Origin of the sequence: Phyllobacterium sp. 1468 (assembly GCF_031455525.1) — a bacterium.
Lineage (GTDB): Bacteria > Pseudomonadota > Alphaproteobacteria > Rhizobiales > Rhizobiaceae > Phyllobacterium.
This window is the reverse complement of the sequence record NZ_JAVDSX010000007.1, coordinates 1-57671: the sequence shown is the minus strand read 5'-3', so window position 1 is coordinate 57671 and position 57671 is coordinate 1. Positions and strand designations below refer to the sequence as shown.

Annotated in this window: 50 protein-coding genes and 1 tRNA gene (1 of these 51 running past the window's edge); 29 read left to right on the top strand and 22 right to left on the bottom strand. The window is 56.6% G+C overall.

Annotated elements, in window-relative coordinates; all coding sequences use genetic code 11:
* The 3 genes from J2X72_RS18565 to J2X72_RS18555 form a co-directional block, all read left to right on the top strand.
* Positions 1-907 carry the 3' portion of an FkbM family methyltransferase gene (locus J2X72_RS18565; protein ID WP_310074358.1) on the top strand. 71 nt of this gene lie to the left of the window's left edge, so only the last 907 of its 978 coding nucleotides appear in the window; its start codon lies off the left edge, out of view; its stop codon occupies positions 905-907.
* Positions 908-922: 15 nt separating this feature from the next.
* Entirely contained in the window at positions 923-3472 is a 2550-nt protein-coding gene (locus J2X72_RS18560) for a hypothetical protein (RefSeq protein WP_310074356.1), read from the top strand.
* 83 nt (positions 3473-3555) lie between these two features.
* Positions 3556-4800, top strand: coding sequence for a class I SAM-dependent methyltransferase (locus tag J2X72_RS18555; RefSeq protein WP_310074353.1), 1245 nt, complete (start codon positions 3556-3558; stop codon positions 4798-4800).
* Between the two features lie 59 nt (positions 4801-4859).
* Here J2X72_RS18555 and J2X72_RS18550 read toward each other — a convergent pair whose 3' ends face one another.
* The 8 genes from J2X72_RS18550 to J2X72_RS18515 all read right to left on the bottom strand — a co-directional run bounded on the left by J2X72_RS18550 (position 4860) and on the right by J2X72_RS18515 (position 12472).
* Positions 4860-5927, bottom strand: coding sequence for a class I SAM-dependent methyltransferase (locus tag J2X72_RS18550; RefSeq protein WP_310074350.1), 1068 nt, complete (start codon positions 5925-5927; stop codon positions 4860-4862).
* A gap of 167 nt (positions 5928-6094) precedes the next feature.
* Entirely contained in the window at positions 6095-6319 is a 225-nt protein-coding gene (locus J2X72_RS18545) for a hypothetical protein (RefSeq protein WP_310074347.1), read from the bottom strand.
* Between the two features lie 70 nt (positions 6320-6389).
* The gene (locus tag J2X72_RS18540; RefSeq protein ID WP_310074344.1) at positions 6390-7196 is read right to left on the bottom strand and encodes a sulfotransferase family 2 domain-containing protein; all 807 of its coding nucleotides are present in this window, start codon (positions 7194-7196) and stop codon (positions 6390-6392) included.
* A 152-nt stretch (positions 7197-7348) separates the two neighbouring features.
* Positions 7349-8092, bottom strand: coding sequence for an ABC transporter ATP-binding protein (locus J2X72_RS18535; protein WP_210004356.1), 744 nt, complete (start codon positions 8090-8092; stop codon positions 7349-7351).
* 35 nt (positions 8093-8127) lie between these two features.
* Complete coding sequence (locus J2X72_RS18530; RefSeq protein ID WP_210004035.1) at positions 8128-8943, bottom strand: ABC transporter permease; 816 nt, start codon at positions 8941-8943, stop codon at positions 8128-8130.
* A gap of 286 nt (positions 8944-9229) precedes the next feature.
* Positions 9230-10201, bottom strand: coding sequence for a class I SAM-dependent methyltransferase (locus tag J2X72_RS18525; protein WP_310074341.1), 972 nt, complete (start codon positions 10199-10201; stop codon positions 9230-9232).
* Positions 10202-10418: 217 nt separating this feature from the next.
* Positions 10419-11534: an LCP family protein gene (locus J2X72_RS18520; RefSeq protein ID WP_310074338.1), complete on the bottom strand. Its 1116-nt coding sequence runs from the start codon at positions 11532-11534 to the stop codon at positions 10419-10421.
* A 734-nt stretch (positions 11535-12268) separates the two neighbouring features.
* Positions 12269-12472, bottom strand: a complete 204-nt coding sequence (locus J2X72_RS18515) for a hypothetical protein (RefSeq protein WP_210004030.1) — start codon at positions 12470-12472, stop codon at positions 12269-12271.
* 718 nt (positions 12473-13190) lie between these two features.
* Between J2X72_RS18515 and J2X72_RS18510 the strand changes: the two genes are divergently transcribed.
* Entirely contained in the window at positions 13191-13502 is a 312-nt protein-coding gene (locus tag J2X72_RS18510; protein WP_310074335.1) for a hypothetical protein, read from the top strand.
* Between the two features lie 98 nt (positions 13503-13600).
* Here J2X72_RS18510 and J2X72_RS18505 read toward each other — a convergent pair whose 3' ends face one another.
* From J2X72_RS18505 to J2X72_RS18480, 6 genes are all read right to left on the bottom strand, one after another.
* Positions 13601-14773: an alpha/beta hydrolase gene (locus J2X72_RS18505; protein WP_310074333.1), complete on the bottom strand. Its 1173-nt coding sequence runs from the start codon at positions 14771-14773 to the stop codon at positions 13601-13603.
* Between the two features lie 35 nt (positions 14774-14808).
* A complete protein-coding gene (locus J2X72_RS18500; protein ID WP_310074330.1) occupies positions 14809-15960 on the bottom strand; it encodes a helix-turn-helix domain-containing protein in 1152 nt (383 codons plus the stop codon).
* Between the two features lie 310 nt (positions 15961-16270).
* Positions 16271-17467, bottom strand: coding sequence for a sodium/glutamate symporter (gltS, locus tag J2X72_RS18495; RefSeq protein ID WP_310074328.1), 1197 nt, complete (start codon positions 17465-17467; stop codon positions 16271-16273).
* A 13-nt stretch (positions 17468-17480) separates the two neighbouring features.
* A complete protein-coding gene (locus J2X72_RS18490; protein WP_310074325.1) occupies positions 17481-20573 on the bottom strand; it encodes an efflux RND transporter permease subunit in 3093 nt (1030 codons plus the stop codon).
* Entirely contained in the window at positions 20570-21682 is a 1113-nt protein-coding gene (locus tag J2X72_RS18485) for an efflux RND transporter periplasmic adaptor subunit (RefSeq protein WP_310074323.1), read from the bottom strand. The genes J2X72_RS18490 and J2X72_RS18485 overlap by 4 nt, the downstream gene beginning before the upstream one ends.
* Before the next feature lie 240 nt (positions 21683-21922).
* On the bottom strand, positions 21923-23737 hold the full coding sequence (locus J2X72_RS18480; protein ID WP_310074320.1) for a hypothetical protein: 1815 nt from the start codon (positions 23735-23737) through the stop codon (positions 21923-21925).
* Between the two features lie 191 nt (positions 23738-23928).
* On the opposite strand from J2X72_RS18480, the gene J2X72_RS18475 reads away from it, so the two are divergent.
* The 12 genes from J2X72_RS18475 (at position 23929) to J2X72_RS18420 (ending at position 35503) form a co-directional block, all read left to right on the top strand.
* Positions 23929-24462: a Na+/H+ antiporter subunit E gene (locus J2X72_RS18475; RefSeq protein WP_310074317.1), complete on the top strand. Its 534-nt coding sequence runs from the start codon at positions 23929-23931 to the stop codon at positions 24460-24462.
* Positions 24455-24715: a monovalent cation/H+ antiporter complex subunit F gene (locus J2X72_RS18470; protein ID WP_310074314.1), complete on the top strand. Its 261-nt coding sequence runs from the start codon at positions 24455-24457 to the stop codon at positions 24713-24715. Before J2X72_RS18475 ends, J2X72_RS18470 begins: the two co-directional genes overlap by 8 nt.
* Before the next feature lie 4 nt (positions 24716-24719).
* On the top strand, positions 24720-24965 hold the full coding sequence (locus tag J2X72_RS18465; protein WP_210004015.1) for a hydrogenase subunit MbhD domain-containing protein: 246 nt from the start codon (positions 24720-24722) through the stop codon (positions 24963-24965).
* Positions 24965-25309: a monovalent cation/H(+) antiporter subunit G gene (gene mnhG / locus J2X72_RS18460; protein WP_310074642.1), complete on the top strand. Its 345-nt coding sequence runs from the start codon at positions 24965-24967 to the stop codon at positions 25307-25309. Before J2X72_RS18465 ends, mnhG begins: the two co-directional genes overlap by 1 nt.
* Positions 25306-26004: a Na(+)/H(+) antiporter subunit B gene (locus J2X72_RS18455; protein ID WP_310074311.1), complete on the top strand. Its 699-nt coding sequence runs from the start codon at positions 25306-25308 to the stop codon at positions 26002-26004. Before mnhG ends, J2X72_RS18455 begins: the two co-directional genes overlap by 4 nt.
* Before the next feature lie 21 nt (positions 26005-26025).
* On the top strand, positions 26026-26394 hold the full coding sequence (locus J2X72_RS18450) for a sodium:proton antiporter (RefSeq protein ID WP_210004009.1): 369 nt from the start codon (positions 26026-26028) through the stop codon (positions 26392-26394).
* Entirely contained in the window at positions 26388-29474 is a 3087-nt protein-coding gene (locus J2X72_RS18445) for a proton-conducting transporter membrane subunit (RefSeq protein WP_310074309.1), read from the top strand. Before J2X72_RS18450 ends, J2X72_RS18445 begins: the two co-directional genes overlap by 7 nt.
* Positions 29475-29703: 229 nt before the next feature.
* Positions 29704-31461, top strand: a complete 1758-nt coding sequence (locus tag J2X72_RS18440; protein WP_310074304.1) for an MOSC and FAD-binding oxidoreductase domain-containing protein — start codon at positions 29704-29706, stop codon at positions 31459-31461.
* Positions 31462-31676: 215 nt separating this feature from the next.
* Positions 31677-33323 carry an acetolactate synthase large subunit gene (locus J2X72_RS18435; protein WP_310074302.1) on the top strand — a complete coding sequence of 549 codons (1647 nt, stop codon included), beginning with the start codon at positions 31677-31679 and terminating at the stop codon, positions 33321-33323.
* A gap of 226 nt (positions 33324-33549) precedes the next feature.
* Positions 33550-33741: a DUF6494 family protein gene (locus J2X72_RS18430; RefSeq protein ID WP_310074300.1), complete on the top strand. Its 192-nt coding sequence runs from the start codon at positions 33550-33552 to the stop codon at positions 33739-33741.
* Between the two features lie 117 nt (positions 33742-33858).
* Entirely contained in the window at positions 33859-34287 is a 429-nt protein-coding gene (locus tag J2X72_RS18425) for a dihydrofolate reductase (RefSeq protein WP_310074298.1), read from the top strand.
* A gap of 175 nt (positions 34288-34462) precedes the next feature.
* Entirely contained in the window at positions 34463-35503 is a 1041-nt protein-coding gene (locus tag J2X72_RS18420) for an aldo/keto reductase (RefSeq protein ID WP_310074296.1), read from the top strand.
* 802 nt (positions 35504-36305) lie between these two features.
* On the opposite strand, the gene J2X72_RS18415 is transcribed toward J2X72_RS18420, so the two are convergent.
* From J2X72_RS18415 to J2X72_RS18390, 6 genes are all read right to left on the bottom strand, one after another.
* The gene (locus J2X72_RS18415) at positions 36306-37751 is read right to left on the bottom strand and encodes a GntP family permease (RefSeq protein ID WP_310074293.1); all 1446 of its coding nucleotides are present in this window, start codon (positions 37749-37751) and stop codon (positions 36306-36308) included.
* A gap of 103 nt (positions 37752-37854) precedes the next feature.
* Positions 37855-38874 (bottom strand): urea transporter, encoded by a 1020-nt coding sequence (locus J2X72_RS18410; protein ID WP_310074640.1) that lies wholly within the window; start codon positions 38872-38874, stop codon positions 37855-37857.
* Positions 38875-39006: 132 nt separating this feature from the next.
* Positions 39007-40710: an urease subunit alpha gene (gene ureC, locus J2X72_RS18405; RefSeq protein ID WP_310074290.1), complete on the bottom strand. Its 1704-nt coding sequence runs from the start codon at positions 40708-40710 to the stop codon at positions 39007-39009.
* A gap of 1 nt (position 40711) precedes the next feature.
* On the bottom strand, positions 40712-41023 hold the full coding sequence (locus tag J2X72_RS18400; protein WP_210003771.1) for an urease subunit beta: 312 nt from the start codon (positions 41021-41023) through the stop codon (positions 40712-40714).
* Positions 41024-41032: 9 nt separating this feature from the next.
* On the bottom strand, positions 41033-41335 hold the full coding sequence (ureA, locus tag J2X72_RS18395; RefSeq protein ID WP_210003770.1) for an urease subunit gamma: 303 nt from the start codon (positions 41333-41335) through the stop codon (positions 41033-41035).
* A 24-nt stretch (positions 41336-41359) separates the two neighbouring features.
* A complete protein-coding gene (locus J2X72_RS18390; RefSeq protein ID WP_310074284.1) occupies positions 41360-42226 on the bottom strand; it encodes an urease accessory protein UreD in 867 nt (288 codons plus the stop codon).
* Positions 42227-42562: 336 nt separating this feature from the next.
* Here J2X72_RS18390 and J2X72_RS18385 point away from each other — a divergent pair, with 336 nt between their 5' ends.
* From J2X72_RS18385 to J2X72_RS18375, 3 genes are read left to right on the top strand one after another with little or no spacing between them, the layout of a single operon-like run.
* Positions 42563-43135: an urease accessory protein UreE gene (locus tag J2X72_RS18385; protein ID WP_310074281.1), complete on the top strand. Its 573-nt coding sequence runs from the start codon at positions 42563-42565 to the stop codon at positions 43133-43135.
* Between the two features lie 53 nt (positions 43136-43188).
* Positions 43189-43839: an urease accessory protein UreG gene (gene ureG / locus J2X72_RS18380; RefSeq protein ID WP_310074278.1), complete on the top strand. Its 651-nt coding sequence runs from the start codon at positions 43189-43191 to the stop codon at positions 43837-43839.
* 3 nt (positions 43840-43842) lie between these two features.
* Entirely contained in the window at positions 43843-44532 is a 690-nt protein-coding gene (locus tag J2X72_RS18375) for an urease accessory UreF family protein (protein ID WP_310074275.1), read from the top strand.
* Between the two features lie 175 nt (positions 44533-44707).
* Here J2X72_RS18375 and J2X72_RS18370 read toward each other — a convergent pair whose 3' ends face one another.
* Complete coding sequence (locus J2X72_RS18370; protein ID WP_310074272.1) at positions 44708-45439, bottom strand: hypothetical protein; 732 nt, start codon at positions 45437-45439, stop codon at positions 44708-44710.
* Between the two features lie 544 nt (positions 45440-45983).
* On the opposite strand from J2X72_RS18370, the gene J2X72_RS18365 reads away from it, so the two are divergent.
* Positions 45984-46208: a hypothetical protein gene (locus J2X72_RS18365; protein ID WP_210003764.1), complete on the top strand. Its 225-nt coding sequence runs from the start codon at positions 45984-45986 to the stop codon at positions 46206-46208.
* 97 nt (positions 46209-46305) lie between these two features.
* On the opposite strand, the gene J2X72_RS18360 is transcribed toward J2X72_RS18365, so the two are convergent.
* A tRNA-Ser gene (locus tag J2X72_RS18360) sits at positions 46306-46395 on the bottom strand.
* 244 nt (positions 46396-46639) lie between these two features.
* Here J2X72_RS18360 and J2X72_RS18355 point away from each other — a divergent pair.
* From J2X72_RS18355 to J2X72_RS18315, 9 genes are all read left to right on the top strand, one after another.
* Positions 46640-49081 (top strand): mechanosensitive ion channel family protein, encoded by a 2442-nt coding sequence (locus tag J2X72_RS18355; protein ID WP_310074268.1) that lies wholly within the window; start codon positions 46640-46642, stop codon positions 49079-49081.
* Between the two features lie 301 nt (positions 49082-49382).
* Positions 49383-50636, top strand: a complete 1254-nt coding sequence (locus J2X72_RS18350) for a septal ring lytic transglycosylase RlpA family protein (protein ID WP_405044743.1) — start codon at positions 49383-49385, stop codon at positions 50634-50636.
* Positions 50637-50697: 61 nt separating this feature from the next.
* Positions 50698-51834: a D-alanyl-D-alanine carboxypeptidase family protein gene (locus J2X72_RS18345; RefSeq protein WP_310074638.1), complete on the top strand. Its 1137-nt coding sequence runs from the start codon at positions 50698-50700 to the stop codon at positions 51832-51834.
* 244 nt (positions 51835-52078) lie between these two features.
* Positions 52079-52750, top strand: a complete 672-nt coding sequence (tmk, locus tag J2X72_RS18340; RefSeq protein WP_310074262.1) for a dTMP kinase — start codon at positions 52079-52081, stop codon at positions 52748-52750.
* Positions 52747-53805, top strand: coding sequence for a DNA polymerase III subunit delta' (locus J2X72_RS18335; protein ID WP_310074259.1), 1059 nt, complete (start codon positions 52747-52749; stop codon positions 53803-53805). Before tmk ends, J2X72_RS18335 begins: the two co-directional genes overlap by 4 nt.
* Before the next feature lie 93 nt (positions 53806-53898).
* Positions 53899-55446: a methionine--tRNA ligase gene (metG, locus tag J2X72_RS18330; RefSeq protein ID WP_310074256.1), complete on the top strand. Its 1548-nt coding sequence runs from the start codon at positions 53899-53901 to the stop codon at positions 55444-55446.
* Between the two features lie 4 nt (positions 55447-55450).
* On the top strand, positions 55451-56242 hold the full coding sequence (locus J2X72_RS18325; RefSeq protein WP_310074253.1) for a TatD family hydrolase: 792 nt from the start codon (positions 55451-55453) through the stop codon (positions 56240-56242).
* Positions 56235-57044, top strand: coding sequence for an MBL fold metallo-hydrolase (locus tag J2X72_RS18320; RefSeq protein ID WP_310074250.1), 810 nt, complete (start codon positions 56235-56237; stop codon positions 57042-57044). The genes J2X72_RS18325 and J2X72_RS18320 overlap by 8 nt, the downstream gene beginning before the upstream one ends.
* On the top strand, positions 57041-57511 hold the full coding sequence (locus J2X72_RS18315) for a YbaK/EbsC family protein (protein WP_310074248.1): 471 nt from the start codon (positions 57041-57043) through the stop codon (positions 57509-57511). The genes J2X72_RS18320 and J2X72_RS18315 overlap by 4 nt, the downstream gene beginning before the upstream one ends.
* Positions 57512-57671 lie beyond the last annotated feature (160 nt).

The following is a 57671-nucleotide window of genomic DNA, read 5'->3' as shown; positions in this document are numbered from 1 at the left end:
TGGTTCCTACGTTGACATAGGAGCGCAAGATCCTTTGGTCGACTCTGTAAGTGAAGCCTTTTACAGGAGGGGATGGCGTGGCGTTCACGTCGAACCGATCCATTTTTATGCCGAAAAGCTGCGTATTGCCCGCCCGGATGAAACCGTCATCGAAGGCGCTGTGGGGCAGGGATCAGCCAATATTCCTTTATATGAAATCGAAGGAACCGGCATGAGTACCGGCAAATTCAATATTGCGGAAACCCATCGGCTGAACGGTCATTCTGTAAAAAAGATCGATGTACCCTGCATTCCTTTATCGGAATTGTTCCTGACCCATATCAAGGGCGAGATTCACTGGATGAAGCTCGATGTAGAAGGCATGGAACAGGAGGTGATCGAAAGTTGGGAACCTGTCGAGGTCCGTCCGTGGATAATAGTCGTTGAGAGTACCGAGCCCAATTTGCCTGTGCCAAATCATCAAGCTTGGGAACCTCAATTGTTAGCTAAGGGGTATGAGTTCGTATATTTCGATGGCTTGAACCGGTTCTATGTAAGTAATGATCACTCCGAGCTTAAAGCCGTATTTGGTCCGGGACCGAATGTTTTCGATAACTTCGTTCGCGGAACTGAATTTGATTTGCGTGTTTCGCTCAACGCTCAAACAGCAAACGCCGACATGCTTGCCCAGCAAGTCGAACAAGTGAGGGCAGAAAAGCAAACGCTCGCTCAACAACTCGCTATAGCAAGCGCCGAGAACGAAAAGTTCCGCCAACAAATTAGCGGTCTCAAATTGCAGAATGAAAGTTATGCTCTGCAGCTTGATAGAATTTACTCGTCTCGCGGGTGGATTCTTCTCACCAGATTGAAGAAAATTATTCCCAAAAGCCTGTTTAAGAATACTCAACATAAATCTTCCAAGCGATAAATCTGGACGCATGAAATGACAAAGAGAATTTTCTGGCTCGGCATGCATAAGGTATTGTCGCAAACGGAACTACCAAGGCTCAGGAAACTTGGTTTAGAAGTTTACAATCCACCTTACTTGAGCGACGTTTACGATCAATCGGCTGTCTACGATTGGAAGGAGTCCGAAAGTTCTACTCTCCCCTCCGACGTGCACAAATTGCTCTCTGAGACGAACTTCTTTTACGATGAAATACCGCAAGGCATTGCCCGCTTACTGAACGAACATTTCGACGCCATTATTGTTACTATCAACCCTACATGGTTGCTGAACTTCCTTAAGGCCTACAGCGGCAAAATCATCTATCGCACGTATGGCCAGCCATACAGCTTGTCGCAAGAGCTCATCAACAATGGAGCCTTCAGGCTGATTGTTGAACGTGATAATTTCTGGTTTTGTCCACACTCCGAAAAAGTTGTGGGATTTGAGGACGATTGGCTTAGGGCGAGGATGAAAATCGTTCCGTATTGCCTAACCGATGACGTTGTGGCACTTCGAGACACTTGGAGATTTGACGATAGCGAAGCAAACGTTGGTCTGTTATGTCCGCGGGCAGTGGACATTCCTTATTATGCCGAGCAATACAATTTTATAAAAAAGAACTTTCCGGGACGCGCCTTCAAAATATTTGGCGCCCAGAACATCGCTGTTGCTGATCCTAAAATCATAGGAACCGTGGAAAGAGACGTATTCCTTCAATTATTCGGCCAAATGCGCGCGTTTGCGTATCACTACACGGAGCCGACAGTTTGCTATCTGCCGCCGATTGAATTCATGACTCTTGGTGGACCGGTTATTTTCCAGGACGGGTCGCTATTATCGCGATATTTTAAGACAGATACCCCGGGCAGAGCAAAAACCACACAGGATCTGGTGTCGTTGGCTGAAAAATTGCGAGCCGGCGATCTGGCGCTTTCGAACGAGATCGTTGAAAGCCAAAAGGCGGTTCGCACGCTCTACCAGCCTGAATATGTTTGGCCAATCTTTGATCAGGCCATGCACGAGATGTTAGGCTCTGATGGAGACAACGCCGCCACGAACTTGTTTTATATTCCCCGCAAACCAGCCGCAAAGCGTATCGCCGACAATACAAAGAGCAGGGATGGAGGGGGGCGGCAGGTCCTAATTCCGTTCCATGGTTTTGGCCCCTTGATCGTCCGACGCGATGGTAAATATCATTGTTCTGAAGGCATTGCCCGGGTGGTTCGCCAATTTGTGCGCGCTTTGGCAGACGAGAAATTCACGGTGATCGTAACCAGTCGCGAGCCGGATGTTGCTCGAGTATATGGATTCCTTGCGTCTGGCCTGGAAGACATAACAAGACTGAAAATCCTGAATGTGGATGCCGTGGAAGACAGCGGCGAGAATCCGCTTGAAAAGCCAGATCGTCGACCATTCGGGCGGCTATTCGAAACGATCCGTCACAAAGCCAAAACAGTTCCGGTTGCAGCCTACCACAAGCGATTCAAGAGCCTGATGAAGAGTGGCGCCTATCTCAGCTTGATGAAATCTGTGGTGACCTATTTTACTGTTGTTATAGCCAAAGTAGCTCTTCGATTGAAGACGAAGTGGAGAACGAACAGACCTACGCCTATACAGCCGGTAGCAAATGGCTATGTCGATAGGTTAAATGCTGATAACACAATATCCCATGTGTTGATTCCTCACTATCACATGTTCCCTGAGTTGCAGGGGCTAAAGGATAAGAGGGTCACTCTCTATTTACCGGACTACTTGCCCCATTTCTATCAAGGCTCCCTAGAGATGGGATCCTCTCGTGAAAACGAAGAAATCGGCCGTCAACTTTCGACTATGGCGGAGCGGGTAGTAACGAACTCTGCTTTTACAAAAGAGTATCTGCCACGAACCGGCCTGCACATCGCTGCTGAGAAGATCGTTCACATTCCTCTGCCGTTTCTTCATGAGGAGTCGGATGAGGAGGAGCATGGGACCGCCGCTGTGGAATCATTGCTGCCAGAGCACTTCGTTTTCTATCCCACGCGCAATCGCCCATCCAAACGTCTCAAGGATTTTGTCGCGACGGTCGAGAACGCAAACAGGCGGCTGAAAGGAATGGGTCGCTCAGAGCGCATTCATGGCGTTATGACTACGCATTTGTCACCAGGTAGTATCAGCAAGGCTGCAATGCCCTACATAACCGTCCTTGAAGAGCTTTCGGATAGCCAACTAGGGGTCGTCTACCGCAAATCACTTTGCTTGCTTTTCACCTCGGAGATGGAGGGAAATTTCCCGACGCAGATCACCGAGGCGCTAAATCTTCGAGTGCCTGTAGTGGCGAGTGCCATGCCTCTTGTCATCGCAGAACTTGGAGATGTCGGCGATGCGCTTGATCTTCAAAAGACTGGCGACATCGACGGATATGTCGATCGCATTCTAGATATTCTGGACAACAGGGCAAGCGTGATCACCAAGCAAGCGACCGCACGGGGGTTTGCGCTTGAAAATTTTGCGTATGAAAAATTTCGGGATCGACTCTGCGAGGTCTTTATACCCTCAAAGAACTAATGTAGGGCTCGGTTAGAGACATTGGTGAGCCTTAATCGCTCATGGAACGGCGTATAGCGCTCAATAAGAAAGGATAACATCTCATGGCTCAGGTGAGTTACCAGGCTATCAACGAATGCCGCGTCGGGCACAAAGAAGATTTGGTGTCAGTGCTCAATCTCGGTATGCAGGCGCTGACGGGAGTATTTCCGAAGTCACCAGCCGAGCCAGTTACCAGTGGCCCACTTGAATTGGTTTGGTCTGCCTCCAGCGGACTTCTGCAGCTGAAACATTCGTATGACCCGTCTGAGATGTACGGCGACAACTATGGTTACCGATCAGGTCTGAACCAATCGATGGTGGATCATCTCACTCATAAGGTCCGCTATCTGGAAAGACTAGCAGCTCCTAAGGCCGGCGACGTAGTGCTCGACATTGGCAGCAACGATTGCACGACATTGAAGGCCTATTCCACGGCTGGTCTGTCGCGTATTGGTATCGATCCTACGGGCAAAAAGTTCTCGAGCTATTATCCACAAGAAGTGAAGCTCGTCCCGGAGTTCTTTTCAGCAAAAGCGTTCCGCTCGGCAAGTGCCAAACCGGCCAAAATCGTGACATCGATCGCGATGTTCTACGACCTCGAGAATCCGATTGCTTTTGCTCAGGAAGTGGCCGAAATCTTGGCGTCGGACGGCGTCTGGCACTTTGAACAAAGCTACATGCCGTCCATGCTTAGAATGAATTCCTACGACACGATTTGTCACGAGCATATCGAATATTACTCTCTTGGTGTTGTAGCCAAAATATTGGATGCGGCCGATCTGAAAATAGTCGACGTTGTGATGAATAATATCAACGGCGGTAGCTTTGCAGTTACCGCGACGCATAAAAAGAGCAATTCTCCCGCTGCAAACCTGCCAGTTATCAATTGGCTTTTGGATCAGGAAGATCGTATGGGTTTGGGTACGCCAAAGCCGTTTCGCGATTTTGAGGAGCGCGTCTTCAGGCACAAAACTGATCTATCCAATCTGATACGCACGTTGGTTGGCGATGGAAAAAAAGTGCTCGGATACGGTGCATCTACCAAGGGAAATGTCGTCCTCCAGTTCTGCGGGCTGACGCCGGCTGAAATTCCAGCAATTGCTGAGGTGAATGCGGAAAAGTTCGGACGATTCACCCCAGGAACGCATATTCCTATTGTTTCAGAAGAAGAGGCGCGCGCGATGCGTCCTGATTATTTCCTAGTGCTTCCGTGGCACTTCAAAGATGGAATTCTCAGGAGAGAGCGCGAATATCTGGCTGACGGTGGGAAGTTTATTTTCCCATTCCCTGAGATAGAAATCATCTGAGCCAAGGACACCTCTACATAGGTGGCTGCTGTCTTGTAATTCCATAAGAAATTACCTGATCAGGCCATCTTTTCGTACAAGCGCTTTGCGGGCCGTAGCGTGTTCCGCAAAGCATTGCCGACCTTGGTCTCCAGCCGTGCTTGCATGTGGCGGTTGTGTACGGTCAGGTACTCAAGTTGGGCAGCCAGTTGCTGGTTCTGCGCAATGAGGCTCTCTATGTTTTGAGCCTCAAGTTCAACCCGGTCCTCTGCTCCGATACGATGCGCGATGCCGATATAACCTGACCCTGCGCCCCGATGCGGGGTCAGTTGGAGTTCGAACCCAGCACGCTCGAAAGCTCGTGTAATAAAGTCCCGGCTCCAACCGCTTTCGAACCAGCCAAACTTTCTAACGCAATAGGCGGACAGACAGTCTGTGCGAATGCCCCAATGCTGCCAGTAATCAACAATCGGTTCCCCAGCGATAGCAAACTTGCCGTTCGGGTTGAGATGGAGGGCGATGTGTTGCAACGTCTCCCAAGGCTTTACGGCGTGGTGCAGGCACTCGTAAAAGACAGCGAGGTCGTACCGGCCTTCGTCCAAAAAATCATCAAAGTTTGATAATCGTGCGCTGATAGGAAGGTTCTTGCGCACCGCCCGCCGGGTAATGAGATCAACAAACAGCGGGTTAATATCGACCGCCGTTACTCTCGCACCGCAAAATGCCATTATTTCTGAGCTCAGGCCCCATCCGGCGCCGAGATCAAGAATCTTGGCATGAGGCGGGATGTTTGCGAGAGACAGGAGGGTGGCGATCGTCTTGGTGTGCAGAGAGATGTTTTTTATGTCGCAGGAGTTTACAGGGTTCGCGGACATCGAGTTTGTCTCAACATCGACTGCAGCCTGTTCACCAACTTCCTGATCGAGGTCGCGTCCAGACATTTCACGATAAACGGCAAGCTGCTGTTTGAAATACTGATGCGAAAATGGATCTAGCGTCTGATCGACATTCGTCTCAAGAACAAGGTTGAAGTCGGAAAGAAACGCAGCGCAATTCGGATGTTGTGGACCACCGAGCCGGTCGCATTCCGCGACATAACTATCAAGATCCGAGCTTTGGACTCTCCCTGCGGTCATAACATCCTCCACTTGAAATACTAAGATAAACACAAAGTTACAACGTCAATTACTATTCTCGTAAATATGCCTTTTGAACCACAGGGAGCAGAATATTGCAATCCCATTGGCAAAGTGCGGAGTGGAGGGAACGCTGTTATGCAGCGGAGTTCAGTCAAGAGAATCGTAGAGGACGGTCATCAGCCGGAAGCGCCCAGTAGATGCGCAGCAAGCGTCGGCTTACCATAAACCGCAGCAACGATCAGCGATTGGGCGCGCAGAGTGTCGGGGTTGTCGGTCACTCGAAAGAAGAAGGCATCTGCCCAAAGCAACCGGTCTGATGTGGGCTCTTTGTCCGCTGCTACGTAGTGATAGCGCGTGGAAATGATCAGATCAATGAGCTCGAAACCGCAAGAGTTGAGCAACTGTTGGATTTCCGACCCATTCTTGCCGGAAGCGCAATCCCTCTGGTCGAGAAATTGAGTTACTCACGCTTCATTTCATCGCACTAATCACCTCGTCATAGAGTTCTCGATCGATTCGCGTGAGATCCTGCAGCTTCCGACGTGCTTCCTCCGACAATTGCTCGTGGTCCCGTTCGGCGACATTCGCCCGCGGCACGGCCTCCGCTGCGGGTGGGGAGATATCTGCAACCTCGGCGACCCGGACAAGGAAGTTGTGAAGGCGCTCGGTGATTCCGACCACCGCCATACTGCTTAGCGCTGTTCTGGCGCCCTCCAGCAGATCCGGCTTAAGCAGAGGCAGTGATGTTTGCTCCAGCGCCTCAGAAAGGGCGTACAGGGCATGGTCAGCTTCGCCGTAGCGACTGGCGATTACCGCCAGGCTGAGCGGCAGTCTCATAAGGTACCGGGCCTGGTAGTCCTCGATCATTACCCGGTTAAGGTCGTCCATCACGAAGTCGCTGAAGCTCTGCTCGCTCACCCTGAGGTGATGGGGGTGGTCATGGGCCCGCCTGACATGTTGCCAATGTGAGCGCGTCCTTGCAACGGGTTCCCGCAGGACAGTCACCGTCACGAGCTCGCGACGGAGATAGGTATCGAGGTAGCTATGAAAGTGGCCAGCGAATACCTGGTAGTCGCCACGCTGTTCCGGTGGGATCACAACCAGATCGTCGGCGAGGTCGGCGGGGCAGAGGCGATCACCGTAGTGGGAACCCAGCCACACTTTTACCGAACTGCCAGCCGTCTTGGGGATGTGCTGGAAGTAGATTGGATGGTTCTGCGAAGTCGTGCGGGTTCGTCTTTGTATCCAACTCCTGAGCTGCGTTACTGGAGAGACCATATGCTTGCCTTCTAACCTTTGGCACCATGCTTGAGCCTATATCGCATGCGGAAGGCAGGAGGTGCACTCCAAGATTTAGTATCGGTTGTGCCGTGGGTAAGCACGACCGCCTTATACACCTGACCTGGAGGCACACTTCATCCCGGCGTCAACTAGTGGCCGAAATAGGCTTTGGCAACCGTCTCGGCGTCCGCGTCCATCCGGATTTTTCCATGCTCAAGCCAAATGATCCGGGTACAGTTATTGACGAGCAGATCCCTCGAATGGCTCGCAATAATCAGAATTTTAGTCTTGTTGACGAGCTCGTGCAGGCGCGCATTGGCTTTGTGCTGAAAGCCTTCATCTCCCGTCGCCAGCCATTCGTCCATGATAAGAATTTCAGGTTGAATCACGGTCGATATCGAAAAAGCCAGACGAAGTTGCATGCCTGTCGAATAGGTTCGCACCGGCATGTCGAGAAAGCTTCCGAGTTCTGAAAAATCCTCAATTTCAGTTCGTCGCGCGGCCATCTCTTTTTTTGTAAAGCCGAGTAGCGCGCCACGAATGCCGATGTTTTCACGGCCCGTCGCTTCGGGATCGATCCCCAATGAGATATTAATCAGGGACGTGCATTTCCCATTGATGGCAATGTTGCCACCAGAAGGGTAATAGACGCCGCTCATCACGCGCAAAAGCGTGGTTTTCCCTGAGCCGTTGTGCCCTATCAAACCAAGCCGATCGCCATCCTTGAGGCTCAGCGTAATATTATCCAGCCCCCGTATAACGACATGACCCTCCGAATTCGAGCCGATTGTACCACCGGTCGCAAGACTGATGACCTGGTTTTTCAATGATCTGCTTTTTGCATTGTAGATCGGAAAATCCACAGTGACATTTTCAAGATGCATGGAGGTCATGTCTGCCTGCGCAATAGGTTGATGAGAAAAGATGTTCATAGCCAATAGGTAATCCGCAGACGATAGCGATTAAGAAACAGGAGGGCGATCAACCAACCAACAATCGCCATCGCAATGCTGATCAGCCAGTTGATCGGCGTTGCCGTACCGCCCAGTAGCGGCTCCCGCACGATGCTGATCAGATGGAAGAAGGGATTAAGATCGAGCATCAACCATAGTCGCGATTGTGTGCCCCCGGGTAAATTGCTGGCCATCCACATGATCGGAGTTACATAAATGCCCACCTGCATGATGTTCTGAACGATCTGCGTGAGATCGCGGTAACGCGTGCATAGCACCGCCAGGACAATCATCACCCAAAGAAGGTTGAGCGACACCAGCACAAAGCCTGGAATGAACAAGAGCGAATTGAAATTGACAAACTTCCCAAAGATCAGAAGGACAAGGGGGAAGATGACCATATTATGCGCGAGAATTATCGTGTTACGCCACCACGTTCTCAAAATGTAAGTGAAGAACGGTATGGGCAATTGCAGCATCGTGTCACTGTTGGAGATGAAGCTCCCGCAACCTTCGTTGACGAGACTCGAAAAATAGTTCCACATGATTAGGCCGACACAAATGAACGGCAGAAACTCGGACATTGGCGAATTGAAAATCGTCCCGAAGACCAAACCCAATGCGCCAATGAGCACACCCATGTTTATGGTTAGCCAGAAAGCGCCAACACTTGACCTTCGATAACGTTGTGCGACGTCCTGCCAACCGAGAAGTGCGGCCAATCGGAAATTTTTGACCGAGCTGGAGATGTCCTCCCAAGCAGTAATTTTTTGCGTGGTCACGCTGGCCATTGAATTGTCATCTCTCCGTTGGGCAATACTTTTACAGGCCCGCGGTTAGCACATTAGAATCGGACTTAATAGTGACTGGCCGGTGCAAATTTACGCGTTGCAACAGGAACAGACAATCTTGTGGCGGATTCAAATGAGACGTTCGGACGATAATCTGGAGTCGATCATGAGTCTCAGCGATAGCCGATCTGAAGGACTTTGCTTCAGCAAAGAATTCGCCGGACTTGCTTGTCGTCGACCAGGTGGGCAGGTTCGGATGGATCGGTTGCAGCCGGAGCGTCGGCCTCTAGGTAATCTTCTCATACAATCGTTTTGCGGGCCGCAGGATATCCCGCAAAATGTTCCCCACCTGTATTTCTATCCGCTCCGGTGGAATAGAAACCCTATCCTCTGCTCCAGTACGGTGCGCGAGGCCGATGTAGTTCTGCGATATACCCAGATGGGGCGTGAGTTGGAGTTCAAAACCAGCGCGCTCGAAGGCCTTGGTGATGAAATCTTTACTCCATCCGCTTTCGAACCAACCGTATTTTCGGACACAATAGGCCGTCAGAGCGTCCTTGCGGATACCCCAATGCTTCCAATAATCACATATGGGTTCTCCGGCGATAGCAATCTTACCATTGGGCTTCAGGTAGCGGGCGATGTTTTCCAACGTTTCCCAAGGCTTGACTGCGTGGTGCAGGCACTCATAAAATACCGCCAGATCGTAGCGTTCAGCGTCCTGGTATTCATCGAAATTGGACAAACGAGCGGTAATGGGAAGTTGCTTGTTTGCCGCACGTCGCGTGATCAGATCAACAAACAGCGGATTGATATCAACCGCCGTTACCTTGGCGCCGCAAAACGCCATGATTTCGGAACTCAAGCCCCATCCTGCGCCTAGATCAAGTACCTTTGCGTCCGATGGGACCCCAGCAAGCGACAGCACAGTCGTAATTGTCTTGGCATGAGAAGAGATGGTTTTCACATCTCCGGAATTGTAGGGGTTGGCTGCCAACGAGTTTGTCTCAACATCTATAATAGCCTGCTCACCAACATCCTGATCAAGATCGCGCACTGACATTTCACGGTAAACCGCAAGTTGCTGTTGGAAGTACTCATGGGAAAAAGGGTCTAAAGTCTGATCCACTTTTGTATCAATGATGAGTTCGAAGCTGGAGACAAACGATGCGCAATTTGGATGTTGAGGGCCGCCTAAACGATCACACTCGGCAACAAATGCGTCCAACTCTGAGCTATGAACTTTCCCAACCACCATTATGCCTTCCCCAACTTATGCAATACAACTTATAGCTGCACACTCTTTCTGACAATCTGAAAGAACGGCCCAACAAGCCAGCCGAGCCCACCAGACTCTAGCGCCCAATCGGCTGCCGAGATCAACAGTGCGGGTAAGCGGCCAGTTATTTTTGATCCTGTCGCCAGCGACGTCGTTCGCGGTGGAACGGGTAGCGGGCAGAGCATTCATTACTGGCCTAGCTGGCTGGGCGGGCGAGTGGGCAGGCAGCAGTCGTCGTCGCGGCGGCTTCGGGAATGTAGGGCACGGTGCCCGTCTCGGTAGGTGGCGGCAGGGTAGACTGTGTATCCCCCTCCTTGGTCCCGGTAAGGGGCTTGTCTGCGGCGATCGACCGGAACAGTTTCTTGGCCGGTCCCTGAAGCCACTCTATCCGGCCGGGGTAGCTGGTCGAGTAACGCCACGGCGTGATGACGAAGTGGACCTGCCCAGGCGACAGCCTGCGGGCAGTGAGCCCGAGATCCAACATCACGCCGAGTGTGAGGGCAGGATCGGTGGTAATAGACTTGGTAGCCGTGTTGACGAAGCCAAGCAGCCGGACCGGGTTGACCAGGCTCCAGCTGTTCAGCGTCTTCTTCGCCATGGCGACAACGAAATCCTGCTGACGCTGGATGCGGCCGATGTCGGACCTGTCGCCTATACTGTGGCGGGTACGCACATACCCCAGCGCCTCTTCGCCCTGCAGCGTCTGCCACCCGGCGGGCAGGTCAAGCTGTACGTAGTTGTCACGGATCGGCTCGGGGATGCACAGGTCCACACCGCCAATCGCATCCACCATGCCCTTGAAGCCGGTGAAATCAACCGTGACGAAGTGATCGATATGAATGCCGGTGAGCGTCTCCATCGTCTTCCAGGTGCAGCCGATGCCGCCGAAGCTGAACGAGGAGTTTATCATGCCAAGACGCCGCTGCTGACCCGGCCGCCTTTCCCCGGAGCGGCAGGCTGGAAGCTGAACCAGCGAGTCGCGCGGGAAGCTGATAACGGCCGCCTCGTTTCGTGTGGGCGACAGGTGCACGAGCATGATGATGTCCGCGCGTTCCCCGGCGTGCCTGTCGTCTCGCTGGTCCGACCCGACGACGAGGATGTTCAACGCGTCGGTCGATGCCTTGGCCGGGCGGGCGTCTCCGAGGTCCTCGCGGGTGACTTCGATGTGACTGATGTTGCGGGTGAGCTTCGCGTACACGGCGGCAGGCAGTAGCGCGATGAGGATGACGACGAGGAATGGCCACCGCAAATAGCGGCGGCGCTGGGGTTCGTCCTCGGCTGCCGGCTGCTCGTCGATCACCCCACCGCTCACGTGATTCTCCGGGCGAGGGCGGGCCCGTAACCACGCTTGGCGGGGAGCCGCCCGAACCCGATATACCCTGCCAAATAGGATTCTAGTCATACGGATCTAAAACGCAAGGGCAGTGCAGCCATAGCGGCGTCCCGGGAGCTGCTTCTCGAGGCTGGACGTCGTTTCCCTGCAATGTATCAACGCGGTCGCAACCAGTCTAAAAAGATGATAATTGGCGAAGTCACCTGTACGATATCCATCGGGGAATGCCGAAATGAAAATAGCTTGCTACGTGTTGATTGCTACCGCTATCGCCTTTTTGTCTGGGTGTACGACCACTCCAGGTATCGACAGCAATTTGGCGGCCAACTCACTCAGAAACTCGGTATATGACGAGTGTGGATGGGCCCCGGACTCATCTAGTCTCGCGAGCCTGATTCCTGCCATTTCGTCGGGCCGGGACGGATTTCAGAGAATTACAAAAGCAATATGCGCTGCAGCGAAGAGTGCACCTGCTCCGACTTCCCCGGGGGATCATGTTACGGTCGAGGTCGACGGGAAGTCGGTTCGCGGAAGGTTCCTTGAACCGGGAGAGAAACTTGCGCAAGAGTGACATCACAAACGCGCAGCGATCTATTTCGTCAAATGGATGATACCGGGTGCCAGCAGACAGCGCTGAGTTCGAACTAACGCTTAACGCCGGGTATGAATTGGGCCGACTCCAGCGTTATGCCACCAGAGCAAAATTGAGTGCGTCAAACAGGCCGGCCCTGGTTCCGTCGGACGATCATGAGAACGACGAGCACCAGACCAATGGCGATCAGCGCAATTCCCAACGTCAGGTATTCGGTCGACCCGTCTCTATAGCCGACTGCCGCCAGCAAAAAGCCCAATATGATGGCAATCAATCCGCCAAGCTTTTTGAACAATGAGATCGGTTTGTCATCGATTGCTGCCATGATGAGCCTCCAATGCTTTGTTTCGAGGATACCAATGCCTTCAGAGCGATAGCATGCATGCTACCAGTGCTCGGGTTGTCGCTCAACAAACGAACAAGCGAATGTTCGAAGGCGCCGCTAAATACACTTAAAGCGAAGATTCGGGATTCCGCGCGGGTCACAGTCGTGGCCGGATAAGCTAATTTTCCGGTATCGAGATCCTTTCCAGGGAGGTGGCCATGCCAACGTCTTTCGTCAGGGCACTGTACCTTTGTCTTATGCTGTCAGCTGTCATTGGGATCAATATCGCCGACGCCGCCCAGCCTGCTCTTAGCGTCGGGACAAGCCTGAACAGGGGCCGTCCAATCGTTTGCGAGTTAGGTGTCAATCGGTTGAGACAACGCGGCTTTCACGATGTATGGCGTGTTGATTGCCGTGGGCGGATCTTTGTCTATCGGGCATGGCAGGCGGGCCGCCGGTTTGAAATTGCGGTCAATCGCCACAACGGCAGGGTCGTCGACCTACGCAGAATTGGCTGATCTTGTCCGGAAGACTCGCGGCATTCAAGACATCGCGATTAGGAGTATTCCACCTGGAGAGCTACGGAACATCGTCAATCATTCCCGTATGTAACTGTTACGTACTGTGCCATCTGCTCGGTCCGTGTTGACCTAATCCCATCGAACGAACGGCAAGGGCACCGTTGTTGCCCTGACCATCAATCGTCATGGAGGAAACCTTGGGAAAGAATTTGTTTGTATCGCTGGGACTTGCTCTCAGCCTTTTGATGACGCCTGTGGCGCTGCCGACCCCCGCCATTGCCCAGTCCGTCAGCATCACTATCGGCACCAATCTCAACAGAGGCAGGGGAATAACCTGCAGCCAGGGCGAGAGGTTGCTCCGCAATCGCGGCTTCCGCAACATACGGCGCGTGGATTGCCGGGGTCGGTTCTTTGTCTACCACGCACTACGAGGAAATTCCCGGTTCGAAATTTCCGTCAGGCAGAGCAATGGCCGCGTCGTCGATGTGCGCAGGATTGGCAGAAGGTGATAGTTCAGGTTCGGCCGGTGGGAACCCATACCTGCCGCGAGTTTAAACGGGCAGGCGTTGACGGATGGCGGAATAAACGAGAGATCATGAGTACGGTGCTATCGACGCGCCGTGCTTTCAAAGATGCGGATAGGCGCGCTCAGGGCGGCTCCCGTCACCGTGCCGATTGCCATGCTGGCTTCGACGGCGGCAGCACCAAAATTGCCGGGCATGTTTGGGTCGGCGTCGGAGAGTGATTGCCCTCTCAGCAGCCGCTCGCCAAAGAGGCGGACCACTTCCGGGCTTGTGGCAAACTGCGTGTGGTTGAGTCCGTCACCGTTTCGCAGCGCGCTGAGGTCATACACTGTAATCCCGGAGGCCATCTTTAGTTGGGCTTTATAGCTTGCGTTTGTAAGGTCCACTCCGCCTACGCGCGTCACTTGCCCGGATATCAGCCGGGAAAGCCGAAGCGCTCTGTCGTTTGCCGACACGAAGATCGATATATGTGGACGTTCCTGGCCGATGTCGATCAACTGCTTCCGAAAGACGTCGATATCGAGGTCGGGCGAAGCGAGAATGATGTCCGTGATCTTGGGCGATATCCGCCTGCCTTGCATCGCCATATCACGCAGGGCTTCCATCACCGGCCAACTTCCCATTGAATGAGCCATTATCGTGATCTCGGATACATCCGGGCTATTGACCGCCTGTTGAATGACGTAACCCAATTCTGAGCGGGAAAAATTGGTGCTTTCCCTGTCGTAGTTGTAGTCGAGCAAGGCCCCGCGCGATGGCCAGGAAAACAGCACGGGCGTCACCTCGGCGCGCGAGTCGTGGACAATCTGCGCGAAACGGAAGACCGCGTCTTCAAACCGTGTGTTGAAGCCATGCACGAAGATCAGAACGCGCCTGCCACTCACCGCATGCGACCGATACCAGGTTCGGATGTCCCGAACGTTGACGGCATCTACCGCAGTGGTCACAAAATTGCGCTCAGGGTCACCTGGAAGCCGGCGCGGCCATTGGATTGTTCCCGGATTGCGGTTGGGCGGAATTGAGACGACGATGTTCGCGAGGGTCAGATCGTGACCTCGCTCGCCGGTAAAGAATACACCCTTTTGCGCCGTCGGCGCTCGAGTCGTCGCAACCAGCAAATCAACCTTGGCCGCGCCGGACGCCGCGGTGTTGACCGGAGTAAGGACACCCCGGGCCGGTGACGCGCATGCCGCAACGCCGCCCACCATGAAGATCAGCGTGATTGTACGGAGTACAGAAATGCTGAAACTCAACACCAGGCCCCTATCCAATTCGCTATCGTTGGTGCAGATCAACCGTGAAGCTTGCGGAGCAGCAAACCGAGGCGTTCTTCAGGCGCTGCGGTGGCGATTTCGCCGGCTGGCCTTGTCGGCACGCGGCTCTTGCGGCCGGCTCTCACTTCGCTTGGCGTATAGCCGAACTCCCTTTTGAAGGCCCGGCTGAACTCCGCGCCGTCGCTGAAGCAGCGTTGCTCGGCGATCTCGATGATACGGCGTTTGTCGTTCGGGTCGGCCAATGCTGCGTGTGCATCGAGGAGCCGCTGGTGCTGCAGGTAATGCATCACGCCGCCGAATGGCTCGAACATTCGATAAAGCCCGGTGCGCGAAATCGCGAGATCACGCCGCAAGACCTTGGCATTGAAGGATGGATCGAACAATCTGGCTTGCACTATGCGGCGTGCCTTTTCGAGCAACACGCGGGCGATAGGTGCCTGAGCCTCCTCGATGTTGCCTGGAGAAGGCAGCAGGCACGCCCGGATCATCGCTTGCGTCGCGCCAACGAGTTCAGGGAGATTGTCGGCCTCGACCGCCGGCAGCCGCTTGGCCAGTCCGAGGAAATAGTCGGACAAAAGCCGCCCCATGGCCGTATCGACCGAGGAAAACTCGCAAGCACCAAGGACATGCGCCACTTCCGGATCGGAGTCCCGGGGAACGAAAAGCATCAGCATTTCGCTATCCGTCACACGCCCTTCAAACCAGCGCCCCAGCGAATGGACCTGGACGATGCCGGCACCGCCTTGAAAGCTTCCGGCCGGGCCCTCGGTGCTGATCGAACCGTCGAGTGGAAGGGTCAAGGTCCAGTGGTCGAGCGCTTCCCTTCGCGTATGACCGGGGATACTTGCAAACTCAAGGGCGCTGGTTCTGATCCGCGAGAATGCCAGGCTGCCGAGATCCCAGACCGTTTGCTTTCCTTCAAAGCCGCCGGACCTGTCCCTGCGTTCGCCCAACTCGAGCATCGACGAGAAGCTGGTGCGCCAGGCTTCATACTGATGGTCAATCGGCACGCCGCTGGTATCAAACTTGAACGCGGGAATGGAAAACGCGCCGGAAGACGGCCGCTTCGGTTGCACAGGAGGGCAGGTGATGGCAGACCCGGCTGCCGCATGTGCAAAGTTTCGATCGAGCGATACAGCCGATGGGACGACGTGATCATGCGCATTCATGATTTCACCATGTGCCGTACCCGGAACAGCGTGCAAACAGGTGGCGCTGTCTCATTGCGAGAGACGGGCATATGCAGACTTCGAGGCATTTTGTCGGGGAACGTACAGGCATTGGTGCTCCAAAAACCACAGGAGTAGGGTATCGCGCGATTACAAAGGCTCGACTTCCCCAGTGTGGCACAACCACTGCAGTCTGTTCAGTACGTAACTGTTACGAAACAAGTTGCGATGAACGCGACGAGAATGAGCACGCCAATGAATACTCTGGCACCCGGGACATGTGCGGATCAGCCGCTGGCGACGACCTTGCTCAATTGACAAGAAAACCGATCGCGAACGCATTTGCGATATCGATGAAAAAAGCTGACACCAGTGGCAGGATAATGAAGGCCATCGGTGCCGCCCCGTGCAGTTTGGTAATGGCAGTCATATTGGCGATGGCAGTCGGCGTGGCTCCAAGGGTTATGCCACTGAAGCCGCCGGCAATCACCGCGGCGTCATAGTTGCGACCCATCAGTGGGAATACGACGAAGAGTATGTAGGCCACCGCTGCAACCGTCTGGAGCGCGAGGATCAGAAGCAGCGACGGCCCAAGCCCTCCGAGAGTCCAGAGTTGCATGCTCATCAGCGACATCGCAAGAAAGATGCTTAGCGAAAGGTCGGAGACAAGAGCCAACGCGCGCGTCCGCGTCGGCCAGAACAGGCTCGGCATGATTCGCGGAACGACATTCGTCAAGACGATGGCAGACAGGAGGCAGGCAACGAAGAGGGGCAGACGAAATCCGAGGTCAGCCAATAGCTCATCGACCGTGTAGCCGATAAGGACCGCAACGTTGAGGACGAGGATGGTGCGCAGCAGGGTGATATGGTTGAGGTCGTCCTCTATGACGTCCGCGTCCCCTAATCCAATCGAAGGTGCCGCGTCAGGACCTTTAAGCTGGTAGCGCGCAATCAAGAGGCCCGCAACGGGCCCGCCGACCAGACTTGCAATGACAAGACCTAGAGTTGCCGCCGCCACGCCAATCTCCATCGCATTGGTGAGGCCGAAACGCTCGGCAAGAATCGGGGCCCACGCAATCGTCGTGCCGTGTCCGCCGATCAAGGACGCTGAGCCGACAAGAACGGTCATGCCTTCGGGCATTCCGAGGGCGGCGGTGCTACCCGCGGCGATAAGATTCTGGATGACGAGATAGATCAACGTCAGCCCAAGCAGGATCAGCAGCGGCTTGCCACCGGCGATCAGATCGGCGAGGCGAGCGTTGAGGCCGATGCCGGTAAAAAAGTAGAGGAGCAACAAGTCGCGCGCCGCGAGGTCAAACGAAATCGCTATCCCCAAAACACGATAAGCGAGAAGGGTTGTCAGCGCTGCGAGCAAACCGCCGGTCACGGCTTCCGGAATGTTCCACTGCCGTAGCGCCGCGATCCGGCCGTTCAGTCCAGCGCCGATGAAGAAAACGACGATCGCTATCGTCAGACTGACAAAACCTGGAAATTCGATATTTGTCACTGGCGATGGAACCTCATCTGGACCCTATGCCGGATTGTGTGACAACGGGCCGCATGGCGACTGCACTGCTGTTCGGTTCCTTGACTCGGAATGAGGCGACATAGAGGGCAGGCAGGAAGATCAAGGTCAGCACCGTTGCAACCAGTAGGCCGCCCATGATCGCGATCGCCATTGGTCCCCAGAAAATGGTCCATGCTATCGGTATCATGCCGAGAACAGTCGAAATGGCGGTCAACATGATGGGACGGAACCGTGATACCGTGGCATCGATCACTGCGTTCCATACCTCAGTCCCTTTGCGCCGCTCTGTCTCGATCTGTTCGATCAGGATCACGGCGTTCTTCGCGATCAGTCCGAGCAGCGATAAAATACCGAGAATGGCGACGAAGCCCAAAGGCCTGTTGAAGATGAAGAGCGAACCGACAACACCGATGAGTCCCATCGGGACAACGCTCAGCACCAGAAACAGGCGGCTGAAACTCTTCAGCTGGATCATGAGAATAGTGATCATCAGGAACAGCATGATCGGGACAACGGCGATGACCGAGGCCTGGGATTTGGCGCTTTCCTCAACCGTTCCGCCCGTCACGATCCGATACGGACCGGTCAGGCTTGCGTTGAGCTTCGCGATCTCCGGTTCGAGTTGCTGAACGATGGCTTCCGGCGACGACCCGGCTGTGACGTCCGCTTGTACGGTGAGCGTTGGAACGCGGTCGCGGCGCCAGATCACCGGAAATTCCTGATCGACCTCGAATGTGGCAAACTGGCTGAGCGGGACGGTCCGGCCATTGGCGAGCGGGAACTGCAGTGTGCGCAGATTGTCGAGTGATACGCGCTGTTCATCGGTCGATCGGACGACGACATCGATCAGGTAGATATCATCGCGCACTTGGGTGACGGCGGTTCCGGACACCACAGTGTTGAGGGCGGTGGCCAGTGCCTGGGAACTCAGGCCCAACAAGCGCGCCTGATCCTGATCAATGTGAACCCGTATGGTGCGTGCCGGTTCGATCCAGTCGAAATTGATGCGCTTCAGCTGCGAATTGCCACCCAGCATCTGCGCCAGGCGCTGGGCGATAGCCCGGACCTCGTGCGGATCGGGGCCACTGACGCGGTACTGCACGGGCCAGCCAACCGGTGGCCCCAGTTCGAGCAGCGAGACCCGCGAAATGGCACTCGGAACCTTTTCCGCCAGTTCCTCTTCCAGGCGCGCTCGCAGCCTCTCGCGGCCAGGAACATCCTTTGCCACGACAACTGCTTGCGAGAAGAACTCATTGGGCAGTTCGACGTTGAGCGGCAAATAGAAACGTATGGCTCCGCGCCCGACATTTGTACTCCAATGGGCAACATCGGGATCGTCCTTCAGAAGCGCGTCGAGCTGGTCGGAGGCTTTCTCACTTGCTGCGATCGATGCATTTTGCGGCAGCCTTATATCGACGAGCAGCTCGGGCCGATCCGAGGACGGGAAGAATTGGCGTGGCACGGATGGAAGCGCGAGCAGCGCCAGCACGAAACATGCGAGCGTCAGGCCGATTGTCAGCCAACGCATACGCAACGCCCCAAGCAGCAGGCTGCGGAAGAAGCGAAGAACGATCGACGGTTTTCCAGGCTCAGTCCTGTCGGGCTTCTTGAGCAGCGCTACACCGAGGAGGGGCGAGAAAATCACCGCCCCGAGCCAGGAAACGACAAGGGCGATACTGACAACCGCGAAGATCGAGAATGTGTATTCGCCTGCGGAACTCCGTGCAAATCCGATTGGAACGAAACCCGTTGCGGTGACGAGGGTGCCGGTCAACATGGCGGCCGCCAGAGTCCGGAACGTAAAACTCGCCGCCTCCTCCTTTTCGTCGCCGAGCGCGAGCCGCGTCGTCATGGAATCCACCGTTGTCATCGCGTCGTCCACCAGGAGGCTGAGCGCGATGATCAGGGCACCCAGTGACACACGCTGCAGATCTATCCCGAAAATCTGCATGACCGCGAACACCATCGCCAGAGACAGTGGAATGGCAAGAGCAACAACAGTGCCCGCACGGATACCGAGGCTGATGAAGCTGACGGCCATAATGATGAGGATTGCTTGCCAGAGCGACGTGGTGAATTCGCCGATAGCATCATCGACGACCTGCGGCTGATTGGCGACGAGCGTCGTGTCGATGCCGATCGGCAGATCCGCAATGATATCCTGCATCGCCGCCGTGATGTTGCGGCCCAGTGCCAGAATATCGCCACCCTCTCGCATGGAAATCGCAAGGCCCATGGCGGGTTTACCATTCACCCGAAACATCGGTTGCGGCGGATCTGCGTAGGCCCGGTGGATTTCGGCGATGTCGCGCAGCCGGACGAGCCTGCCATTTGCAACAAAGTTGAGATTTTGGAGATCCTCTTCGGAATCGAAAGCTCCGCTCACGCGCAGCGTCAGTCTTTCGTCCGAAGTGCGCACGGTACCCGAAGGGCTGACCACATTCTGTGCCTGGAGCGCTGTGATCACGGCCGCCCTGTCGATGCCGAGACCGGCGAGCTGTTGCGTGGAGAATTCGATGAATATTCTCTCCGGCTGAGCTCCAAGCACGTCGATTTTGGAAACATCAGGCACATGCAGCAAGTGCGAGCGGGCGTTATCAACATAGTCAGCAAGTTCGCGCTGGGTGAAACCGTCCGCGGTAAAGCCGTATATGATGCCGAACGTGTCGCCGAAATCGTCGTCGAAGCCGGGCCCGACAATGCCCGCTGGTAATGTCGGGCGAATATCCCCGATGCTCTTGCGGACCTCATACCAGACGTCAGGCACTTCCGCCGACGTCGTTGCATCCTTGAGGTTGACGAAGATGGTTGTTACGCCAGCATTGGTAAAACTGCGCAGAAAATCCACTTCAGGTATTTCCTGAAGCTTGCGTTCCAGACGTTCGGTAACCTGTTTCAGCGTGTCATCCAGGGTCGCGCCGGGCCAGGCAGCCCTGACGACCATCGTCTTGATGGTAAACGCCGGATCCTCGTTGCGACCGAGATTGATGAAGGCGGCCGCACCGGCCACGACGACCGCAATCATCGCATAGATCACGAGCGAGCGGCTGTTCAGCGCCCATGCTGACAGATTGAAGCCGTTCATTGTGTTGACCCAAGCAATCGAACTTCCTGGCCATCATGCAGGGCCTGAACGCCGGCGGTCACGACGACCTCGCCGGCGTTGAGGCCCTGGGCAATGATGACCGTCGCCGGGTCAAAGCGAAGCACTTCGACGTTGCGTGTCGATACGGTTTTTTTGTCCTGATCCACGATCCAGACCGCAGGCTGCCGGTTGAAGTTGGTCAATGCGGTGGCGGGTATTGCGATCTCCGGCGACGAAGCGAGCGTCACGCGTCCAGTGACTGTCGACCCGAGTCGCATTGCCTCCGGCGTATCGCTCAGGCCGACGCGCACCCGGAACGTCCTTGTAGCCGGATCGGCTTGGGGTGCCACCTCGCGAACCCGACCTTCGGCTTTGACCGCAGGATCGTCGGTCAGGGCGATTTCTATGACAGCCGCCTCCGGAGCCTGCCGCAGCAGCTGTGCCGGTACATCGAAAATGGCGTCGCGGCCGTTCTGCCGGGCGACCTGCAGGACCATTTGCCCCGCCTGAACAACTTCGCCCGGTTCGGCACCAACGGCGGTGACGCTGCCGGCGGCATCGGCATGCAATTCCGTGAAGCCCACGCGATCCTCGGCATTGTCCAACTGGGCTTGCGAACTGTCGACCTGGGACTGCGACGCCCGCATGGCCTGTTGCGCGGCATCAAATTGGGCGCGCGTCGTAAAGCCCTGCCGCAACAGCGTTTCTTGTCTTCCAAACGCGTTGCGCGTCTTGACTAGCTGCCCTTCGGCAGCAACCAGATTGGCCTGTGCGGTGCGGAGTGCGCTGATCTCATTCTGGGGGTCGAGTTTTGCAAGGATTTGCCCTGGCTCGACCTGATCGCCAACGTTGACCAAGCGTTCGATCACACGCCCGCCAAGCCGAAACGCGAAGGAAATCTGGTTCTCAGCCTCGACATGGCCGGTGAGGCTGACGCTGTCGCCAAGCTTGCTGTGCTCGACCGTAATGGTCCGCACAGGGCGGATGAGCGGGGCGGGTTCCTTAGTCTCCTCCCGGCATCCGGCAAGCATCGTGGCTCCCATGAAAAAGCCGAACACCGCGCCAAACGCACGCAGCCTTCGCATCGACCTATCGATTGAAATCAGCATCCTCATGGACTCCGGGAAGCTCAATTAAATGGAATAAAGCTTATCTGAGAGGCACTTCGACTATAACGTCTGTCATTGGTTTGTGATTGGTCAGAAATCCCAAATGGGCGCCGGGAATCCCAATTCCAGCGGGAACAAGCAGTAGCCCGCGGCGGCATACACGGGCTGTTAATGCTGAGATCCCTTGATATCGCCGTTTTGAACTGCGGGCGAAGCGATTGCTCCTGCTGTTGCGCCGACTTACTTCGATTTGACCAGCCCGGAGAAGCCGGCGACTGCAAGCAGGCTCAAGGCCCAGCCAACAACCGACTGGAAGAAATAGTATTTCAGGATGAATTGGCCATGGGGTTTTGTGGGATCCGGCCGCCAGTATTCCTTCTGGCCGATCGACAGCACCGGTAACAGGACATCCAATGAATACATGAGCGGGTTGAACTCCGGGTAGCTAGCTGCTTCCGGCTGGTTGAGGAAGCAGGAAAGCTGATTCTCTCCCGTCGCTGCACGTCCAGCGAAAGTCTGGCCGCTCGACGGCATGTAGCGGCTATCGGTTTGCTGGAGACCGCACATGGTCCATTCAAGTGAACGGAGGATGACCGGGCTGTTCGGCTTGATGGCACCATTTTTCTGGGCAAATGCGAACACGCCGATACCGACCGCCCAAAACAGGATAAGCCACAACAGCGCGAGCAGAGGCTGGCGGCCATAGCGAAGGGTTACGGCCAATATGGCATCCGTGGTGGCAAGAGCGAGGCGCAGTGCCGGGTTCTTCGCGCGCGCCCGCCGTGCGCGCCGCTGCAGCCTTTCCTTGGTGATCAGGACGGCGCGGGCATCTTCGTCGTGACCCATTTCCCACAGCACGGTGGAAAGCTGCTCGTAGGGTTGCGGCCAGAAATCCGAGCTCCATCGTTCAGGCGTCTGACGCGATAGCCAATCGAGCCTGCTTGCCGCGTCGACGGGCCCGCCGATGAACGCGCCGTACTGGCAACGGTTCAGGAGCAAATCACCCGTCTTTGGCCAGCTTGCCTGTTCGTCATCGATCGCGCCGATCTGCGTGGCCGTCAGGTCGAGCGTGCCTTCAACCGAAGCACCCTGTCGCAGGAAGAATGCACCATCGACGATCGCACGGTTGAGCCTCAATGCGTAGCCGCCAGGCTGCGATAGCGTCGCAGATGTATAATCGATGTCTCCACCAAAGCGGGCGCCCAATAGGCGGGTCTCGCCAATGATGGTTGCCCCTCGCATGGCGAGGTCACCGCCCGCGACAATAGCATCCCCGTTCAGGGCGACTTCGCCGGGACGCTCGATCTTTGCGCCGACGGCGTTGAGGTCACCGCCAAGTCGGACGCCAGAAAAATTAATGCCCCCGCGGACGTCTGCGCCGCGCAACAGGATCCCACCGCGAACCTCCAAACTGCCGGCGTCGAGGACAATGCCGGTGGGCGAGACGATGGATGCACCGTCGATCTCGATGTTACCACCAATGCGTGCCCCGGAGAGACGAATTTCTCCAGTGATAGTCGCGCCGCGGAAGGATAGACCCCCACGCGCTTCGAGACGATCAGCCTGCAGGCCAGGCATCGCCGAACCGTCCAGAAAGAGGTTGTCGATAATGGCCGAACGCAGGATCGGCGAAGCTTCGAAGTGGCAGTCCTTGAGACCGATGTCGCGTGGAATCCGGCAACCTTCGAGGTCGAGAATACCGGACACCCATGCGCCGCTAAGCCTCAGTCCCTTCTCGTGCAAATGATATTCGCTATTCCCGAGGATGAGGAAGCGCAATAGCGTCGCGCGCACGGTCCGCGCCGAATCCTCCTGCTCGGGGCGCAAGCCATCTCCAAGCCTGTCAAAATCTCCCAAACTTAGATGCGCGACGACCTTGGCTTCAGCGGCACTGAGCGGTTGGAAGCCAGCGAGGCTGGTGCCAACGGAGATTTCAGGTTCAGCTTTCGGAGGCTTTTCATCCATAAGCGCAATGATGTCATTTCCCTGGTCGCATGGCCCATTGTACGGCCATTCAAATACTTTAACTTCCCACAGAAGCACTGTGATTGGCATTGAGTCCCAAATCTTTGCTTTAGATACCATTCGTCGAAACAAAAAGGACCCTTCAGCCAAATAAAAACCAAGGATAGTCAACAAATTGGAAGCATTTTTGCAGAACTTTAGCTTATAGTAGAACCGGTTATATAGAGACCGCTCCCGCCAGTCGGATGGATCATCTCGATTGTCTACAAAGGCCGCTTCAAATGCCATCAGACCGTCAGACCGCTGACAGCGGGGTTTCGCGATCGGCGCTCGGCTCGATCAATCTCTGGCTGCTGTTGTTTTCGCTTTGGCTGATCCTGAATTCCAGTCTCGCTCTTCCCATCGTGGTAACCGGCTCGGTGATTGCGGTGGTTATCGACTGGATTTTCATGCGCCGCAGCGGCACATGGTGGAACGTCCTGCTGACACCGCGAAGCGTCCTCCATTTCATCGCCTATACGGGCGTCTTCTTTTTTGAGTTGGTCAAGGCCAACCTGAACATGCTGCGATACGTCTATTCTCCCCGCATCGACATTCACCCCGGTATCGTCAGGATCGATATCCGGCTCAAATCGCCGATTGGAAGACTGGCCCTTGCCAATTCGATCGCACTGACGCCGGGCTCACTCGTCATGGCTATAGAGGACGATGCGCTGTTTGTTCACTGGCTCGACGTCAAAACAGTCGATCCCGAGATTGCGACCGAAATGATCGCAGGGCCATTCGAGAAACACTTGGGAGAAGTCTTTGGCTGACATTATCCTGCAGATAGCCGGCGCATTGATTTTTATGGGCATCGCCTGCGGTGTGCTTCGGCTGATCATCGGCAGGACCATCGTCGACAGAATCGTTGCGATCGACATGCTCACGGTGATCTCAATTTCGCTCATAGCGCTCTACGCCCATCTATCCGGTCGTTTCGTCTACATCGATGTTGCGCTGGTCTATGGGTTGCTGAGCTTCCTGGCCGTGCTTGCTATTGCGCGCTTTCTCGAACGGAGATCTTAACGCCATGTTGGAACTCCTCGTCATTCTGGTTTGTGCCGGCATTCTGGTGAGTGGTGTGCTGGCGGTGTGTCTCGGCAATATGCTGGCAGCGATGATCAGCGCCGGCCTCGCGAGCCTCTTCGCAGCGGTATCCTATGTTCTGCTGGCTGCACCTGACGTCGCGATGGCAGAGGCGGCGATAGGCTCGGGACTGGCAACGCTGATCTTCCTCTACACGATGCGAAGGACCGGCAGCGGAAGGGAGCCGTGATGGAACTGATCGGCAGCCTGGTTATCCTGGTGGGTGCTTTCTTTCTTTTTTCGGCCGGGCTCGGACTCCTGCGCATGCCGGATGCCTTTACCCGCATCCAGGCGGGCACCAAGGCGTCGACCCTGGGCAACATTCTGGTACTGGTCGGATTGGGCATCTGTCACCCCGATTGGAGCGCCAAGCTGCTTATCGTCGCCTATTTCGTGCTGATGACCAATCCATTGTCATCGCATGCCCTGTCGCGTGCCGCCCACGCAATCGGAACGCCCATGGCTGCCTCCACCATAACCGATGCATTGCGCGACGCGGAGAATGCAGGCAGGGAGGAGGGCGGTGCAGGATGAAACGCGTATTTGCCATCATCGCGGTGCTGATGTTCGGTGCAATCTTCCTTGGCGTGGTCGGGGGGTATAGCGAACGCAAGACGAGATCGCCGCTTGCCGAATACTATCTCACGCAGGTTCCGCGCGAACTCGGTGCGCCGAATGTTGTAACGGGGATACTCATCACCTATCGCGGCTTCGACACGCTGGGGGAGGTGGCTGTGCTTTTCATGGTGGCCGCGAGCGTTGGCGTGCTCCTTGCCAGCAAGTCGGGCGAAAACGCGCAGGGCACCAACGCGACAAGGTTCGACGAGAGGCAGCCGAGCGAACTGGTCCGTACCGGCGCCGAGGTCATATTGCCGCTTATCTTCCTGTTCGGCGCTTATGTCATCATGAACGGGCATCTTTCGGCCGGTGGCGGGTTTCAGGGTGGTGCGGTGGTGGCGTCCGGGACCATGCTGCTGATGCTGGCGAGCTCTCCAACCGAATTGAACCACGGTTTCCTGAGTGTGACGGAATCGCTCGCCGGTGTGCTTTACGTATCGATCGGAATTCTCGGTATTGTTTTTGCCGACGGTTTTCTTGATAGCCACATTCTGCCACTCGGTACATTTGGAACGCTGTTGAGTGCTGGGGCAATTCCCGTGATATCGGCCTTGCTCGGCATCAAGGTTGGAGCCGAGCTCAGTGTCGTCATCGACCGGTTCCGGCACTAATATGGCAGGCGAGGTGGATTGATGGGTCTACCGATTTCGCAGATATTGCTGGTCACGGGATTCTGCCTGATTCTGATCGGCCTTGCGGGAATTCTCGTCCATCGCAACATTCTGCGCATCATTATCGGTTTTTCGCTGATCGACACCGGCATCCACGTTGTCATGGTGGCAACGGGCTACGTCACTGGCGGAACCGCGCCAATCATCGACGCTGCAATGGATAAGGCCGACGGCGCGACGAACGCCGTCGATCCCATCCCTTCGGCGCTGGTCGTCACGGCCATCGTCATCGGCTTTTCCGTAACCGCGATCATGCTGTCATTCGCAATACGCCTTTACGATGCCAGGAAGACGCTCGACATCGGCGCCTTCACGGAGTCGAAATGGTAGAAGCCCTCACGCATCCGTTGAACATCTTTCTGTTCGGCCTTGGAGGCAGCTTTCTCATACCGCTGTTGTATCGCATCGCCAAACCGTTGCCGGCGATGATCTTTGTCCTTGCGCTCGTCGGTATAGCTGCCGTTTCGGGTGTCTGCCTGTGGGCGGTTTACCACGGGCAGCCGGTGTTGGAGAGCTTCACGGGTGGCAGTGCGCCGCCATATTCGATCAATCTCCGCGTTGGGCCCTGGGAGGGTGTGTGTGCCTTCAGCGTCAACGTTGTTGCGCTGCTGGCCGCCTGGCATCTTTGGGATCGGTTACGTCAAAACTATGCGGCGCAATTGCTGTTTCTCCTATTGATCATGGGCGTCAACGGGATGGTGATGACAAGGGATCTGTTCAACCTTTTTGTATTCCTCGAAATTGCATCGATAGCGACATACGGTCTTCTCGGCTTCGATGGTACGCCGGCAGCGCTCACCGCCGGATTCAAGTACATCCTGGCGACCGTGCTTGCCTCGACCTTTTTCCTGCTGGGTTCTGCCTTGCTCTATCACGTCATCGGAACACTCAACATTGACGATATGATCGTCAACCGCGCGCTGATAGCCGGGCCGATCGGAACAACGGCTTTGGTGCTTGTATTGTCCTGCCTCATCATCGAACTCAAGCCCTTTCCGGCCAACGGCTGGGGGCTGGATGTCTATCAGTCAGCCTCTAGCGGCGTTGCAGCACTCGTTTCCGGGGTGGTGTCGGCAGGCGTATTTTTTGCACTTTTCAAACTGCTTCCGCTGTTCGAAAATTACCTTACCCTTATTGCAGTGTCAGGCGGGATAACGTTCCTGTTCTCCAATCTCGCCGGACTGCGCCAGACCAACGTTCAGCGCATGCTTGGCTATTCGTCGATCGCGCAAATGGGCCTTCTCACCCTGGCGCTTGCGCTGATGCGACAACTTGGTGCCGAAGCGTCAATGCCACTCGTCGTTGGCGGGCTGTTCGTCAATCACCTTTTGGCGAAGGCTGGCCTGTTCTTCCTGGCAGGCGCTGTCAATCGTCCGCGGGTCGACGGCTGGTCCGCACTCGCCGGACGTCCGCTAACAATGCTGATTTTCGCCATTCTGCTCATCGCCATTGCCGGTCTGCCACCTTTTCCGGGCTTCTGGTCCAAATGGGAGCTCGTCATTCGCGTCGCAGCGGCCGGGCACCTTGGGTGGATCGCCGTTATTCTGATCGGATCACTGCTCGAGATCGCATACATGTTCCGCTGGTTCAAGCAGGTGACCCATACCGTCGAACAAGGCGCCATTGATGTCCCGCCCGGGCATCTACTGCCTGCTGGTTTGTGTGCAGTGTTACTCAGCGTTTCGGGCTATGTGGCGGCTAATCTTTCAGGAGCGGCCTCGCTATGGATATTCGCACCGCTCGGTGCCGCAGCCTTTCTGTGCCTGTTCGACTGGCTTCCCGGGCGGCTCAAATCATTTCTCATGCTTATAACGGTCCTTGTGCTGGGCATCTGGATCGTCGGTCCGGTTGAAGGTATCGGTCGCCTGTTCGCGCTGCTTCTCCTTTCAGGCGGGCTGGTTATCGCGTCGGCCAGCTTCTATCGCGCGGACCCGCGGCCCGGCTACTATCCGCTGATGGCGTTGCTGCTCCTGTCCATTGCCGCACTCCTGCGGACCAGGACGAGCCTCGAATTCTTCTTCAGCTGGGAAATGATCACCCTTTCTTCCTATTTCTTGATTGCGCATGCGCGCGGCGCCTATCCCCATGCGTTGCCATTCCTGTTGTTCTCGATCGCGTCGGCTTTTTGTCTTCTCGCAGGCTTTGCCATGGCCGCCGCCGTCAATGGAACGATTGACCTTTCTGCATTCGGGGCTGCAGGGAAGGATGCCTGGCCGGCATTTGTATTGCTGGCCGTGGGCTTTCTCATCAAGGCTGGGGCAGCGGGCGTCCATATATGGCTCCCCGGCGCCTATGCGGAAGCTGATGATGACCTCTCGGCAATGTTGTCGGCCGTGGTCAGCAAGGTCGCGATTTTTGGCCTGTTCTCGATCACCTATCTCGCGATCCGCTCGGATATTGGCCTCGACATGGCGCATGTAATGGGTTGGATCGGCCTGTTGACGACATTGCTCGGTGCGGCGATGGCGCTGCGGCAAACCGACATCAAGCGGATGCTTGCCTATTCGAGCATGAGTCAACTCGGCTACATTGTGACCGCCATCGCGCTTATGAGTCATCTTGGCTGGGTCACGGCATTCTATCTCGTTGCCAACCACCTGATGGTAAAGGGAATATTGTTCCTTGCCGTTGCCGGCGTCATCCTGCGGACCGGAACACGGCTGCTTGAAGAGAATGGTGGCCTGGTTCGCAACATGCCCTTCACCTTCGCTGCGGTCGCCACGGCCCTGATATCGATGTCTGGCCTGCCGCCACTCGCCGGGTTCGGTGGCAAGTGGCTGCTTCTCAGTGCCATGGTGGAAAAGGGCTGGTACGGGCTCGCAGCACTGGCCGTTCTCGCGACCTTCGGCGGCTTTCTCTACATGTTTCGTCTGGCCTACACGGTTTTTCTTGGAGAACGGAAAGCTAGATTCAACGCAATTGCGGAGGCGCCGCTCGCACTTCTTGTGCCGCAATATGTCCTGATCGTCGCCATCTTCACTTTGACATTCTTCCCGAAGCTATTCATGGACCCCGTATCCGCGGCTATCGACCCTGCATTCGCCTCAACGTTGGTTTGGGATGGGATGTCGCTGGAAACGATATACGGATATTGGAATCCCATACCCGTCATGGCCATTACCGTCGCTATCGCAATGGCTCTCTTCTTCGTTGTCTGGCTGCGTTACATCTACGGTTATCGGCGCGCGCCGACGACCGGCGTTACGGTCTTTTACGCATTTTACCAACCCGTTCTCTCGCGCCTGTTGAGGCCTGTCGCCATAGCATTCTGGCGCGGCATATCGGATTTGACGCTGAGCGCCGCCGGTTCGGTTCGAAAGACCTATACGGGCGATGGCCAGACCTACTGCCTCTATGTTCTATGGTACGTCATTGCCATTTACGTGACTGGAACTCTTATTCGCTCGTAGTGATGCCATCGCCAGAGTTGATTGGCTGAGGAGGCCGCGGGACATATCGATGTTGCGATTGATGCTGCTGAAACCGACAGGACCATGTGCACGGCCAGGCCTATAATTGCTGCGGATAGCGCAACAGCCTTTGCCTTTCCCGCGCCAACTCGGCGCGCTACGGTGGGGCTCGTCTTCCATGGGTTCGTAAGGCCCTTGAATTGTGCTGATCATTGCAAGGAGAAGTGTCATGGGACGTTTGCTTTCGGTCAACGTTGGCCTGCCGCGCAACATCATGTGGCAGGGCAAAATGGTCAATACGGCCGTTTGGAAGACACCCGTCACAGGAAAGCGCATGGTGCGGCGGCTCAATATAGACGGCGATGGTCAAGCCGATCTCGCCGGCCATGGTGGCGAACGCCGTGCTGTATTTGTCTACCAGATCGAATCTTACCGGTATTGGCAGGACCAGTTGGGTCGAGATGATTTCGTATATGGGCAGTTCGGTGAGAATTTCACAGTCGAGGGATTGCCCGACGCCCAGGTGTGCATCGGCGACCGCTACAGGATCGGCGGCGGTCTGTTCGAAGTGACTCAACCACGCGTTACCTGTTACCGGCTCGGCATACGCATGGACGAGCCGGAGATGGCCGCGCTCGTTGTCAAACACGGCAGGCCCGGCTTCTACCTCCGTGTGCTGGAAGAAGGCGATGTGCAGGCTGGCGACGAGATTACGCAGGTGGCGTCGGGACCCGGTGGCATGACCGTCAGCGAAATCGATGGGCTGTTGTATATGCCCGATCACCCGCGCGACAAGCTCGAACGTGCCTTACGCATTCCTGCGCTGAGCCTTGGCTGGCAAAATTCCTTCAAGGCGCTGCTCGCCCAGCAGGGGAAGGACGGTACGACAAAAGGGAACGCGGGGCTTACTGCTTTATCCGGTCCGCCGGCATGGAGCGGTTTCCGCCCGTTTCACGTGTCACGCAAGGTACGCGAGAGTGGCAATGTCGTGTCTCTCGTGCTCGAGCCCACAGACGGGCGACCTGTTTCTGCTGCACTGCCAGGGCAGTTTATAGTGCTGCGGCTCGGCTCCGGGTCTGCGCCAGTGCTCACGCGCAGCTATTCACTGTCAGGGGAACCGAGCACGATCTCTTATCGTGTCAGCGTCAAGCGGGAGCAGCATGGTGCTGCCAGTGGCTATATCGTCGACGAGGTAAAGGTTGGCGACATCGTTGAGGCAAGCGCGGCACGCGGCAGCTTTACACTGGCGCCGGGCGAAGCTCCGGTTGTGTTGTTGAGTGCCGGGATTGGAGTGACGCCGGTGCTCGCCATGCTCCATGCGTTGGCAGCCGAAGCGTCGCCCCGGGAAGTCTGGTGGCTGCATGGCACCCGCAACGGCCGCGAACACGGGTTTGTCGAGGAAACGCGCGGTTTGTTAAAGGCGCTCGCCCATCACCACAGCTACGTTTGCTACAGTTCTCCTGATCCCGGCGACCGGCTCGATGTGGATTTCGACGCGGCTGGCCACTTGAACGCGCAGGCAGTCAGGTTGCTCGGCCTGCCACTTGATGGCGATTTCTATGTCTGCGGCCCCTCGAGCTTCATGAGCGATCTAACCGAGGGGCTTGCAGCCCTGGGCGTCGCCCCGGATCGCATCCATACCGAAATGTTTGGCGCCGGTCCGTCCGTTACCCCCGGCGTCGCTGCCACGCCAAGGCCGGCACCGCATTTGCCACCGGGCGTCGCCGGCTTGGGCGCGCTGGTGTCCTTCGCCAGGACCGGGCTGAATGTACGGTGGGATACAACGTTCCAGAGCCTGCTGGAGCTGGCCGAAGCTTGCGATGTCCCGGTGCGATGGTCTTGTCGAACGGGCGTCTGCCACACTTGCGAGACGGGGCTGGTGGCGGGGGCGGTTGCCTACCGTCCGGACCCGATCGATGCGCCCGCAGATGGCAATATGTTGATCTGCTGTGCGCAACCCAAGGGTGATATCGTCATTGATTTGTAAGGAAATGCCATCCGTCGGCAAGAAATGCCGGCCGGATTGGGATATCACCGTGCCCCGGCTCAAGGCCGGACGGAAGAAGGGCAGGAAGGAGCTAGTCTATCCTTACATCAGGTCGTACGTCGAAACTCTTGGTGATGGGGTTTGAGATGGCCTACTGATACAGTTGCGATGTTAACCCTTGAATTTTTTCCGGCATACATAAGGCGTAACCACTCATGATCAAAGGATCCGATCTCCTCATTGCAGCGCTCGAAAACGAGGGCGTCGAGCGCATTTTCGGTATTCCCGGCGAAGAAAACCTCGATGTCGTCGAATCCATCCGCAATTCGTCAATCGAACTCGTGCTTACCCGGCACGAGCAGGCTGCAGCGTTCATGGCAGCAACGTTTGGCAGGCTGACGGGAAAGCCCGGTGTCTGCCTGACAACACTTGGGCCTGGCGCTCTGAACCTGTCGACGGGTGCTGCATACGCACTGTTGGGTGCAATGCCGATGGTGATGATCACCGGCCAGAAAGGTATCCTTTCTTCGCGACAGGCTCGCTTTCAAGTGGTCGATGTCGTCGCGTCGATGAGGCCGCTGACCAAGCTCGCCCGACAGATTGCGTCGCCACTGACGATCCCGACGATGGTTCGGGAGGCGTTCCGGATAGCGCAAGAAGAAAGACCTGGGCCGGTACATCTCGAACTTCCCGAGGACATTGCGGCAGAGGAATGCGAAGAAGTGCCGTTGATCGCGCCGCATCAGCTCGAACTACCGACAGCAAATGATGCCGCACTCGACCGTGCCGCCGCGCTTATCATTGCAGCCAAGCGGCCTCTTCTGATGTTCGGGGCAGCAGCTTCACGCCCCCGGTCTACATCCGATATTGCGCAGTTTGTGATGCGGACCCGAATTCCATTCTTCACGACGCAAATGGGCAAGGGTACAGTTGCTGGCGGGACCGAACTTTACATGGGAACCGCGGCGCTCTCAGAGCGCGACTATGTCCACGAGGCCATCGAGCAGGCCGACCTTATTATCACGATCGGGCACGACACGATTGAAAAGCCGCCGTTCATCATGGGCAAGGATGGTCCGCACGTCGTTCATGTCGGATATCAGCCGGCGACCGTTGAGCAGGTCTATTTCCCGCAATCCGAGGTTATAGGCGACATAGGGCCGTCATTGCGCGCTTTGGCTGATCGCATCGAGGGCAAACTTCCGAATGCAGAGGCACTCCTTCATCTGCGGGAGCGCATTCTCGAACGCGTCGGAGCGCGATCGACGGAAGATCGCTTCACGCCGCAGCGTCTGGTTCACGATATCCGCGAGGTCATGCCCTATGACGGTATCCTGGCGCTCGATAACGGTATGTACAAAATCTGGTTTGCCCGGAACTACCGCACGCGAATGGCCAACACGCTCCTGCTCGATAATGCTCTCGCATCGATGGGGGCAGGGCTACCGTCCGCTCTGGCTGCGTCGATGCTGTACCCGCAGCGCCGTGTCATGGCTGTCTGCGGCGATGGCGGATTCATGATGAATTCCCAGGAACTCGAGACCGCGGTGCGTCTCAAACTCAACCTGGTTGTGCTCGTCATCGAGGATAATGCTTATGGAATGATCCGCTGGAAGCAGGCGGTGGACCAGTTTCCGGACTTTGGCATGACGTTCGGCAATCCGAACTTTGTAAAATACGCCGAGTCATATGGCGCAAAGGGCACCAGGGTCGAAGACATCGGCCAGTTCAAGCAAGTTCTTGAAGACGCATTCTCCGGCGGCGGTGTCCATCTGGTCAATGTGCCGGTCGACTATTCAGAAAATGAGCGGGTTCTCGTGAAGGAACTGCGTGAGCGGCTTCCCGTCATTCTGGATGCCTGAAGCCAGCTTCGCCAGCAGATCAGGTGACGAACATGCACGACACGATATCACCGTCCGCAACGCGTCTGCCCCGGATACCAGCGGTCATTCTTCAGGATCGTGCTCAGGCTGGCCTGCAGCCCCACAATCGGACAAAACGACCACGTTACTTAGCGGTTCATCACCGTCCTGCTTCCCTCACAACTCGCCTTCCTTTACAATCTCCCCGAACAGAGGAGTTTCCGCCATGAGCCAAGACGCCTTCAACATTTCGATCCGCAAGTTCCTGAAGGAAGTCGGCGTCACCTCACAGCGCAAGATCGAGGAGACAGTGCGCGAAAGCGAGATCAGCGGCAAGAAGCTGAAGGTACGCATGACGCTGACGGCAGAAGGCACGGGCCTCATCCACGTGGTGGACGGAGAGATCGAACTTCCGTGAGCTAAGGCGAAATAACCAAGCGGATCGACGCGGACGAAGCTGAAGGCAAGCCGCTCCATGCCGCGGTAACCAGAACGTTGCAACAGATCCTTCAGACCGGCTGTGGATGGAGTTCTCATGAAGAAGACTGTGGTCAGGGTTATCTGTGCCATCGGCCAAGCGGGGCAACTCGGCCTCAAAGGTGGTCTTCCATGGGAAGGCGACCGGTCGCCGGAGTTCGTCGCTGACGTTGCACGGTTTTTCGAAGTCACGCGAGGACACGTCCTGCTCGCCGGCCCCAAGACGATCGCGAGCGTCCCGGAGTTTGCGCGGGCGGACCGGGAACTTGTCGTCGTTCGCTCCAGCATGGATCCCGCGGACACGCTCAGGCGCTTTGCTGGCCGTGTCGTCTTCATCGGCGGCGGCCCACCGGTCTGGGACGCCTACGCACGCTTCGTCAGCCACTGGGATGTCACGCGGCTACCCTATGACGGGCCGGCGGACCGCTGGTTCGATGCAAGATGGCTTACGGGCGGCGAAGTTCCCAGAGATCACCGCGACCCATGAAGGTAGGGATTCACAAGAACGCGATGAGTTGCCAAGACTGTCGAGGTATGTCTGGTGACAATGCCATTTAACTCTCCGCAGCAATCGCGCTAGTGATACTACTCCGGGCGCAGGTTATCCTTTGCGGCCATCGTTCCCTGTGTGCAAAGATATACGGTATTGGAGGGACAGCGCGTTGAAGATTCGTCATTGGGATCGCATAGGCAATGGGGGGCTCGGTTTCACGAAACTCGGCTTTGGATCTGCACCCCTCGGCAATCTCTACAAAACGGTCTCGGAAGAAGACGCATTTGGCATTCTGGACGCTGCCTGGCAGAGCGGGGTGCGCTATTACGATACGGCGCCCCTTTACGGACTGGGCCTATCAGAACGTCGCGTCGGCAGATTTTTGACGACCAAGCCTCGAGACAAATTCATCATCTCCACAAAGGTCGGCAGGCTGTTGCAAGCTTGCAAGCCGGAGCAGCGAACGGGCATCGGCAAATTCTTTGATACACCCAATCGTCGTGAGATCTATGATTATAGCTATGACGGAGTCATGCGCTCTTTCGAGATATCTCTGGAGCGGACGGGCCTCGATGGATTCGACATTCTTCTTGCGCACGATTTGGATATCTTCACTCACGGAACGCTTGAGACATGCCAGGCCTATCTCGATCAATTTATGCGTGGCGGCTACCGTGCCATGCTGTCGCTCAGGGACCAGGGCGTAGTTAAGGCCATCGGCGGGGGACTAAATGAATGGCAAATGTGTCAGGCTCTGGCTGAACAGGGAGATTTCGATCTTTTCCTGCTGGCAGGCCGGTACACATTGCTCGAACAAGATGCACTGGAGACCTTCCTGCCCATGTGCGAAGAACGTGGTATCGGCATCGTGTTAGGCGGCCCTTACAACTCGGGTATCCTCGCTCGTGGAGCAACCACGGACGCTCAATATAACTACTCAGCAGCGCCATTGGACGTCATCGAACGCGTGAAGCGTATCGATGCCATCTGTAAGAGGCACGGTGTTGCAATGATTGAGGCTGCGCTGAATTTCCCCCTTCATCACCCTGCTGTCGTCTCAGTAATACCCGGAGGGCAAAGTATTTCGGAGGTCAATGCAAACAGAGCCATCCTTGGCAAAGAGCTGCCGAGCGCACTATGGGCGGAACTCAAAGCTGCGGGATTGTTGAGAGATGACGCGCCACCCCTAAACATTGCGCTTCCCGCATAAGCGTAATGGTAGCGAGAGGGAAGCCGGTAATCGCCCGTGGCAGCGCATTCTATTGAGGGGGCTCAAGGCGTCCGGTCCTCCGGCCAGCTGGCTGTTTTGTGTTAAGCGCTCACTATCTGTCTTTCATCGAATTGTGAGCCACCACTATGCCGCCGACACCCAAAACTGCAAACAGAGCTGCCGCGCCCCAATTGCCAATAGAGGCAAGGTAAAGAGCTATCAGTGGGTTTGCGGCCACCGCGACCGCCATAACAATGAACCACCATATTTTTAACAAGTGAGCCATGCGCGCAGTTTATTGAAGTTTGCAACATTTTCAATTGGAGCCAATTTGCAACGCCTGGCGCCGAGGCTTGCTCCTATTCCACTGGAAGGACTTGCCTGTCGGCGGTCCACGTTCTGGCTCATCGTTCCGATTTACTGCCATCTATCAAAAACGCGCCCCGTTGCGGCGCAAAATGTTTGATCCGCCGGACGACTCAACTACCATCCAGCGCAGTCTCCTATCAGAAACCGGACGGAAATGAACCGACTAAGGAAAAGGTACAGCCCCAAGCGAGACCTGCGCGATCCTGCCATCAGGGTTGCGGATTACGTTGCCAGCTTGAAATCGAACAATCCGAAACTGACGCCTCGGGAAATTGCGAACTTGTTGGAAATTTCACCGTTTCACCCACCGGAAACCATGCGTTGGTCCGCGGGTGCGGTGGCGAGATTATTGTCCAGTTCGCGGAGGTAGCTTTTGCTCTGTCGTGTTGGCTTCAGGCGGACCAAATTTGCCAGAAATGCTATAAAAAACGAGCTAGAAAGATCCAACAAATGTTCCGAGGAGCAAGACCGCGATCAGCGAGATGATTACCCCGACGATTACAGTCATGACCATATCCTTGTAGGCCTCCGCGTGCGTCAGCTTGCTGATCTGAAGGAGCATCAGGACGGTACCATTATGTGGTAACGCATCCAGTGTGCCGGCACTAATCGTTGTGACGCGATGCATCAGTGCCGGATCAATGTTGTAGGTAGCTGCCAACTCCAGAAAATGCTTGCCCAGTGCATCCAAGGCGATCGCCATGCCGCCCGAGGCTGTGCCCGTCAACGCAGCCAACATATTCATCGAGACTGTCAATGAAATTAGCGGACCGCCCGAAATGCCGAGCACCGCATCACGGACATCTGCAAAGGCGGGCAGGGAAGCAATGATCGCGCCAAATCCAACGAGGCTGGCGATCGTGAGCATGGGCAAGGCTGCGGAATTGGCGCCTGCGTCGAGGCTTGCGCGAATGTCGGGCATTCGACGAAAGTTGACCAGAATGACCGCCAGGTTGGCAGCGGACAGCGCCAAGATTACTGACCAAACGCCCCCAATCGCCTGAAAACTGGTCCCGCCCCACGCAGGCTCCGAAAGAAAGGCGAAATCAAGCCGTGGAAGCACAACAAGGGACATCAAGAAATTCATGACAATGACGACGCAAAGTGGCAGGGCCGCCAATGCGAAAGGCGGATAAACGTTCACACGCTTGCCGTGTTCGAGTTCGGCCGGATCGAAATCGCCGACTGCCGTAGCTTGCTCGCGGAGCTTTTCGTCGATCGGGGCAGGAACCTCGGCAGCCGTCCCAAAGCCTTCGCCGGCAACTCGCGCAGCTGCTTCCGCGCGGGCAAGCCACCAGAGGCCGAAGACCAAGGTGATTACCGATGAAATTATTCCGATTCCGGGGGCTGCGAAGGTGGTCGTTCCAAAAAAAGGCATCGGGATAGCATTGTTGATGGAGGGGGTTCCCGGCAATGCCGACATTGTGAAGGTGAACGCACCCAGGCCGATTGTGGCTGGCATCAATCGCCGGGGAATATCGGCGGCCGCAAACATGCGCTGCGCCATCGGTACAAGCACAAAGAACGCGACGAAGACGCTGACACCTCCATAGGTCACGATGGCCGACGCCAGAACGACGGAAAGAATTGTCCTTCGTGTCCCCAGGCGCTCGGTCAGGAAATTGGCGATCGAAGCGATCGAGCCACTGTCGTCCATGAGTTTCCCAAACAGGCCACCCAACAAAAAGATCGGGAACCACTGCGCCACGAAGTTGGCGGCACCGGGCATGAAAGTCTGCGTCCAGTTGGCTAAGATCGGTTGACCGGAGATGATCGCCGCTGCCAGCCCGGCAAGCGGTGCGACCAACAGCACGCTCCATCCGCGATATGCGAGCCACATCAACAACGCTAGCGCGACCAGAATTCCAATTAACCCCAAGGCGCAATCTCCTTCTTAATGAACTTAACAAGCAGCAAAAGGCGGCGTAAGTCTAAATAGAAATTCATGGCCCGAACTTTTCGCCGGGACTTCCATCGCCCGGTCAATAACCACTGGTCCTTTCTTCAAAATCCAACAGATAACGCCTTTTATTATCCTCGGGTGTAGTTGCAGCTGACGGCTCCACCAGCGTCAGCGCCTTGAAACCCGGGGCACCGATCAGCGCGAGCCAAGTCACAAGAACGAAGGCCGATGTGAGGACAGGCATCGCGATTGGCGAGAGAAAGATCGCGATCGACGCCCAGAGCCAGGTTGTCACGACGATACCGAACAGCGTGTAGATGAAACTTCGCCATGTCAGGACGAGGAAGAAGCCGCCGAGGGCGATCGCCGTCAGCGCCGCGTTATAGCCGAACAGGCCGTCGCGGATCGCGCCTTCCGGTCCGCCGAAGACGACCGCAACAAGCGCTGCTCCGGCCGCCCCAATAAGGCCCATGCCGGCCGAGATGCGCGAATTGATGGCGATGCCTAAGACGATCAGGTAGCCGGTGATCCAGTTGTCCTGAAAGAAAATCTGGCCGATGGCGTTACCGATGCCCTGGTACCAGGTCGGCAGCAAATAGGCGACGTCTGTGGCGTACTGGTCGGGCGAGACCGGCTTGGCGAGCGGGCCGGCATGGATCGAGTCGAACTTCAGCACGGCGAAGAGGAACAGCCAACCGATCAGCACGAAAGGCGAGGTCAGCGCGGCCACCTTGTGCGGGCCGAGCAGCGCGGCGATCGAAGAGAAGGTGACAGTGGTCATTGCGGCAGCGAAGACAATGTAGACCGTCATGTAGGGCGAGGGCACCGCACCGGTTCGAAAGTCCGCGCTGGTGAAAGCGACCAGCGCCAAAGCGACCAGCGCGCCGTTGAAGCCGAACAGGCCGTCGCGGATCATGCCCTTGTCGGCCTTGAGCAGAATGGCGGTAGCCGTCGCGACGACGACGCCGAGAATGCAGATCGTGCCGTAGATTGCCGAATTGAAGAAGAGAGCCAGGAGGATGATCAGCCCCGATAGCGGGTTGTTCTGGAACACAACCTGGCCGATGCCACGCAGGCACCAGTCGAAAAAACCGAGCATCGCATGCTCCCGATATCGATCCTGAAACGGAAGCTGGTTCTGGGTCACAATGTTTCTCCCCTGCGAAAAATCCCACCGGACATGTTCGGTCCGAAGGGGTTCGTGTCTTCCGCCACCGGCACCGGTACCGGATCAGAACAGGAAATAGCGCTGCGTCATCGGCAGGGTTTGGGCCGCTTCGCAGGTGATTAACTTGCCGTCGATGCGTACCTGGTAGTTCTGAGGATCGACCTCGATCATCGGCGTCAGCGAGTTGTGGATCATGTCTTTCTTGCGGACGCCGCGCATATCTTTGACGGCCACGAGCTGTTTCTGCAACTGCAGCTTTTCGCCGATATTGTCATCGAGCGCCGCCTGCGAGACGAAGGTCACCCCGGTTTTGCCGCGAGCCCGACCGATGACACCGTACATCGGCCGGTAATGCACCGGCTGCGGCGTCGAGATCGAGGCGTTCGGGTCGCCCATCGGCGCGGTGGCGATCATGCCACCCATGATGACCAGCGACGGCTTGACGCCGAAGAAGGCAGACCTCCACAGCACCAGATCGGCGCGCTTGCCGACTTCAATCGAACCAATTTCATGGGCGAAACCATGTGTGATGGCCGGGTTGATCGTGTACTTTGCAATATAGCGCTTGCAGCGGAAATTGTCGTTGCGTTCGTTGTCCTCGGGTAGCGCGCCTCGCTGCACCTTCATCTTGTGGGCGGTCTGCCAGCAGCGAAGCGTCGTCTCGCCAATTCGCCCCATGGCCTGCGAGTCCGAGGACATCATCGAGAAGGCGCCGAGATCGTGCAGGATGTCCTCGGCAGCGATCGTCTCCTTGCGAATGCGGGATTCGGCGAAGGCGACGTCTTCGGGTATCTGCGGGCTCAGGTGGTGGCATACCATCAGCATGTCGAGATGCTCGTCGATGGTGTTGATCGTGTAGGGCCGCGTCGGATTGGTGGAGGAAGGCAGGATGTTCTCTTGACCGGCCGCGGTGATGATGTCCGGCGCATGGCCGCCGCCGGCTCCCTCCGTGTGGAACGAGTGGATGCCGCGGCCCTTCAGCGCGGCAAAGGTATCGGCGACAAAACCACTCTCGTTCAGCGTGTCTGAGTGCAGGGCGACCTGTATGTCCATCTCGTCGGCGACGGTCAGGCAATTGTCGATCGCCGCCGGCGTCGTGCCCCAGTCCTCATGCAGTTTCAGGCCAATGGCCCCGGCCCGGATCTGCTCGCGCAGCGGCTCTGGCAGCGAGGCATTGCCCTTGCCGAGCAGTCCCACATTGATCGGCAACTCCTCGGTCGCTTCCAGCATGCGGTGGATGTACCAGGGCCCGGGTGTCACGGTGGTGGCGAGCGTGCCGACTGTGGGGCCGGTGCCGCCGCCAACAAGCGTCGTCGTGCCGCTGGTCAGCGCTTCCTCGGCCTGCTGCGGGGCGATGAAGTGTATGTGGGTGTCGACGCCGCCGGCGGTGAGGATTTTGCCCTCGCCGGCAATGACGTCTGTTCCGGGGCCGATGACGATCGTGACTCCGGGCTGGATGTCGGGATTGCCCGACTTGCCGATGCCGGAGATCCGGCCGTCTTTGACGCCGACATCGGCCTTTATGATGCCCCAGTGATCGAGGATGATCACATTGGTGATCACCAGATCGGCGACGTCGGCCGCGAGGCCCTGGCCCTGGCCCATGCCGTCGCGGATGACCTTGCCGCCGCCAAAGGTGACTTCTTCACCATAGATGGTGCGGTCTTCCTCGATCTCGATGATCAGTTCGGTGTCGGCCAGCCGCACCCTGTCACCCTTGGTGGGGCCGTAGAGCGAAGCGTAGTTTTCACGTGTGATGCTCGCCATCTCAAACCTCCAGCTTTCCCATGACCTTCGCGTTGAAGCCGTAGACGGCGCGGTCGCCATCCAGCGCCACCAACTCGACGGTACGCTCCTGTCCCGGCTCGAAACGGACGGCAGTTCCAGCCGGAATGTTGAGCCGGAAGCCCTTCGACTTCTCACGATCGAACAGAAGGGCCGTGTTTGTCTCGTAGAAGTGGTAATGCGAGCCGACCTGGATTGGCCGATCACCGGAATTAGCAACATCAATCGACTGCTTTTGTCGGTCGGCATTGAGCTCGATGTTGCCGTCCTCGAGGATGAATTCGCCTGGAATCATGACGTGCCCCTACGGTATCGGGTTGTGGACTGTGACCAGCTTGGTCCCGTCCGGGAAGGTCGCTTCGACCTGGATGTCGTGGATCATCTCCGGCACACCCTCCATGACCTGATCGCGGGCCAAGAGCGTAGCGCCGTAGGACATAAGATCAGCCACCGTCCTGCCATCGCGGGCGCCCTCCAGGATCGCCGCCGAGATGTAGGCGACCACTTCCGGGTAGTTCAGCTTGACGCCACGAGACAGGCGGCGCTCGGCCACCAATGCCGCGGTGAACAGGAGAAGCTTGTCTTTCTCTCGTGGTAAAAGTTCCATCGCCGGTCCTCTGATCGTATCGTGTTATGTGGCCCAAATGCGCGGCGTGTTGGCGACCTTGCCCTGGCATGAGGTACGGAGCGTATTCCATGCCCGTGCGAAGAGTGCCTTGCCTTCCGAAACCCTCGGCCCGAGATAGCGGCAGACGACCACCTGCTCGAGCTGGCTGACCGAGAACACGCGATCTCCCCGGCTGCCGACGGCGTCGCGCACCCGTTCTGCCGCGTCCTCGGCCGCGGGGCTGGCATAGACCATGGTTCCCCAGGTTGGTTGACCTGCCAGCGCATAGGATGCGTACTGGATCGCAGAGCCGCTCGGAAGGTGCAGTTGCTCGAACCAGATGGGCTTGCCGTCTCGGACGATCTCGATTCGCTGGCGCAGTTTACCGGTTTCGAACCGCTCGTCGGCTGCCGGGCGACCGAGGCAGATGAAATCCCAGCCGACATAGATCGAACCCGCCTGCAGCGTCACCCGCGTGTCGATGCTGGCATCGGCACCGTCGAAGACGATGATCTCCTGCGGCAGGTACTCGCAGACGGCGTTAGCGCCGACGTCGATCGTGGTCGATTGGGTGCTGCGGCCGTGCTCGCTGCGGTAGAATTTGGTGGCTCCTGGTGTCGTCAGGACGACGCGCGCCTCGACGCCGAGATGGAAGCGAAGGTCGAGCTGGTCGCCGCCGGCGATGCCGCCAGGCGGGTGCAGGAGATAGACGTGACAGGTGCCGTCTTTTTCCGGGTGGAACGGCTTCTGGACGACGAGTGGCCCATAATGCCGACGCCGCATCAGACGGGTTTTGCCTGCGCTCGTCGCGAACCACAGCTCTAACTCAGCAGGCCAGTGGCTTGGCACAGCGGTATAACGCGCGTGATCTGTTACGACGCGATCAGGCATGGCACTTTCGGCAAACAGGGGTTTCACTCGATTCGTGCTCCGAAGATGGGTCGCTCTTTGAGCGAACCTCGCGACTTCCCTATATCAATCTATTACATGGAGAATGCTACATCGCAATAGTAAAGTTGAACGCGTCAACTTCAACATTGTCTTTCTATACATTGCGTCTCAATATTTGGCTTTGCGTTCCAATTCGGTTTTCCCGCTTTCCTTTATTCCCAAAAGGAGCGATGCTTTGTCATTCGCCTTGCGGTACTCCGAAGTTGGAAAGCGCGCTGGCGTTGTAAGCTGTTGTGATTCATTGTCGCTCGACGGGTCTGAGACGGAGGACATGGAATGTTGAGGGCAGTTGCTGTAAGGCGGGCATCGGAGGTCCCGGCCGACGACCTCCTATCGCCACTCGGCCGTGCGGTGTTACAGCATGACGAACGTCATCTCCGCCGGCGGGTAATCGAACTGGTCGACGGTCGCAAGGTGCTTGTAGACCTGGCTGAACCCGTCGTGCTGGAGAACGAAGACCGTCTTGTGCTGGACGGTGGAGGCGAGGTCTTGGTCGTCGCCGCCCAAGAACAGCTCTATGAGATATCCGGCGAGAATTCGGTGCATCTGATGGAACTCAGCTGGCACATCGGCAACCGCCATCTCGCGGCCGCGATAAACCCGAGTCGAATCCTGATCCTGCGCGACCATGTTATCAAGGCGATGCTGGAGGGGCTTGGCGCGAGGGTAGAGGAGATTGTCGCGCAGTTCCATCCGGTGCGGGGTGCCCATTTCGGCCAAAGCGAGTCTGCTCATGTCAATGGGCGCGATTCGCACGCGGCGCACACGCATACGCATGCCCACAGTCACAATGATGGCCATCACCACGATGATCACCATCATGGCTCCGGTGGTCACGGCCACGAATGAAACCGGCAACGGCCGGACGTCACCGATCCCCGCTAAAGAAGGCCAGAGTGCTCATGATATCGAAAAACGGACCTCTTCGCATAGGTATCGGCGGCCCCGTCGGCTCCGGCAAGACCACACTGACCGAGAAGCTCTGCAAGGCGATGCGTGACCGATTCTCTATCGCCGTCATCACAAATGACATCTACACCAAGGAAGACGCGCTTATACTGGCCCGCCGACAGGCCTTATCCGAAGACCGCATTATGGGCGTTGAGACCGGCGGCTGCCCGCATACGGCGATCCGTGAGGACGCCTCGATTAATCTACAGGCGATCGCCGAGATGAACCGCAGGATTCCGGGGCTCGACATCGTGTTCATTGAATCCGGCGGCGACAACCTCGCGGCAACGTTCTCGCCCGATCTCGCCGACCTGACGCTCTATGTCATCTCGGTCTGCCAGGGTGAAGAAATCCCGCGCAAGGGCGGGCCCGGCATCACCCGCTCCGACTTCCTCGTCATCAATAAGAGCGACCTAGCCCCTTATGTGAATGTCGATCTCGACGTTATGCGGAACGACGCGGCGCGAATGCGAGGGAGCCGGCAGTTCGGTTTCACTGATCTGTCACGCAATAAGGGCGTGGATGCCGTGATCGACTTCATAGTCGAGAACGGCGGTCTGAAAGCGGAGCCTCACAAAGAGGCTGCCTCGCAGGAGACATGATTGATGGATGCCCTTTCGTCCAGAAACCAGGAAGCATCGCTACTGCACTTGCTGCGCCTCGTAAGCCAAAGCCTCCCTGTTGGCGGCTTCGCATTTTCCAGGGGCCTTGAGGCGGCGGTCGCTGCTGGATGGGTATGCGACGAGGGGACAGCTCGCGACTGGATTCTAGGCACACTTCAAACAAGTATAGCACAATTTGACGGTGCACTTTTGTGGCGTATGGCTACGGCCTTGGAAGCGGGTGATGAGGACCGATTCCGGTCGGTGAATGCATGGTTGGCGGCAGGTCGCGAAAGTCGCGAACTCCAGCGTGAGGACAAGCGTTTGGGAGAGGCGCTCCTGCGGCTCCTCGTCGACCTGGATGTGCCTGCCGCCAAGCATAACCATGGTTATGAATTGACCTATGCTGCTGCCTTTGCCCTCGCCTCGCAACATTGGCACATTACTCCGATGTGGGCTCTTAGAGGTTTGATGTGGGTCTACGTCGAAGGACAGACCACGGCAGCTATCAGGTTGGTCCCGCTCGGTCACACGGCGGGCCAACGTATCCTCGTAGAATCTGTCGCATGGGTAGAGGATGCGGTCATCCGCGCCTGCTCAATAACCGACGAGGACATTGGTAATCTGGTTCCGGCCCTGGCCATGGCAAGCGCTTGGCACGAAACGCAATACAGCCGACTCTTTCAGTCCTGACCCAGCACTCAGCTGCAGTATCCCAAGCGTAGTCCGCAGAAGCGTCCGTTGCGAAGCAATCCGTCCAAACCAAGTGCAGATGGATACCGGCGAAAAGGCACCGTCGGTGGTTCGATCGATCTCACGGATGTAGGCTCTGGCGTTCTGTCAGCGAGATATCCGGCAGAATGTGGGATCAGGCGCTGGGCTGTATTGCTCCCGAACGCTTCAGGTGGCACAGCAACACATAGATGAAGATCAGTATCCCGGCCATTTCAAGACCTTCCTCGATGTTCGTCAATATTCGGTACCGGAATGATTCAATCCCTTCAACCTCAGCAACGCTGCCGCCAATCATCTCGAATCCGACGGCGCCGCCAAGGAAGACCAGAGCTGAAAGCAGGAGGAGCCCAGCGAGCGTCAAGGGAAAGGATCTGATGAAGGGAATAAAGGCAGCCAAACCGATCAGACTGAGGATACCGGCTGGCGCTGCCCAGGCAAAATACATCAGGCCGGTGTGCTCCATCCGTCCCGACAATGCGGCAGAAATCTTTTCATGGATGCCTGCGAATTCGTCGAACGAAAGCAACAGAAAAAGTACTGTGAGCGCAAACCAGTGGTATTTAAGCCTGCTGCCACGCATGGCTGCGTCCCTGCTTGCCAGAAAAAGCAACCATGCTGCGGAAAACGCTACCACCACAGAAAGCCACGTAAACGCGCTGTCCTCTGAATCGACGTCGAGCAACCATATCTTGTGGGAGAGTTCAGGCTTGGCACCAGAATAGAGGATCAGATCCTGCATAAAACCTGCACCGAGCAGCAACGCGGAAACGACACAGGCCAGCGCAAACACCCAGCCCGGCTTGACCAGCGTGCGCGCTCCTAACGCAACGTCGCTATTGGCCGCGTCGGTGAAACGGACGCTCATCGACCACCTGTTTCGCATATACTTGACATGTCACAAAACCATCACAAATCTGTCGCATTCCTTAATTCATTGTAACGCATGGAGACAGCAAATGGCTCCCGCTGGAGGACATTTAAATTTGACGGTCGGTGTAGCCGTACTGGCGGCGCTAATGATCCTTACCGCGCTCGTCGTGGCTCTGGACATCGAGATTGCGCTGCCGAGAGGCTGATAGGGCACCCACTCGTTATGAGAACCAGCATTGCTGCGGATTCATCGGCACAGTGCAGATGTTTTTTGTCGGCTCCATAATCAACGCAATCAGTGACGAATTCTCCGCGTGTCAGCGTGCCATGACCGTCCAAATCACCTTTGACGATCTTGTGCTCGTGGACCGCGCCACATGGCTTCAGATGCAGTCATTTGCGGAAGATTGACCTTCTGAGTTGGCGCAGATGCTTGGAAGAAACCATCTCGGTCTCAGCGCAACGCCATATTGGGGCTAACGCTCCCCGGAGCGGCAACTTCTTGGTCTGATGGGAGTTATGTATCAGGAGGAATTGCCATGCAAAATCCAGATACCGGCGACAAACTCAGTTCGCTACAACCGGGCGATCTCGTCAAAGTGCTTCGAGGCGGAGCCGGCCAGGGTGAAGAGGAATGGGTGCAGGCAACTGTCGTGTCGAATTCCGAAGCTGCTGTGGCCGTGAAATATTCAGACGATGGTCAAGAAGTCATCCCCTGGGCTTCCGGGCGCATTTGCGGACGTGAAAGCAAACGCACGGGATAGCCAAATTGGCCGCAAGTCAGCTAGCGCGCTGGATGCGATCGCTGACCCTATTGCACAAGGGGTTTAAGGACCGTGCGGAACGGATGGGAAGGGGTGTTGGCGGAGGGGGTGGGATTCGAACCCACGGTAGGCTCTCACCTACGCCGGTTTTCAAGACCGGTGCCTTAAACCGCTCGGCCACCCCTCCAACCTGCTGGAACGTTTGACATCCAATGTTTTGGCGAAGGCCAAAAGAATGCTACGAACGCTGTGCGCGGTCTATATAGCCTTTCGAATTGCGGCGTCAACCTCGTCAGTGTCGTCCACCTAACGGCTGTTCAAACTACCAGTCCGGTGGCCTGTCTGGCCTCATAAAGCGTAAAATGCCTTGATTGTGCCGATATGAACGGGCAATCGTGCCATGAAAACTGTTTTTACATGGATTTGACCCTGTGATTCCTTCCTGCGTCCGCCAGATACTTCTGGCGATTTCTACAGTTTTGATTCTCGCTGGTGCGGTAAATTCGACTGCCGCCCAGACGCCTGCGCCGGCCGCTGCCCCGGGCATTGTCGCGGAACAGCGGCCCGCAATCGATGCCGTGAAGAAGCAAATCGCAGACTATGCCCAACAGATGGAGAAGGCCGATACCGACGCTGCGTTGGCAGATCTGCGCCTCAATCTGGAGGCCAGCGCCAAAAAATTGCTGGACATCGGTGTATCGTTCAGACCGCGTGTCACGGAGATCAATTCGCGGCTGGATCAGCTCGGTCCGCCACCGGCCCAGGGCCAGCCGCCGGAGGCGCAGATCGTCACCGATGAGCGGGCGAAACTCACGACCGAGAAAGCCGAAATCAATGCCGTCCTGGGCGAGACCGAGGATCAATTGATCGCGGCCAACCGTATGATTGAGCGGACGGTGGATGCACGGCGCGAATTGTTCACCAACACGCTTTCGCAGCGCGTCAACATCAACTATTCGCTCGGTAGCGAAGTCGCCGACGCCTACGGCCAAGAAATACGAACGATGAATCAGGTGGTTTCATCCTGGTGGCGCTTCGTCGTTTCCTTCAAATGGCAATCGATGCTGGCGGCCGCCTTTTTTGCGGCGATCGCGGCACTCGTATTGCTGATAGGCGGTCAGCGGACGCTCGGCCATCTTTATCTGCGTGATGCGACGATTGAGTCGCCATCTTACCTGAGCCGTCTCGCCGTCGCGTTCTGGTCGACGCTCATGCGATCGTTGACGGTGGTGGTCTTCCTTGTCACAACCTACTTATTTCTTAATTATTTCAATGTGTTGAGACCGGATATCGCATCACTGATCTATATGCTCTTTTGCGTCATTGGCATCGTGTATTTCGTCCATGCCCTGGCGCAGGCGGTCATCTGTCCGGGTGCACCCAACTGGCGTCTGGTGCGGATAGCGCCGCGACCAGGCCGTATCCTCATGGTGTTGATCACGGCCACAGCAACGATCACCGGACTCGACTATATCGCCGATACGATCAATCAGATCGCTGGTTCGCCATTGTCGTTGACCGTCGCAAAAAGTCTTTTTGCTACCGTTCTGGTGGGCCTGCTCATCATCGCGATGGCCTCGCTGAGGCCGCTCGAAGACGAAGAAACCGGCAATATCAAACCCTGGCCAAGGGTGATGCGGCTTTTCCTCTATGCGATCGGTCTCGTCCCTATCGTCGCTGCGCTTCTCGGTTATATCGGGCTGGCACGCTTCGTGTCGCAGCAGATTGTTATCAATGGCGCCGTGGTCGTCACGATGTACCTGGGCTTCCTGACGGCTCGCGCGGTATCCGATGAGAATGCGCTTACGGGAACCAAGCTTGGACGGGCGGTGCAGACCCGTTTTGGTCTGGATGAGACTTCGCTCGACCAGCTCGGTCTGGTGTTGAGCATTGTCATCAATATCTTCGTTGTAGCGCTCGGTATTCCGATAATACTCCTGCTGTGGGGATTCCAATGGAGCGAAATGTCGGCCTGGTTCGTCGCAATCGCGACAGGGTTCCAGATTGGCTCGGTTAATATTTCATTGGTTTCGATTGCAATCGGCGTCCTGTTGTTCGCGCTGTTCTACGGGTTTACGCGCTGGTTTCAGGGCTGGCTCGACAATCGGGTCATGGCACGCGGCAGGCTCGATTCGGGTGTACGCAATTCGATCCGCACCGCTGTTGGCTATCTCGGCCTTGGCATTGCAGGCGTCATAGGCATTTCGGCAGCCGGCATCAACCTGTCGAGTCTGGCGTTGGTTGCGGGCGGTCTCTCGCTTGGTATCGGTTTCGGTATGCAAGCGATCGTCTCGAATTTTGTGTCCGGTCTCATCCTGCTGGCGGAGCGTCCCTTCAAGGTCGGCGACTGGATCGAGACCGGCGGCGTCGGCGGCATTGTCAAGAAGATCAGCGTCCGGGCAACGGAGGTCGAAACCTTCCAGCGTCAGTCCCTCATTATTCCAAACTCATCCTTCATCAACGGCAGTGTGGGGAACTGGACGCATCGCAACAAACTCGGCCGCGTGGATATTCCGATCGGCGTTTCGCACAAGGTCGACCCCCGTCGTGTACATGCCATCCTGATGGAGATTGCGCGCGGTCACCCGCTTGTCTTGAAGAACCCGGAACCGTTTGTCGCGTTTAGCGCCATCAGCGAGTCAGTCATGCAGTTCGAGATCCGCGTCCATCTCGCGGATCTATCCAACTCCGGCACCGTCCAGAACGAAATTCGCTTCACTTTGATCGACCGTTTTGCCGAGGAGGGGATCGAGATTCCTTATCCGCAACGCGACGTGAACCTCCATCTCGAAGATGCCGAATCCATCGTCGAGATGCTGACCGACCGGGTGAGAGACAAGCTCGCTTCCGAAACAAAGAAGATCAAACACTGAACAACTCATAGTATGAGTCCGTCGAACACAAAAAGTGAACCAATCACCAACGCATACCGCTGGTGGGGTTCAACAACCCGATAATAGAGAGCCGCCGCCAGATATTGTTAAGCTGGTATCAATCTATCGGTGGCATTTATACACTTGGCGCGGCTGCCATCATGGGTCTCGGGGTTGCGCCGGCATTCTGATCTGTTTATCAAATTACAAAATCCTTGGGGGCGGCCCGCGCGGCCGGCGGTTTGCATTGTCAAAAGCCAAAGCTTTTCGCGTTGTGGGAGTAGTTGCAGTGGGCGCATTAATGGCAGCCTGTGCATCGTCGCCGCAGGTCAAAGTCGCCAAGCGGACCCACGGCAAGGAATATTTCGCCGAATCAGAATATGGTGTGAAGGCGAGTCCACGCGTCGTCACCGATTTCCGCAACATGCCGCGTGGCGGGGGGCGCAACCAGACCGGCCGGCCATATCAGGTTGCAGGTAAGTGGTACTATCCCAGGGAAGAGCCGGGTTATGTCCGCAAGGGCAGGGCATCCTGGTATGGGTCCGCCTTCCATGGCCGCCTGACTGCCAATGGCGAAGTGTACGATATGAATCACCTCTCGGCCGCGCATCCGACAATGCCTTTGCCGAGTTACGCCCGTGTTACAAACCTGACCAATGGCAGTTCGGTTATCGTCCGCGTCAACGATCGCGGCCCCTATCACAGCAATCGCCTGATCGATCTTTCACAACGTGCAGCGCAGGTCCTCGACTATCATGATACTGGCACAGCCAATGTGAAGGTCGAATATGTCGGGCGTGCGCCACTGGAAGGGCGCGATGATAATTTCCTGATGGCTTCCTACCGCGGCCCCAACGCTCCGGATCCGATTGGTCAGCCAGCTTCGGGTGTGATGATCGCCATGAACGGTCCGACGCCGACGCAGCATGCACCGGTCGCCATTCCAGGCATGGCGCGGCCTGAGCCAGCCGGTATCCAGGTGGCGAGCCTCGGCAGCCAGCCAATGTCCCTGAACGATCAGGCGGCTCAGCTCGCAGCACCCCAGCAGGCAATGGCCCCCGTGGACGATTCAGGACTTTCCTTCAACATGGACATCGTTCCGGTTCTGCCGCTGATCGGGCCCTATATTGATGACAAGCCAACGATCCTGATTGGCTCGCTCAAGGGCGGCAAGCAGGTGTCTCCATTCATCAGTTCCTACGCCAGTGAGCGAGTGGCCAGTGCAAACAGCACCGCGCAAGCCGCAAATAGCCTGCTTTCACCAGAGGCTGTTTCGGCCGCATGGAAGGGTATGAGCGACATGCCGCAAGCCGCCAGTGGTTCGGGTGAATATATCGATGTCGGCCTGTTTGCCAACAAGGCAGAAGCCGGGCGGGTGATGTCCGCGCTGCGCCCGCTTGGCAAGATGGAGCTGTCTGAAATCGCCAGCCCCGAAGGGCCTCGTATCGCGATGATCGCGCGGGCAAGCGCTGGAAAGAACGCCGACACTCTGCTTCAGGCGGCGTGGAATGCTGGTGCCGTCGATGCATTCGTCGTCCGTGATGACGGCAATTGATATCGAACGGCTTGGACGTTCTCTGACTGCGCCATTTCATATTTTTGTTTTTGGCGTGGCCATGGCTCTCGCTTCAGCTAGCGGGACGAACGCCCAGGATGCGCTGTTCGATACCAAGGCCAAACAGGCGCTGATGGTCGAGGACCAGACCGGCACGATTCTCTATGCAAAATCACCTGAAACACTGATCGAACCTGCCGCACTGGCCAAGCTGATGACCATGGAAGTCGTCTTCCACGCGCTCAAGACAGGCGAGATCACGCCATCGACACAATATATAGTGAGCGAAAATGCCTGGCGAACAGGCGGCGCGCCATCGGGCGGTTCGACCATGTTCGCCAAACTGAAATCCTCCGTCAGCGTTGGCGACTTGATCCAGGGGGTCATCGTCCAATCGGCCAATGATGGCTGTATTGTCCTCGCCGAGGGCATTGCCGGCTCGGAACAGAAATTCGCCGAGATGATGAACGCCCGGGCGAAAGAAATTGGGCTGAAGAGCTCGACCTTCACCAACTCGACCGGCCTACCTGATCCGAAGCAACGAGTCTCGCTGACAGATCTAGTCACTCTGGCACGCCACATCAAACACGAATATCCCGAATATTACGGAACCTATGCGCAGGACAGTTTCACCTGGAACAATATCTTCCAGCGCAATCGCAACCCACTGCTGCGCCTCGATATCGGCGCAGACGGCATGGGGACAGGCTACACCGAACAGTCCGGCTACGGTATCGTCGGCGCCACGGAGCGAAACGGACGGCGCTACATCGTTGCGCTAAGCGGCCTCGCAAGCGACAAGGAACGCGCCGAGGAAGCCAAGCGCATTTTCGAATGGGCCTATCAAGCGTTCGAGGAGGCTGACCTCTTCGCTAAGGGTGAAATCGTTGGCGAGGCCAGTGTGTTTGGCGGGATCAAATCCGCTGTCGCTCTTAAAGCGCACGAGAAAATCAGCATTCTCATCCCTGCGGCCAATCGCGACCGTCTGAAGGCGCACGTGGTCTATCAAGGGCCGTTGGTGGCACCATTGAAAGCTGATCAGCCGGTCGGCACATTACGGATCTGGATCGGTGATGCGCTCGTCCAGGAAACGCCGGTCTATACGGCAGAGGCAGTTGAGAGTGGTGATCTGAAAAAACGTTCGCTCGACGCGGTATTCGAATTGACGACAGGTTGGGTCCGGCGACTGGATTTCTAGGACAATCCCGCCTCGTCCTTCTCATTTGCGAGCGCCAGCCCTTTCATCGTAGGCTGGAAGCGTTCCGTCCGGTGAATTTGGCCCAATTCCTTCGGGTTCGGCATCGCCTGAAAGGCAATCGGTCTCGCCAAATCCCTCGACCTTGAACCAAACTCCATCGGGCAGAACGCTTCCATCCAGCTATGAAAGGCTCTAGAACCATCTGCAATAGACAGTGACTCCGCATCGAAAGACAGCTGATAGCGTGCAAGGACTATTCATAACATTTGAGGGCGGCGAGGGCGCCGGCAAATCTACGCAGATTGGCCGGTTAGCGGATCATTTGCGCGCCGATGGCGATGATGTGCTGGTAACGCGCGAGCCAGGCGGTTCGCCCGGAGCGGAAGCCGTGCGCCATGTCATATTGAGCGGCGCCGCCGAACCTTTCGGCCCGGCCATGGAAGCCTTGCTGTTTGCCGCGGCGCGCAACGACCATGTGGAGCAAGTTATACGTCAAGCGCTGAAGGCCGGCCAGATGGTGCTCTGCGACCGCTACATCGACTCCAGCCGCGTCTATCAGGGCGTGACCGGCAATCTCGATCCGGATTTGATGCGCGCTATCGAACGCGCCGCCATTAACGGTCTCATGCCGGATATGACGATCATCCTCGACCTGCCGGCCGAGGTCGGTCTGCAACGCGCCCATGCACGGCGTGGGGCAGGGACTGCCGACCGCTTCGAAAAGGAAACGATCGATCTGCACCGCAAGCGCCGCGGCGCCTATCTTGCCATTGCAACCGCAGAGCCCGAGCGCTGCAAGGTGATCAGTGCCGATCGCCCCGCCGATGAAATTGCCGCTGACATCGCCGCACTGGTCGACGAGTTGAAGATTATCCGCGGCCTGAAGACGAAGCAAGGTATCGAGGCAGCGAGATGAGCGACACCACCCTCGACGTCCCGGCAACCCACGATACCATCGATGGTGTCCCTGCACCTTCGGCCAATCCCGCATTGTTCGGTCACACCGGGATAAGGTCTTTTCTCGCGCAATCCTATCAGTCGGGCCAGATGCACCACGCACTATTGCTGGAGGGTGCACAGGGTGTCGGCAAGGCAACTTTAGCGTTTCATTTGGCGGGTCACATTTTGAAATACCCCGCGGAACGCGAGGCGCCACTGACGCTTGCTGAGCCGGATTTTGCAGTGGCGCCCTATCGGCAGCTCGCGAGCGGAACACATCTGTCCGTGCTGCATATTAGCCGCCCGATAGATACCAAGACCGGCAAGTTCAAGACCGGCATCACGGTTGATGAGATCAGGCGGGTCGCGCATTTTCTAAACCGGACCTCCCATGATGGCGCATGGCGGATCGTCATTGTCGATCCTGCAGATGACATGAATCGGAATGCAGCCAATGCGTTACTGAAGACTCTTGAAGAGCCGCCGCAGCGAACCCTGTTCATTCTGATCTCGCATTCCTCCGGCCGGTTATTACCGACAATCCGCTCGCGCTGCCAGTCGATCCGTTTTGAACCGCTTGAACGCCAGGACCTGCTCGCTGCTCTGTCGGCGATCGATCTTGATACCAGGCAGTTACCCGATGCGGATTCACTCATTGCCCATGCGGACGGTAGTGTTCGAAAAGCCGCCTTGTTGCTGGCATTTGGCGGGTTGGAAATTTCGGGGGCAACCGACGCCATCCTGAGCAATCCTGTGTTCGACGTGCCCAAAGCCCAGGCGTTGGCAACGGCACTGTCGGGACGCGATGCCGAGATCCAATACGATCTTTTTCTCGACGATCTGCTGGGGCGCATTGCATTGAGGGCGCGGCTCAGCGCAGAGCAGGGCGACGTTTCCCATGCCAACCGCTGGTCCGGTTTCTGGCAGGACATGCAGAACGAGGCGAGGGAGGCCGCAGCTTTCAATCTCGACCGCAAGCAGACCGTACTCATTTTCCTCGAGAGAATGCACCGAGCGCTATCGGGCAGATAGAGGTCTGCCGGTATGGCAATCGGGTCCGACTTGCGTTATGTCAGCCAGACGTTTTTCCCAAGACGCCCAAACCAAGCCGAAATCAGGTCACGCATGAGCCGCGAAACATTTTACATCACAACTGCTATTTCCTATCCTAACGGTAGCCCACACATCGGCCATGCCTATGAGCTGATCGCAACCGATGCAATCGCGCGCTTCAATCGTCACGACGGCAAGGACGTACTGTTCCTGAGCGGCACGGACGAACACGGCATCAAGATGCTGCAGACGGCGCGCAAAGAGGGCATTGCGCCACGAGAACTCGCCGACAGAAATGCCAAGCTTTTCCGTGATATGGGGCATCTTTTGAATGCTTCCTATGATGATTTCATTCGCACAACCGAAGAGCGGCACTACAAATCATCTCAAGCCATCTGGCAGAAAATGGCCGATGCCGGTGACATCTACAAAGGTGGTTACGCCGGATGGTATTCGGTGCGTGATGAGGCCTATTACCAGGAAGAAGAGACAGAACTGCGCGCTGACAATGTGCGCTATGCTCCAACGGGCGCGCCGGTTGAATGGATAGAAGAAGAAAGTTATTTCTTCCGCCTGTCAGCCTATCAGGATCGTTTGCTCAAACTCTATAGCGAAAATCCCGAGTTTATCGGCCCTGATGAGCGGCGCAACGAAGTGGTTTCCTTCGTCAAATCCGGGCTCAGGGACCTGTCCGTGTCGCGCACAACTTTCGATTGGGGAATTCCGGTTCCGGGCGACGAAAAACACGTCATGTATGTCTGGGTCGATGCGCTGACCAACTACATCACCGCCGCGGGCTATCCCGATGAAAAGGCAGAGCGTTGGCGCTATTGGCCTGCTGACGTTCATATCATCGGCAAGGATATTATCCGTTTCCATTCGGTCTACTGGCCAGCTTTTCTATGGTCCGCCGGTATCGAACTGCCTAAGCGCGTTTTCGGCCATGGCTTCGTGTTCAACCGCGGCGAGAAAATGTCCAAATCGGTTGGCAACGTCATCGATCCGGCTGCTTTGGTAGAGCATTACGGCCTCGATCAATTGCGCTATTTCCTGCTGCGGGAAATCCCGTTCGGTCAGGATGGCAATTATAGCCACGAGGCGATCGTCAACCGGACGAACGCCGACCTCGCCAACGACCTCGGCAATCTGGCGCAGCGTTCATTGTCGATGATCGCAAAGAACTGCGATGCCAAGGTTCCACAGCCGGGTGCGTTGACTGACGCGGACAAGGCTATTCTCGATCAGGCCGTCGCGGCGCTCGATACCGCGCGCAAGGCTGTTGGCAACCAAGCGCTCCATCAGGCACTGGCAGCGATCTTTGGTGTTGTGGCCGAAGCTAACCGTTATTTCGCCGCACAGGAACCGTGGGCACTTAAGAAAGCCGATCCGGTACGCATGGAAACGGTCCTCTATGTGACGGCAGAAGTGATCCGGCGTGTTGGCATTCTGTGTCAGCCGTTCATACCAGGATCAGCGGCCAAGCTGCTCGATATTCTGGCTGTGCCGGCGGACAAGCGGGATTTTGCAGATTTGAAGGATGGCAAATTGATACCTGGCACGGATCTCCCGGCACCGCAGCCGATCTTTCCGCGCTATGTCGAAGCAGAAAAAGCAGACTAATTCCATGCTTGTCGATAGTCATTGCCACCTCGATTTTGCGGATTTTGCCGAGGAACGCGACACCATCATTCAGCGCGCGCTGGATTATAACATCACGCGGCTGGTAACGATCTGCACGCGCGTCCGGCGCTTCGGCGATATCATAAAGATCGCGGAACAGTATGACATTGTCTACGCATCAGTTGGAACGCACCCCAACAATGCGCACGAAGAGCTCGATGTGACGATGGAGGACCTGATCCGCTTGTCGGAGCATCCGAAGGTGGTCGCTATCGGCGAAGCAGGCCTTGATTACCATTACGACTATGCCCCTCCGGAAGCGCAAGCGCATGGCTTCCGCACCCATATTGCTGCTTCTCGCGCCACCGGCTTGCCATTGGTCATCCACGCTCGTGCTGCCGACGACGATATGATTTCAATTCTGACGGAAGAAACAGGGAAGGGCGCTTTCCCCTTCATCTTGCACTGTTTTTCGTCCGGCGCGGAACTTGCGCGAGTGGGCGTAGAACTCGGCGGCTATGTGTCGTTCTCCGGCATTCTGACGTTCAAGAATTCACCTGAGATACGTGAAATCGCCAAAAACGTGCCGCGAGATCGGCTCCTGGTCGAGACCGATGCACCCTATCTTGCACCGATGCCGCATCGCGGCCATCGAAACGAGCCAAGCTTTGTCCGGCATACGGCCGCTGTGCTCGCTGAGACGATTGGCGTCAGTGATGACGAGATCGGTAAAATAACAACCGACAACGTGTTCCGCCTGTTCACCAAGATGCCAAGGCCAACCAAAGATGCCTGATCGCTTGCGTTTCACCATTCTTGGTTGCGGTTCGTCTCCGGGCACACCACGCATCAATGGCGATTGGGGCAGTTGCGATCCGAACGAACCAAAGAACAGGCGCCGGCGCGCAGCCATGCTGGTTGAGCGAATTGCGCATCATGGCGGCGTGACGACCGTGATCATCGACACGGGACCGGATTTTCGCTCGCAGATGATCGATTTCGGCTCCGGAAAGCTCGACGCGGTCGTCTATACCCATGCGCATGCAGACCATATCCACGGTCTGGACGATCTGCGCACATTTGTCATCGATCGCCGCGACTTGGTGAATATCTATGCTGATGCGATGACCCAGCGGCGCCTGATGGAAGGCTTCGGCTATTGCTTCAAAACCCCGGAAGGTTCGAGTTATCCGCCAATCCTGCGGCCGCACGAGATTATTCATCACGAAGCCTTCGACATTGACGGGCCGGGCGGGGCGATACGCTTCCTGCCGCTGCCGCAGATCCATGGGGATATTCTTTCGCTAGCCTTCCGGATTGCCGATGTAGCCTATTGCTCGGATGTCAGCGCATTTCCCGACACGACCGCAGCACAACTCTTCGATCTCGATACGTTGGTTATCGACGCGCTACAATACAGAACGCACCCAAGCCACTTTTCATTAAATGAATCAATTGAATGGATCGAAAAGCTAAAGCCGCATCGAGCAATTTTGACCCATATGCACATACCCCTGGATTATGGAACTGTGCTGCGAGAGACTCCGGATAATGTCGAGCCGGCCTATGATGGTTTGTCATTTGAGGTCGAACTATGAGCAAGAGCGTCGAGCGCGTGCGTCAGGCAGCCCATGAGGCGGGCCTTGAGATCCAAATTCGCCAAATGTCCGATTCGACCCACACGGCTGAAGACGCGGCGATCCAGTGCGGCGTAACAGTCGAGCAGATCGTCAAATCCTTGATTTTTCAAGGCGCTGATACGCAAAGCCTTTATTTGTTTCTCGTTTCGGGTCCACGCAAGCTCGATCTCGCCAAAGCTGCCAGGCTTACCGGCGAAGCATTGCATAGGGCTGATCCCAAATATATCCGCAAGGAAACCGGCTTTGCCATTGGCGGTGTTTCGCCGTTGGGACATCTAATCGACATCAAGGCTTATGCCGACGAAAGCCTCATGCAGTTTGATGTAGTGTGGGCTGCAGCCGGGGGAACCAACTTCGTTTTCCCGAGCGAGCCAAAGGCATTGGCCAGAGCCGCAAAGGCGCAAATCGCCGATATTGCGGACTGAATTGCCTGTTTGCCCACATATGTTAGTTCCATAATCTATCTTATGTGATCTTTGGATCCCGCAGGGGCACATTCTATTTTCAACTGCAACAGATACTAAACCCTCTTTGTTTTCAGGAGGATGCAATGCCCTGTCGTTTCCGTCAGTTGAATATGAATGA

Bases quoted from the DNA above. Each gene is read 5' to 3' on its own strand.
- J2X72_RS18455 (WP_310074311.1), top strand. From the start codon at position 25,306: ATGAAACGCGTATTTGCCATCATCGCGGTGCTGATGTTCGGTGCAATC.
- J2X72_RS18530 (WP_210004035.1), bottom strand. From the start codon at position 8,943: ATGGCCAGCGTGACCACGCAAAAAATTACTGCTTGGGAGGACATCTCC.
- J2X72_RS18385 (WP_310074281.1), top strand. From the start codon at position 42,563: ATGTTGAGGGCAGTTGCTGTAAGGCGGGCATCGGAGGTCCCGGCCGAC.
- J2X72_RS18515 (WP_210004030.1), bottom strand. From the start codon at position 12,472: ATGGCAGCAATCGATGACAAACCGATCTCATTGTTCAAAAAGCTTGGC.
- J2X72_RS18540 (WP_310074344.1), bottom strand. From the start codon at position 7,196: ATGGTCTCTCCAGTAACGCAGCTCAGGAGTTGGATACAAAGACGAACC.
- J2X72_RS18335 (WP_310074259.1), top strand. From the start codon at position 52,747: ATGAGCGACACCACCCTCGACGTCCCGGCAACCCACGATACCATCGAT.
- J2X72_RS18525 (WP_310074341.1), bottom strand. From the start codon at position 10,201: ATGGTGGTTGGGAAAGTTCATAGCTCAGAGTTGGACGCATTTGTTGCC.
- ureA (WP_210003770.1), bottom strand. From the start codon at position 41,335: ATGGAACTTTTACCACGAGAGAAAGACAAGCTTCTCCTGTTCACCGCG.
- J2X72_RS18480 (WP_310074320.1), bottom strand. From the start codon at position 23,737: ATGCCAATCACAGTGCTTCTGTGGGAAGTTAAAGTATTTGAATGGCCG.
- J2X72_RS18450 (WP_210004009.1), top strand. From the start codon at position 26,026: ATGGGTCTACCGATTTCGCAGATATTGCTGGTCACGGGATTCTGCCTG.
- J2X72_RS18500 (WP_310074330.1), bottom strand. From the start codon at position 15,960: ATGAATGCGCATGATCACGTCGTCCCATCGGCTGTATCGCTCGATCGA.
- J2X72_RS18345 (WP_310074638.1), top strand. From the start codon at position 50,698: ATGGCTCTCGCTTCAGCTAGCGGGACGAACGCCCAGGATGCGCTGTTC.
- J2X72_RS18315 (WP_310074248.1), top strand. From the start codon at position 57,041: ATGAGCAAGAGCGTCGAGCGCGTGCGTCAGGCAGCCCATGAGGCGGGC.
- ureC (WP_310074290.1), bottom strand. From the start codon at position 40,710: ATGGCGAGCATCACACGTGAAAACTACGCTTCGCTCTACGGCCCCACC.
- metG (WP_310074256.1), top strand. From the start codon at position 53,899: ATGAGCCGCGAAACATTTTACATCACAACTGCTATTTCCTATCCTAAC.
- J2X72_RS18375 (WP_310074275.1), top strand. From the start codon at position 43,843: ATGGATGCCCTTTCGTCCAGAAACCAGGAAGCATCGCTACTGCACTTG.
- J2X72_RS18320 (WP_310074250.1), top strand. From the start codon at position 56,235: ATGCCTGATCGCTTGCGTTTCACCATTCTTGGTTGCGGTTCGTCTCCG.
- J2X72_RS18430 (WP_310074300.1), top strand. From the start codon at position 33,550: ATGAGCCAAGACGCCTTCAACATTTCGATCCGCAAGTTCCTGAAGGAA.
- J2X72_RS18475 (WP_310074317.1), top strand. From the start codon at position 23,929: ATGCCATCAGACCGTCAGACCGCTGACAGCGGGGTTTCGCGATCGGCG.
- J2X72_RS18560 (WP_310074356.1), top strand. From the start codon at position 923: ATGACAAAGAGAATTTTCTGGCTCGGCATGCATAAGGTATTGTCGCAA.
- J2X72_RS18440 (WP_310074304.1), top strand. From the start codon at position 29,704: ATGGGACGTTTGCTTTCGGTCAACGTTGGCCTGCCGCGCAACATCATG.
- J2X72_RS18425 (WP_310074298.1), top strand. From the start codon at position 33,859: ATGAAGAAGACTGTGGTCAGGGTTATCTGTGCCATCGGCCAAGCGGGG.
- J2X72_RS18410 (WP_310074640.1), bottom strand. From the start codon at position 38,874: ATGCTCGGTTTTTTCGACTGGTGCCTGCGTGGCATCGGCCAGGTTGTG.
- J2X72_RS18325 (WP_310074253.1), top strand. From the start codon at position 55,451: ATGCTTGTCGATAGTCATTGCCACCTCGATTTTGCGGATTTTGCCGAG.
- J2X72_RS18465 (WP_210004015.1), top strand. From the start codon at position 24,720: ATGTTGGAACTCCTCGTCATTCTGGTTTGTGCCGGCATTCTGGTGAGT.
- J2X72_RS18365 (WP_210003764.1), top strand. From the start codon at position 45,984: ATGCAAAATCCAGATACCGGCGACAAACTCAGTTCGCTACAACCGGGC.
- J2X72_RS18370 (WP_310074272.1), bottom strand. From the start codon at position 45,439: ATGAGCGTCCGTTTCACCGACGCGGCCAATAGCGACGTTGCGTTAGGA.
- J2X72_RS18400 (WP_210003771.1), bottom strand. From the start codon at position 41,023: ATGATTCCAGGCGAATTCATCCTCGAGGACGGCAACATCGAGCTCAAT.
- J2X72_RS18535 (WP_210004356.1), bottom strand. From the start codon at position 8,092: ATGACCTCCATGCATCTTGAAAATGTCACTGTGGATTTTCCGATCTAC.
- J2X72_RS18485 (WP_310074323.1), bottom strand. From the start codon at position 21,682: ATGCTGATTTCAATCGATAGGTCGATGCGAAGGCTGCGTGCGTTTGGC.
- J2X72_RS18490 (WP_310074325.1), bottom strand. From the start codon at position 20,573: ATGAACGGCTTCAATCTGTCAGCATGGGCGCTGAACAGCCGCTCGCTC.
- J2X72_RS18435 (WP_310074302.1), top strand. From the start codon at position 31,677: ATGATCAAAGGATCCGATCTCCTCATTGCAGCGCTCGAAAACGAGGGC.
- J2X72_RS18555 (WP_310074353.1), top strand. From the start codon at position 3,556: ATGGCTCAGGTGAGTTACCAGGCTATCAACGAATGCCGCGTCGGGCAC.
- J2X72_RS18350 (WP_405044743.1), top strand. From the start codon at position 49,383: ATGGCAGCCTGTGCATCGTCGCCGCAGGTCAAAGTCGCCAAGCGGACC.
- J2X72_RS18445 (WP_310074309.1), top strand. From the start codon at position 26,388: ATGGTAGAAGCCCTCACGCATCCGTTGAACATCTTTCTGTTCGGCCTT.
- mnhG (WP_310074642.1), top strand. From the start codon at position 24,965: ATGGAACTGATCGGCAGCCTGGTTATCCTGGTGGGTGCTTTCTTTCTT.
- ureG (WP_310074278.1), top strand. From the start codon at position 43,189: ATGATATCGAAAAACGGACCTCTTCGCATAGGTATCGGCGGCCCCGTC.
- J2X72_RS18390 (WP_310074284.1), bottom strand. From the start codon at position 42,226: ATGCCTGATCGCGTCGTAACAGATCACGCGCGTTATACCGCTGTGCCA.